This is a genomic window from Rhodospirillum sp. A1_3_36 (assembly GCF_047263945.1).
Taxonomy (GTDB): domain Bacteria; phylum Pseudomonadota; class Alphaproteobacteria; order Rhodospirillales; family Rhodospirillaceae; genus Rhodospirillum.
In genome coordinates this window covers 1-57,671 of record NZ_JBLAVB010000018.1, presented here as the reverse complement: position 1 = coordinate 57,671, position 57,671 = coordinate 1, and the positions used below count along the sequence as shown (strand labels likewise).

Here is a 57,671-nt window from a genome sequence, read left to right as displayed (position 1 = left end):
GTGACCGTGGATCAAGTGCAGGGCCATCTCGTCGAGCAGATTAAACCCCTCGTCGACGCATCCGAGGCGGCGCGGGCCGGTGCGGAGGCGGCCCAGGCTGCGGCCCAAGCTGCGGCAGAAGCGGTCGACGCTACGGGCGTTCTGCTGATTGATGGCTCTCGTGCTATGAATGCGGCCCTTGACCTGGGGGGGCATGGGCTGGTGAACCTGTTGGAGCCGGTGAATGCCACGGACGGCGCCACCAAGGACTATGTCGATGGCAAGGTCGGAGGTGGCGGGGGAGGGCAGCTGTGCAATTTGCTCATCAATGCCCGCGGACAAGTGAATCAAAGGAGATATGTCTCGGGTACGGCGATCTCTGCTGCGGGTCAATACACCCTGGACCGGTGGCGGGTGGTGGCTGCGGGAGAGGCCTTCGTCTGGACCACGGTGGACGGCACGGCCGTTTTCACCGCGCCCGCCGGGGGGGTGGAGCAGGTTATCGAAGGCGCCAATATTCTTACGGGAACCCACGTGCTTTCCTTCACGGGGACAGCGACTTGCACGGTTGATGGCGCCTCAAAGGTCAGCGGTGACACGGTTGTCCTGACCGGGGGGCAAAATTGTACCGTTCGGTTCTCCGGAGGCACGTTTTCCCTTCCCCAAATAGAGCGTGGCGCCGTTGCTGGTCCATTTGATAGCAGACATGTTCAAACCGAGCTCGCACTTTGCCAGCGCTATTATTGTCGCTCCCGTGCGGGCGCCAGATTTTACTCGTCAGGGGCGGGAGCCTCCATTGAGAATATTGTGTACTGGCCGTCTGAAATGAGAACCGCTCCGACGACGATCGGGCCTGTTGGCGGCTCCTACGTGAACGTCGCATCTGGTGTTTTGTATAGCCCGGACCAATACGGGGTCAGGTTCTATCTGTCCTCAGCCTCCTCCGGTGACTGTTATGCAGTCGGCCCCCAGGTAACAGCGGATGCGGAGATTTGACCATGCCCTCAATTCTTGCAAAATACACGGACGCGACAGAAACCGCGCTTACGCGGTCGGATATGCCGGGCGCCATCATACCGGCAGTGCCGGAAAACCGGCATTTTGCGGAATTGCGCGCCCTCGGGTTGGAGATCGCGCCATCGGATGTGGCTCAGACGGATAGGGCTTCGGTCAAGGCTGAGGCGCGCAACCGTATTTTGGCGCGCTATCCAGAGTGGAAGCAACGGAATATGGCCTTGTTGGCGGCGACCTTGACCGCCAAGGGGGAAATGAATTGGAGCTCTGATGAGCAGACCCAATGGGAGAGTATCGCTGTGGCTTGGGATGCGATCAATGCCATCCGAAGCCGATCCAATGAAATCGAAGCATTGGACCCGCTCCCGTCCGATTTGTCCAACGACGAACTGTGGTCTTGAAGAAAGACCGGAGCCCTGCCTTTGAGATCAAGTTGGGCCAAAAAGGGCCCAACTTGATCTCGGAATACTCTACCCCCTTGCCCGGTACAGCTTCAGGGCCTTTTCGTGGGGCGGAGGACAAGGGTGGATAGGGGGGGCAGGGTCAGGGCCATGGAATGGGTGCGGCCATGGCTTTTCACGGCCTCGGCTTCGAAGGTCCCGTTGCTTTTGCCTGATCCGCCGTATCGGGCTTCATCGGTATTGAGGATTTCTTCCCAAACGCCGTCCTGGGGCAGACCCAGGCGGTAGTCTTCTCGCGGGATTGGAGTCATGTTGCAGATGACCATGACCACCTCGCTCGGCTGCTTGCCCTTGCGGACGAAAGACAGGACCGAGTTGTCCGCATCGGAGCAATCCAGCCACTCGAAGCCCTCTCCTTCACAGTCCAGGTCATGCAGGGCCGGGGTGTCGCGGTAGACGCGGTTCAGGTCTGTCACAAGATCCATGACGCCCCGGTGCCAGTCAATGTCCAGTAGGTGCCAATCCAGGCTTGCGGCGTAGTTCCACTCCCGGCCCTGGGCGAATTCATTTCCCATGAACAGCAGTTTCTTGCCCGGATGGGTCCACATGAATCCGTAGTAGGCCCGCAGATTGGCGAATTGTTGCCAGGTGTCACCGGGCATGCGGCCCAGGATCGAGCGCTTGCCGTGCACCACTTCGTCGTGGGAGAGCGGCAGCACGAAATTCTCCGAGAAGGCATAAAGCAGGCCGAAGGTCAGGTCGTTCTGGTGGTAGCGCCGATGAATGGGATCCTGGCCGATATAGCCCAGGGTGTCGTTCATCCACCCCATGTTCCATTTGTAGCCGAAACCCAGGCCGCCCAGGTGGGTTGGGCGGCTGACCATGGGCCAGGCGGTGCTTTCCTCGGCGATGGTCACCGCGCCGGGGAAGCGGTCATAGACCAGTTCGTTCATGCGGCGCAGGAAGTCGATGGCCTCCAGGTTTTCGCGGCCACCGTATTTGTTGGGAACCCACTGCCCATCCTCCCGGGAATAATCCAGGTACAGCATGGAGGCCACGGCATCGACCCGCAGTCCGTCGATGTGGAACTCATCCAGCCAGAACAGGGCGTTGGCCAGCAGGAAGTTGCGCACCTCGTTGCGGCCGTAGTTGTAAATCAGGGTGCCCCAATCCATGTGCCGACCCTGGCGCGGATCGGAATGTTCGTACAGATGCGAGCCGTCGAACCAAGCCAGACCGTGGGCGTCTTCCGGGAAGTGGCCGGCGACCCAGTCGAGAATGACTCCCAAACCGGCGTCATGGCAGGCGTTGACGAAACGGCGGAAGCCATTCGGATCACCGAAACGACTGGTGGGTGCAAACAGCCCGATCGGCTGGTAGCCCCAGGATCCGTCGAAGGGATATTCGCTGACCGGCAGAAGCTCAATGTGGGTGAAGCCCAAGGCCTGGACGTGGGGGATCAACTCTGCGGCCAGTTCGTCATAGGTGAGGGGCTCGTTGCCCTCCTTGCGCTTCCAGGATTCCAGATGAACCTCGTAGACGCTGATGGGCGCGCTTCGGTCGACAGAGGCCGCACGCCGCGCCATCCAGTCCTGGTCGGTCCAGGTGTGACTGCCCAGGCCGCAGACGATCGACGCCGTATGGGGCGGTTTTTCCGCGTGGAAGGCGTAGGGATCAGCCTTGGCGGGAAGCAGGGCCCCATCCGGTCCGGTCAGTTCAAATTTATAGACGGCACCGACGCCGACGCCGGGCAGGAAAAGGTCCCATACGCCACTTCCGGGGTGCTGGCGCATGGGGTGGACCCGGCCATCCCAGCCATTGAAAGCGCCGACGACGCTGACACGGCTGGCATTGGGCGCCCAGACCGCGAAGCTGGTCCCGGCCACGCCATCCACCTCCATGGGGTGGGCGCCGAGTTTGTGGTAAATCTCCAGGTGGGTACCTTCGCCCAGCAGATGCCGGTCCAACTCGCCGATCACGGGGCCGAAGCGGTAGGGGTCCTCAATCTCCCTGGATTGGCCATCCTCTTCCACCCGAAGGCGGTAGACGGGAAGGCCGGGCAGGGTGGCGGGCAGGTCGATGCCGAACAGGCCGTCTGGATGGAGCCGCTTCATCGGGCCAATTTCCGCTCCATTGCCCTGGGCAAGAAGGGTCACGGCGGTTGCCTTGGGCAGGAAGGCGCGCACGCAATGGCCGCCTGTTCCCCCTTCGGCTTTGCCTTCATGGGGACCCAGGAAGGCAAACGGGTTGCTGTGGCGGGCTCCGATCAGGGCGGTCACAGCGTGGGCATAGGCTTTCTGGTCCATGGATTTCCTGATTTCGGTCTCGGGTGCGTCGGGCAGGGCGGGCGGCAAAAGCCGGTGTCGCGGAAAACAGGGCTATGACCTGGTCGCTTGGATCCGATCTTGGGGCATAGCCTAGCATGATCTCGATGGATTGGCCTGATCCGTCTCGAAAGGGATCGTTTGGTTGGAAGGCCTTCGGGATCGGTGCGCCACCACCCTTGGGTAACGGCATGGTGGCGCGAAGGTTCCAAAAATTTGTCGAGCTTTCCGAGACCCAAGGGGCGTGTTGTCGGTCCAACGGCTCAAACCCTGATGGCGCGCAGCTCCGTGCGTCGCGCCTCAGCCTTCGGAGGGAGGAGCCTTTGGAGTCGTCTTGCGGGGGGCGGCTTTCTTGGCCGTTGTCCCTTTTGCCGAGGTCTTCCGGGGGGCCGCCTTGGGCTTGGCCGCAGGCGCGTCTCCTGTTTCTGTCCCTGCTTTTTCCGCCGCGGCTTTGGCGGCCGTCTTCCGGGGGGTGGCCCGGCGTGGGGCGGGCTTCTTGGGGGCTTCGGATTGGAGCGCGGGCTCAGGTTGAGGGGCAGGCTCAGGTTGGGGCTCAGGTTGGGGCTCGGGTTCGGGCTCGGGTTCGGCCAGGGCGGCCATCACCTCTGCCTCCGCCCTGACCCAGTAGTCGTGGGAGCGGCCTTCCGGACGACCATCCTGCTCCCACAGGTAGTAGGCCGTGTCTTGAATACGTTTGACCAAGGCTTCTTTCATTGTGCCGAACTCCCGACGTTTGAGGCATGGGGGACGCGATCAAGACCTCGCGAGGGGAGGTCGAAAGCGTCCGGGACTGTGCTTGTTTTGACCGTTCCGCCGGAGCGGTGGCCGGAATCGCGGCGCCCATGATGCCGAGTGTAAAGTGAATACCGCAAGTGGCATCCGCCCATGAAATGACCCTTTCATAAAAACCGCACGCTTTGCGGGCTCTTCCCACCCCAGCCCCAGGTATTCCGCCGATTCGCCGCACCGCATCAGAATAAATGATAGTGATTATCAATAGCGTGTAATCAGAGCCCATTCCGTCTTCTTTTGTGTTTTTGGGCTATTTTATAAACATGGGGTCAAGTCATTGTCATAACTTAGAAATAGGGCGTTTCTGACACGCAGGCCTCAATGAAAAGGCATGGACAAAAACGGGGAAACGATTAAACGCTTGAAATCGGCGTCGCAGACCCTTATTCAATTAGGACCAATTTAGTCCTGAATTAACCGAAGGGACGCGACCTCGGATGTTCCGCATCAACAAACTGACGGATTACGCTGTTGTCCTGCTGGTCGATATGGCCCGTACCGACAGGGTCCGTGCGGCCCAGCAGATCGCCTGTGATACCGGTGTCCCCTTGCCCACAGTGGCGAAGGTGATGAAAGCGCTGGTGCGCGGCGAATTGGTCGTATCCCAGCGGGGGGCGTCCGGCGGTTACGGTCTGGCCCGCCCTGCGGTCGAGATCACCGTAGCCGATATGATTCAGGCGTTGGAAGGCCCGATTGCCCTGACAGCCTGCGTCGAACAGGCGGAAGACGCCTGCGGCCTTGAGCTTCTCTGCCCCATGCATGGCAACTGGAACACCGTGAACCGCAAGGTGGAGGAGGCCCTTCGAACCGTCTCCCTTGCGGATATGGTTGAAGGTGCCGAACCCGACTTCCCCCTGCCTTTCGCCGATGGCCCCGCGTTTACGCGCGGCCTGCCCCAAGACTCCTGATAGAGCGCGAGATAGAACCATGGCAGCCACGGATACCACCGTCGATACCGTCCGCGAGGTTACGGAGCAGTACAAATACGGCTTCGTCACGGATATTGAATCCGACATGGCACCCAAGGGCCTGAGCGAGGACATCGTCCGCTTCATTTCGGCCAAGAAGGAAGAGCCGGAGTGGATGCTCGAGTTCCGGCTGAAAGCCTACCGCCATTGGCTGACCCTGAAGGAACCCGATTGGGCCAAGGTGAAATATCCGCCCATCGATTACCAGGACACCTATTACTACGCCGCGCCCAAGAAGAAGGAGGGCCCGGCCAGCCTGGACGAGGTCGATGCCGACCTTCTGGAGACCTACAAGAAGCTTGGCATCCCCATTCAGGAACAGGAAATCCTGGCCGGTGTGGTTGCCGTTGACGCGGTCTTCGACAGTGTCTCCGTGGCCACCACCTACAAGAAGAAACTCGCCAGCATGGGCGTGATTTTCGGCTCCATCTCCGAAGCGATCAAGGAGCATCCAGAGCTGATCAAGAAGTACCTGGGGTCGGTGGTGCCGTACTCTGACAACTACTTCGCCACGCTGAACTGCGCGGTCTTCACCGACGGATCCTTCGTTTATGTACCCAAGGGCCTCCGCTGCCCCATGGAGCTGTCCACCTACTTCCGTATCAACGAGAAGAACACGGGACAGTTCGAGCGCACGCTGATTGTCTGTGACGAGGGGGCCTATGTCTCCTACCTGGAGGGCTGCACGGCGCCCCAACGCGACGAGAACCAGCTCCATGCCGCCGTGGTCGAACTGGTGGCCTTGGATGACGCGGAGATCAAGTACTCTACCGTCCAGAACTGGTACCCCGGCGACAAGGACGGCAAGGGCGGCATTTACAACTTCGTGACCAAGCGGGCGCTTTGTAAGGGCAAGAATTCCAAGGTGTCCTGGACACAGGTGGAAACCGGATCTGCGGTCACCTGGAAGTATCCCTCCTGCATCCTCCAGGGCGACAATTCCTCGGGCGAGTTCTACTCGGTGGCCATCACCAACAACGCCCAGCAGGCCGACACCGGCACCAAGATGATCCATCTGGGCAAGAATACCCGCTCGCGGATCATCTCCAAGGGCATTGCTGCGGGCAAGTCGGACCAGACCTACCGGGGCTTGGTGCGCATGCAGGGCAAGGCCGAGGGCGCGCGGAACTTCACCCAATGCGACAGCCTGTTGGTTGGCGACAAATGTGGCGCCCATACTGTGCCCTATATCGAAAGCCGCAATCCGACGGCCCAGGTGGAGCACGAGGCGACGACCAGCCGCATCAGCGAAGAACAGTTGTTCTACTGCATGCAGCGGGGATTGGACGAGGAAAGCGCCGTGGCGCTGATCGTCAACGGCTTCTGTAAGGAAGTGCTGCAGACCCTGCCCATGGAATTCGCCGTCGAGGCACAGAAACTGGTGGGGATCAGCCTGGAGGGGAGCGTGGGGTAATCCACGACTGGGCTGCTTAACGGATCAACGAGAGTGAACCGCCCGCCAGATCGGGCGCGTGACGAGACATAAGGGGACTGACCAATGGCGCTTCTGGAGATCAAGGACCTGCGGGCCCGAGTCGAGGAAAAGGAAATCCTGAAAGGGCTTTCGCTGACCATCAATCCGGGCGAAGTGCATGCCATCATGGGGCCGAACGGGGCGGGCAAGTCGACCCTGTCCAGTGTCATCACCGGCAAACCCGGCTACGAGATCACCGAGGGCTCCATCCTGTTCGAGGGCAAGGACCTGACCGAGCTGGAAGCCAACGAGCGCGCCTGTGAGGGCCTGTTCCTGGCCTTCCAATACCCGGTGGAAATCCCCGGTGTGAACTACACCACCTTCCTGAAGACGGCGATCAACGCCAAGCGCAAATACTTCGGTGAGGACGAAATCGATGCCATGGAGTTCCTGAAACTCATGAAGTCGAAAATCAAACTTCTGAAGATCGCCGACGACATGATGAAACGCCCGGTCAACGTGGGCTTCTCCGGCGGCGAGAAGAAGCGGGCCGACGTGTTGCAGATGGCCATGCTGGATCCCAAGTTGATGATCCTCGACGAAATGGACTCCGGTCTGGACATCGATGCCCTGCGCATCGCCGCCGATGGCGTGAACACCCTGCGCTCGCCGGACAAGGCGATCCTGTGCATTACCCACTACCAGCGCCTTCTGGACTACATCGTCCCCGACTTCGTGCATGTTCTGGCCGGGGGGCGGATCGTCAAATCCGGCGGCAAGGAACTCGCCCTGGAGCTGGAAGAGAAGGGCTACACCGAGTTCGAGGAAGCTGCGGCCTGATCGGCCCCGTGAGCAAGGGAACCATGACCATGAGCACGACCGAAATGCCTCCCTTCCTCGACGCGGCCCTGCCGGTGCCCGTGGAGGAAACCGGCTGGCTGGCGGATTTGCGCCAGGCCGGGCTGGATATCTACAAGCGCAAGGGCCTGCCCACCCCCAAGGTGGAAGCCTGGAAGTATACCAACCTGGGGGGGCTGGCGAAGACCGAGTTCAAACCCGCCGCCCTGGACGTGACCGTTGCGGCGGACAAGCTGCCCCTGTCTTCGGCCCTGTCCCTGGACGGGGTGGCCCTGGTCTTCGTCAATGGCCGCTTCGCCCCGGAGCTATCGGATCTGGGAGCCCTGCCGAAGGGTCTGCGGGTGGAGAGCCTGTCCAAGGTGCTCCAGGCCGAACCAGCCCTTGTGGAGCCCCTGTTGGGCAAGCTGGCGACCATGGAAGATTTGCCGCTGGCGGCGCTGAACACGGGTCTGTTGACCGATGGCCTGTTCGTCCGCCTTGCCAAGGGCGTGGTTCTGGACAAGGCCCTGCATGTGGTCTCCGTGGCCACCGGTGGGGACACCCCCGCCGCCTTCCACCCGCGGAACCTGATCGTGTTGGAAGAGGGCGCCAAGGCGACCATCGTGGAAAGCCATGTGGGTCTGTCTGACGTTCCGACTTTCGAGAACAGCGTGACCGAGGTCACCCTGGGTGACGGGGCGGAGCTGAAGCATTACCGCCTGCTCAATGGGCCGGACAATTCCTACCACGTGGGCGTGACCTTGGCCGATGTGGCGACCAAGGCCCGCTACGAGTCCTTCGTCCTGGCGATCGGTGGGGCGCTGATCCGCAACGAGGTTCGCGTGGTCCTGTCCGGCGAGGGGGCCCATGGGTCTGTCAACGGCAGTTATGCCGTCCACGAGGGGCAGCATGTGGACAACACGGTGTTGGTGGACCATGCCGTGCCCCGGGCGACCTCCAATCAGCTCTTCAAGGGCGTGTTGGATGGGACCGGCAAGGCGGTCTTCCAGGGCAAGGTTCTGGTCCGCCGGGATGCCCAGGAGACCGACGCCCAACAGCTTCACAAAGCCCTCTTGCTGTCGCGTGGGGCCGAGGTGGACACCAAGCCCGAGCTGGAAATCTACGCAGACGACGTGAAATGCAGCCACGGCGCCACCGTGGGCGAGATGGACGCGGATCAGCTCTTCTACCTGATGGCGCGGGGCATCGACGAAGAAACGGCCCTGGCCCTGTTGGTCGAAGCCTTCGTCGAGGATGTGGTCCACGAGATCTCCGACGAAATCGTCCGCGAGGCCTTCATCCATAAGGTGCGCGACTGGCAGACGGGCCGGGACAAGGCGGTTTGGAGCGATTGATGGGGCCTGCCTGCCCCGGGGGTAATCGGGGCAGGGGTGACCTTTTTCTGGGTAGGGGGATTGAGTGAGATGAGCACGGCGACGATGACAAAAGACGAACCGGTCTATGACGTGGACGCCTACCGCGCCGACTTTCCGGTCTTCTCCAAGGACATTCGCGGTAAGCAGGTGGTCTATCTGGATAGCGGGGCCTCGGCCCAGAAGCCCCAGGCCGTGCTTGACCGCATGATGGAGGTCTACGCGGGCGAGTACGCCAATGTTCACCGGGGCGCCTATTGGCTCTCCGAACGGTCGACGACCCTCTATGAAGAGGCGCGGGAAACCGTAAGGGCCTTCATCAACGCCGAGAAGACCGAGGAAGTGGTCTTCACCATGGGAGCAACGGACGCCATCAATCTGGTGGCCATGACCTTTGGCCGGGGGCTGCTGAAGGCCGGGGATGAGGTCATCATCACCGAGCTGGAACACCATTCCAATATCGTGCCCTGGCAGATGTTGCGTGACGACAAGGGCATTGTGCTTAAGTTCGCCCCGATTACCGACGCGGGAGAGCTGGATATGCCCGCCTTCGAGGCCCTGTTGACCGACAAGACCAGGCTGGTTGCCATGGCCCATACCTCCAACGTGTTGGGCACGGTCCTGCCGGTGGAAGCGGTCATCGAGAAGGCCCATGCGGTGGGCGCCCGGGTGCTGCTGGACGGCTGCCAGGGGATTGTCCATTGCCCGGTGGACGTTCAGGCCTTGGATGTGGATTTCTATGTCTTCTCCAGCCACAAGCTGTATGGGCCGACGGGCGTGGGTGTGCTGTACGCCAAATACGCGTTGCTCGACGCGATGCCCCCCTTCCGGGGGGGCGGTGACATGATTGCCAGCGTCACCAAGGAAAAGTCCGAATGGGCCGAGCCTCCGGCCAAGTTCGAGGCCGGGACGCCCCCCATCGTCCAGGCCGTTGGCCTTGGCGCGGCGATCAATTATGTCACGGCCATCGGCATGGACGCGATTGCCGCCCATGAGCGCGACCTGTTGCTCTACGCGACCCAGCGCATGGCGTCTGTGCCGGGCTTGACCATTCATGGAACGGCGACGCACAAGGCCGCCGTGATCAGCTTCACCATGGAGAGCGCCCACCCCCACGATATGGCGACGATCCTGGACCGGGCGGGCGTGTGTATTCGCGTCGGCCACCATTGTGCCCAGCCGCTGATGGAGCGCCTTGGCGTGTCCGCCACGGCCCGGGCGTCTTTCGGCCTTTATAACACGCGGGCGGACGTTGACGCGTTCGTCAAGGCGTTGGAAAAGGTCAACGAGTTCTTTGGGTGAGACCACAATCTCGCGGTAGCGAAGATAATGAAAGAAGCCTGCTATGATGCCTCCTTATGCCATGCCCGCCGCCTCCGAGGACCCTCCCGAGGAAGGTGAAATCGCTCGCGCCGGTTCCCCCCTGGCTGAGGGGACGCCTGTTGCGGAAAAGGATGCCGTGATCGAAGCGCTGAAAGAGGTCTACGATCCGGAAATACCCGTGAATATCTATGACCTGGGCCTTATCTATGAGATAGACCTGAGCGAGAAGGGCGATGTCAGCATTCTGATGACCCTGACCGCGCCAGCTTGCCCCGTGGCGGGTATCCTGCCCGGTGAGACCGCCGAGAAGGTCGCCGCCGTTTCGGGCGTGGGTGAGGTTGTCGTCAACCTGACCTGGGAACCGGGCTGGACCATGGACCGCATGAGCGAAGTGGCCCGCGTCGCGCTCGATATGTTTTAAGAAGAGTTAGATCAAACAAGTTGAGCATCGAGTGGACTGGAAAACCGGTGCCCACTTTTCCGCTCGATGCTCTAGACCTGGAGGAGACCCACCATGTCCTTACCCCCCCCGATCACCCTGACCCCCGCAGCCGTGGCGCGCGTCAAGGACCTGATGGGCCGCGCCGACAAAGAGGTGCTGGGCCTGCGGGTGGGCGTCTCCAACAAGGGATGCTCCGGCCTCAGCTACACGGTGAACTATGCCGAGGACGGTCCCCGTATGCTTGAAGAAGTCGTCGAGCAGGACGGCGCCCGGGTGTTCCTCGAGTCCAGCGCCGTGATGTTCCTGATTGGGTCCGAGATGGACTACAAGCAGGACAAGCTGCAGGCGAGCTTCACCTTCACCAACCCTAACGCCGCCAGCACTTGTGGCTGTGGAGAGAGTTTCTCTGTGGCGTAAAGGCGGGGGCGTGATTCGGGTTTAAGAAGGCCGTCCCGATGGGGGCGGCCTTATCGTTTGGGGGGGGATCCTTGGAGCCAACGGATAGGAGAGTGAGCGGCGTTCTGTTCGATCTGGATCAGACCTTATTGGATCGGGATGGAAGCCTGGACCGATTCCTGTCCTGGCAATGGCGCACAGATCCCATTTTTCAGGGGATCCCCGAGGAACGCTTCAAGGCCGCTTTCGTGAGTCTGGATGCCAACGGGACGGTTTGGAAGGATCGGGTCTACCTCCGTCTCCTTGATCTGTTCGGCTTGCCCTGGGAGGCTGTTCCCCCGTTGCTCGAAACCTATCTGTTCGCTTTCGCGCAATACGCCCAACCGGTGTCCGGCTGCCGGGAGGCCCTCCGAAGCTTGAAAGCGCGAGGGATTTCCCTTGGGATTGTCACCAACGGGCGGGAGGATCTTCAGTCGGCGGTGATCGCGGCTTTGGGGCTGGATGACCTGATGGATGTCGTGGTCATTTTGGAGGAAGCCGGAGTGAAGAAGCCGGATCCCCGCATTTTTTCTATGGCCCTTGATCGGTTGGCGCTCTCCGCCCCAGAGTGTGTTTTCGTGGGCGACCATCCGGAATCGGACATCCGAGGCGCCAAAGCGGTTGGCATGCGGGCCCTGTGGCGCAAGACCCATTGGTTTCCGCCTCCGGATCCTGGCCTTGTGGATGGGATCATCACGGATTTGGGGGAGGTGGTGGAGGCGATTGATCTCCTGCCCCGCCGGTGACGAAGTGCATGCCCCAAGGGGCCTTGGCCAAAAGAGAATCACTTTCGTTCAAAACAATTTCTGAAACGTTCAATATCCCCGGGGCCCGTTCCCCGTAGTCTTTCCCTCGGCGGTCACTCATCAAAAAAACAGGCAAGGACCGCGACGTGTGGGTGTTCCACGCGGACCATGGGAGGAATAGATGAACAAAACGATCGACGCGTTGATCATCGGCGCGGGCGTGGCGGGGCTTTATCAGCTTCACCAACTCCGCCGCGAAGGGCTTACGGTACAGGGTGTGGAAGCCGGTTCGGATCTCGGTGGCACCTGGTATTGGAACCGCTATCCCGGGGCCAAATTCGATTCCGAAAGCTATATCTATCAATATCTGTTCGACGAGGACCTCTATAAGGATTGGACCTGGAGCGAGCGCTTCCCCGGCCAGCCCGAGATTGAGCGGTGGATGCACTACGTCGCCGACCGGCTCGACCTGCGGAAGGACTTCACCTTCTCAACCCGGGTCACCAAAGCCGACTTCAATGGTGAGACCGGGCGGTGGCGGGTCGAGACCGACACGGGCGACACCTACGACACGCGCTTCCTGATCGGCTGCACCGGAATGCTCTCCGCCCCGCTGGAGGACCGCTTTCCCGGACAGGCGCGCTTCAAGGGGACGATCCTGCATACGGCACGCTACCCCAAGGGTGGTATCGCCTTGGAGGGCAAACGGGTTGGGGTGATCGGTGTCGGCGCCACAGGCATTCAGGTGATCCAAACCATCGCGCCGGAGGTGGCCGACCTGAAGGTCTTCGTGCGCACACCCCAATATGTGCTGCCCATGAAGAACCCGAAATACGGATCCGAGGAGGCGGCTTGGTACAAGTCCCGTTTCGAGGAGCTGAAAACCAACCTGCCCAATACCTTCACCGGCTTTGAATATGACTTCCAGCATACCTGGGCCGACCTGACACCCGAGGAGCGCCTCGCGGTGTTGGAAGATGTCCATGCCGATGGCTCGCTTAAACTCTGGCTCGCCTCCTTCGCAGAGATGTTCTTCGATCCGGAGGTTTGCGAGGAAATCTCGGCCTTCGTGCGGGCGAAGATGGCCGCGCGGTTGAAGGATCCGAAGCTGATCGACATCCTGGTTCCCAAGGCCGAAGACTACGGCTTTGGCACCCATCGCGTGCCCCTGGAGACCAACTATCTGGAGGTTTACTTGCGCGACAATGTCGAGGCGGTGAGTGTTCGGCAGAATCCGATCAAGGAAATCGTCCCCGAGGGTGTGATGCTTGAAGATGGGACGGTGTATGAACTCGACGTCATCATTATGGCGGTGGGCTTCGATGCCGGGTCGGGAGCATTGACGCGCATTGACATCACCGGGCGGGACGGGATGAGCCTGCGTGACGAATGGGCCAAGGACATCCGCACCACACTTGGGGTGCAAAAATACGGCTTCCCCAACCTGTTCATGACCGGTGCCCCCCTCGCGCCCTCGGCGGCCCTGTGCAACATGACCACCTGTTTGCAACAACAGACGGAATGGATCACCGACTGCATCCGCCATATGGAGAAAGCCGGGAAATCGGTCATTGAGCCGACGGAGGATGGCGAGGACGCCTGGGTCCGTCACCACGACGCGACGGCGAACGCCACGCTGATCTCCAAGACGAACTCCTGGTACACGGGCTCGAACGTGGCGGGCAAGCCGCGCCGGGTCCTGTCCTACACGGGGGGAGTCGGGACCTATCGGAAGAAATGCCAGGAGATCGCCGACGCCGGTTATCCTGGCTTCGCCATGAGTTGATCCGTCCGGATCGAAGTGTCAGGGGGCTGCCCGCCGTCGGAAGGCGGCGGGCGTGACTCCGAAGGCGGTTGAGAACATACGGGTCAAATGGGCCTGATCGGTAAAGCCGCAGTCCGCAGCAACAGCCTTGACCGGGAGATCCGTCGTCGCGAGCAACTGTTTTGCCCGCTCCAGCCGCCGCGCCGTGACGAAGGCATAGGGCGGTTTGCCGAAGCTCTGGCGGAAGCGTTTGGCGAACAGGCAGGGGGTGAGCCCAAGCGCCTCGGCCATACCCTTGAGGTCGAGTGGCATGGCCAACTCGGCGTCAATGTAGTCCAGGATCAGGCGCTTTTCCCGGGGCGAAAGGGCGCTGCTCGGACGGGCGGTGGGCAGGCGGATCGAAGCGTAGCGGCGCAGCAGATGCACGACCAGGCCCCGGGCCATGGCGTCCACATAAAGCGGTCCGCCCAACCCGTGGACCTGGGTTTCCTGGGCAATGGCCCGGATTGCCGCCGTCATGACCGGATCGTCAGCGCGCAGCACATCGTTCAACGTCACCTTGCTGACCGAGCAATCCATGACTTCACTGGCCACCTCTGCCACAAGGTCTCCGGACAGGTAAATATGGGTCACATCGATCGGCTCGTGCCAATTCCAAGAGGCCTGCTGGGCGCGGGTCAGCAGGGAGGCCGCGCCGGGCCCTAAGGTGTCGTGGGTCCACCGGCCTTCAAACCGGCGTCCCATCGGGGTCGTGCCCGCTTGGTAACCCACCAGCATGAAGTCGCGCATCGCCGGAACAATCACATCCTGGCCGTCATAATGGTAGGACCGCGACGCCACATGCTTCCAGCCGAGGCCATCACTGGCCGAGAGCAGGCGGCCCGGTACCCATTCGGGCAACTCTTCATAGGAAATCAGTCCGTTCATTCCGGTTCCTCCTCCCTGAACGGCGAAGGGCGACGGCGCTGCCCCCAAATCCTCTTTTTTCTTCTATACTTGGTCCCCCTGAAAAACCGAAAAACTCGGGGCTTTGCCCCGCCCCCACCGGGGCCTGAGGCCCCGGACCCCCATTTGAGATCAAAGGGTCCGAGACCCTTTGCGGGTCTGGGCAGAGCCCAGAAACTGCGAAGCACATTTTTCGGATTTTCGAAGAAACGGTGTATACAAAGAAGAGCCTGGGGTCTGGGGTCTTTCGGTCCCAGTCTCGCCAAAGAGGGGGGGACGGGGCAAAGCCCCGTGACAGGCAAACAGCCCCTATGCCCCCTTCTCCTCATTCCGCTTGAGTGGCCAGGGACTGGTAAACGGCGGTTTCGAAGTCCATATACCCGGTGAAGGACACGGGGTCGCCGAACGGCAGGATTTGGGTCGCCCAATAGCCTCCCAGTCCGTTCTCCCGGTCGATCCAGAAAAAGCTGTTGGCCAAGCCCGCCCAGCCGATCGCCCCCGCCGGGCGGCCGGTGGGGGCCGTCTCGGAATTGACCATGAAGGTGTAGGACCAGTCCTTTTGCAGACCCGGGAAGAATTCGGCGTCGTTTGACAGGGAGGGGATCACGCCGGGCAGCATGACGACCTTTTGGGGGGGAACCAGGGCTCCCTTGACCGCCCAGGCGACGGTTTCGGGCTTCAAGACCTGGCCATGGGGGCCGACCCCGTCGTTGAGCCACATGCGGATGAATTTCATATATTCGGGGACCGTGGCGTAAAGCCCATGCCCCCCCATGTCGATTTCGGGATTGTCGGGCAGGAAGAACTCATCCATGGGCGAGAGGGTGCCGTCCTCGGCCCGGGCGTGGATGAGGGCGGTCCGCGCTTTCATCGCCTCCGTGCGTGTGAAGGCGATGTCCTCCATCCCCAAGGGGTCGAAGACGCGCTCGCGCATCACCGCGCCCAACCGCTTTCCACGGATTCCCTCGACGACCTGACCGACCCAATCGATATTGGTGCCATATTCCCAGTGGGTGCCGGGGTCGAACAGCAAAGGGGTCTCGATACTGGCCCGCGAGGCGGCCACCACGGACGGCTGTCCATGCTCTTCGGCCAAGCGCTTATAGGTTTCGTTGAAGAAGTCATAGCCGAAGCCTGCCGTGTGCAGCAGAAGCTGGCGGGTCGTCACGTCGCTTTTCGGTGGGCGGAGCATGGGCTGTCCGGCGGCGTCGAAACCGTCGATGACCTGGAGGGCGCCAATGGCCGGGGCGTAGTCCTTGGCGGGCGCATCGAGGTCGAGAAGACCCTCTTCCACGCATTGCAGGGCCGTGGTCCCGGCAATCGCCTTGGTGGTCGAGAAAATGGCAAACACCGTATCCTCGGTCATCGGCGTTCCGTCCAGGCGGCGCTCGCCCGCTGCCCCGGAATAGAGGGTGTCATTTCGGTCCGTGACCATGGCCACCACACCGGGAACGCGGGGAGCCCCCGTCACCAAGCCGTTCAGAATGTCGTCGCATGTCGCTTTCAGATTACTCATTGTGTCCTCCCTTAGAGGGAAATGGGATCAGCTTGGAACAAACTGGCCCCATTTCACTCTCATTCTATAAGTTTTAGAGTATCTTCGAGGCCAAGTTTGGTCGCAAAGCGACCCAACTTGATCTCGGAATACTCTAGGCTTTTGTTTTGCGAAGCTTGGGGTGTCTCGCTAAGGACGTCTGTCCTGGATCGGTGCGCCCTGTCCGGCTTCGGAAGAATACGGCGCCGGGGCACCGCTTTTCGCTGCCCTTATCGAACAGCACGGGCCCGGGCTCGGGTATGGGAGGGCAATTCGCCGTAACGCTCGCGGTACAGTCCGGCCAATGCGCCGAAGTTCGTGAACCCCCAGTCCGAGGCGATATGGGCGATGGTCCGGTCCGCAGGCGCTGTCTCCAGATCGGCGCGCAACCCCTCGAGCCTGCGCGCTGCGAGGAAGTCCCTTGGCGTGATGCCGCGGAAGCGACGGAAGCCACCCGATAGGGTACGGGCCGAAACACCCACGCGCCGTGCCACCTCGCCGATGGTGGGGGCCTCGCGCGCTTCCGCTTCCAAAATCTCCTCGGCGCGACGTACGTAGGACGGGGCGGCGGTCCGCGCTCCCTGGTCCAGGTGAATGCCCGCCCCGGCGGCCCATTCGCGCAGAAGCTCAAGGCAGATGATCTCCTCGAGATGGCGCCCCAAAACCCCGTCTCCGGGCATGGGAGTCAGTCTGTTCAGGGCCTGGGCGGCGTATTCAAGGAGTCTGAGCCAGGGCGAGTGGGGGCCGCCGAATTTAAGTCGTCGGGTCCAAAGTCGGTCGTCGGGGACAAAACTGAACCACCGTTCGGCGGTTTCCTCCATGACCCGATGGGGAATGGTCAGATTGACCTGCATGTGGTCTGGATCGCCGTCCAGCCAATAGTCTGTCCGGGAGCAATCCACCACCAGGCTTTCCCCCGCGCGGGTGGTCGTGGGGTGGCTGTCGTACTTGTGGTTCAGGGCGCCGCGCAGTGTGGTCAGGACAAGGATGTTTCCCGCGTCCGGGTCGAATTGGTCCAGATGAATGCCCGTGCCATAGGAGAACCGCGTCATGGTCACGCGACCGGCCTTGGCCGAAAACATCGTCGCGTCAGGGCGGGATAGGGGCTCCAGCGGCCGGACACGGTAGGGCATGTAAACGGTCTTACAGAATTCCTGAACTTCGTCCCAATCCGTCGAATGGCTTCGACCGGGCCAATCCGTCGAATGGCTTCGACCGGGTCCGGTCGCCGAAGGGCTTCCATCGGTTGGTGCCGATGCTCCGGACCCATTCCAGTTGAATGCCTCCTCCTGCATCCCACGCCTCCTTTTTTGCGAAGCGATTGCAGGCTCACGATACCATGGGCGTGGGAGGGGGACGGTTTTTTTAACGGTCTCTGGACCGCGACTTTAGTTTTGGGTCGGTGGAGTCGAGGCGGGCGTTTGGGCTGATTGGCTCTTGCCATTGCCCAGCCCTGTGCGCAGGGCCACCAATCGGCGCAGGGACTCATACCAGAACTGACTGCCCAGGGAGGCAGCCAGGGCTGTCAGCAGCCATCCCACGGTGAGATGGAGCCAGGTCCAATTCTCCCAGAATTCATCTAAGTCCTTGTTTTCCCATCCGATGGGAAGATTCAGGCTTTCCAGGCTGCTTCGCAGCTCTTCGACGGTTTCCATTTTCACCAGTGGTTTCTCGGGGCCATTCTGGTGGCCTTGAGTGTAGCTTTCCGCTTGGGCGGTGATGATGTCGCGCAGGTCCTTGTTGACCCAAAGCGCTTCACCTACCGATAGAGCGCTGACGTTCAGGGCCGCAGACAGGGCAAAGCCAATCAGGAACAGGAAGAGTTTCGCCTTGGAGGCATACCAGCTTGAGACCGAGGTCATGGTTTGGTTGTACCATTGGGTCATTTCCTCCTGGAATTTGGACAAGTCATCCAAATAGGGCTTGAGGAAGGGAGCCAGGGGGCCTTGCAGGGCAATGGCCTGCTTATCCGGATCGGCCATCATCTCCGCCAAGGCCTTGGCGAAGGTGGTTGCGGGGATCGCCTCCGGCAAGCGGTTGCCCGCTGTCAGGGTGTTGATCCGGGGATGGTCGCGAAGGGCCTTGGTCAGGTCGGAATCAACCCCACCCAGCAGTTTGGCGAGAAAAGCCCATAGGGTCTTGCCCCGGAGTTGGAAGGTCTGAGCAAGCAATTCCTGACAGACGGTGGCCATCAAGCTCAGGGTTAAGAATGTGAAAATCAGGCCAATGGCCACGTCGAGAATCGCGAAGCTCATGTCGCCCCTCCATAGAAAGTGATCACCCGGTTTGAAGGTAATCTCTATTAGGGCTTTTTTCGATAAAATATATTTTTAAGTGTTTTTTCCCGATATGGGAGTGAACGTTAAAAAAGGCGCGAGACCGGATGATCGCGCGCCTTGGTCTTCCGCTTGCCCAATGGGGCAGCGGGTCAGTTCGGATTGAAAGCCAGGAAGGTGTCCACGTCCAACACCACCAACAGTTCCCCGTCCAGGCGAACGACGCCCGTTGAGATGGATCGCCAGCGGGCGTCCAGGGTCGTGGGGTTGGGTTCGATTCGGGCAACGTCTAAATTCTGCACGTTGCCGACGGAGTCTACCATCAGGCTGTAGAGCTCGTTCCCCTGCTCCACGGTCACGCACATGATATTGCCGCCTCCCTTCTTGGCTTTCAGGCCGAGACGCTTGCGCACATCAATTACGGTGACGATGCGGCCTCGCAGGTTGATGGCACCGGCCACTTCGGGGGGGGCCAGGGGGATGCGGGCGATCTTTTCGGGGATCAGGATATCTTGCACCTGCTCTACGGGGATGCCGAAGAGTTGCTTCTCCACGTAGATGGTAACGAAGACCTGTTCGTCTGAGGTGGCGATGGCGCCACCAGCCGGAACGGTGGTCAAGGAGCGGCTTTCACTGGCCGGGGTGAGCTCATTCATGGACTTGTCCTCGACATGGTCGTTCCCTGGAACGGCCAACCCTGGCTAGGTTGGTTCCGTCGCGGGGTGCAAGAATTGCCTGTCTCCTCCCCGCCCTTTGTTTATAGGCCATAGACCAGGGCAACATCAAGATCTCCGCTGCGAAACTGCACTTACGTCATGATTTGGGCTAAAAAAGCCACGTATGCGCTCAGCAGCAGGCCACATATCCCGACGAATGCACCATTGTACTTGACGCCAAAGCCCAGGGGGGTGATCCGAAAAACCTTGGAATGGGCGATGCCTGAGGCAATCAGGACCGAGGCCGTGAAGGGGGAGGAGGCGGCAACCAGCCCCCAAGCTCCGGCATAGGAGACGGCCATCAGAGCCGGGGGCAGGCCCAGAACCTCCGGTGCGGGCATGGCTGCAGCCAGCAGGGTGACCGAGAGGACAGGGCTCATACCCAACTGCCCCCCCAGAAGGGCCAGCCAGGGCACCAGGGTCAAGGGTACCCAAGCGGGCATGTTCAAATGGGTCAGCAGGTCGACGATTCGGTCCACGGGGATGAAGGCCGAGACGATCACCCCCAGGAAGGCCGCAGAACCGACGATGGCCAACTCGTGGTGATAGGCCGGGAAGGTGTCGCGGACATGCAGTCCCAGGCGATGGCCCGTCTCGGCGATGGCCCGACCCAGGCCCCTGTCCGCTCTCGATTGGGTGAACAGCCAGCCTGCGGCGACCAAGGGGATCATGAGCATGACTGAGACCACCAGACGGGCGTCGATGAGGCGGCTGAGTCCCAGCCCCAGGCCCAACAGGCCGACCACCAGGGCGAGAATCGGCAGCACCAGGGCCCAGGACCCCTCTTCTTCCTCTTTGCTGTCGGGAAGTGGCGGCCCGACCTTGAAGCGGGCCCGGGCGATTCGGTCCAGGGTCCAGCCCACAAGGGTGAAGGCCGCAGCCAGGATCAGCAGCCAGGGGATTTCCTCTTCCCAGGTCAAACTGGGCAGGGCGGTGAGGATGACCGCTTGGCTGACGGTCAGCGGAGACCAGGCGAGGGTGGTGGAAAAGCCCCGGTTCACGGCCTGGACCATGCGCAGACGTCGTATGGCGGCCCGGCGGGCGCGGTCGGCGTCCTTCTCCGGCCTGTCGGCGTCCCGCGTTCCTTCGGTCACCATGGCACCGAGCAGGGGGATGACGCCGAAGTTCAGGATGATGCCGAACAACTGCCCCCCCAGATTCAGGGCGATATAGCGCCAGCCCGGCTTGCGGCGGGAGAGAAACAGGCCGCAGCGTCGCACAACGCAGGAGGTGGCCGCCGCCTCCCTGAGCATGCCAAAGGCGGTGAAGAGCGCGCAGATGAAGCCGACCCGGTGGATGGCACCGCGCAGGTCGTCAGCGGACAGGGCGCCGGACCAGAGTGCGTAGCTCGATAGACCCAAGCAAAGCCAGACGAAGGTCCGCCCCGAGCGTCGGGTGCGGGGCCAGACCAGCAGTAGAAAGACGACGAGAGCACCCAGAGTTCCCCAGTCCAGGGACCTGGGCGCACCCAACTCCACCGCCAGGGTCAGCAAGACGGCGATGAGCAGAACCGGACCGGCGAGGCCCCTCATCACGGCGCCGCTGTGGCGTCGGTCAGCGGGGGCTCAAGACGGGTGATGCTCCGCCCCGTGGGGCGCAATGTCACAGACACATCGATGGTTTGGGCCCCGCCGCCAAGCATCACCCCCTTGATGGGGCTGACATCCTCGAAATCCCGCCCCCAGGCGACGGTCACATGTTCGCGCGTGATCATCTTGTCGTTGGTCGGATCCAGATCCACCCAACCGCCATTCGGTGCCTGGGGACAAGGTACGAAGACCGATATCCAGGCATGGCTTGCGTCACCGCCCTCCAGGTGCTCGCCGCTTTCCTCAACATGGGTCAGCACATAGCCGCTGACATAGCGGGCGGCCAGTCCCAGGGAGCGAAGGCAGGCGATCTGCAGGTGTGCAAAGTCTTGGCAAACCCCTCGACGCTTGGCCAGAACCTCCTGCAGGGGGGTGGCAATGGTGGTTGCCGTGGGATCATAGGTGAAGTCGCGGTGGATGCGGCTTGTCAGTTCCAGTGCCCCCTCCAGGATGGGACGCTCGGCGGGGAAGGAGTCCTTGGCGTAATCGCGGATATTGGACGTGGTGACCACATGGGGGCTGTCGTACAGCACCTGACAGGCGTCCAGGGTATCGGCGCCGAACCCCTCGCGCAGGCGCAGCGCAACCGTCTCCCAGGGCGGGGTGCGGCTGGCATCGGGGCGGGGCGGGGGGATGACCTTGACTTGACACTCGGATATCACGGTCAGGCTGTCATGGGGCTCGGACAGGGAAAAGCTGGTGACCGTATTGCCGAAGTAATCCTGTCGCTCCGATCGCATCTGGGGCAGGGGGCTCGCTCGCAAATGGGTCGACAGAACCTGTTGGGTCGCAAAGCTTCGGGGACGCAGGTGGGCGCTTTGGTGGGAAACCGTTACCGATCTGGAATACTTGTAGGCGGTCACATGTTCCACGTCGTAAGTGACCGGCGTAGGGGCCGGAGGGGTGGATGGGGGAGTGCTGGACTCGGGGGGGAGGGTCATGGGGTCCGATCTCCGGAGGGGGCAGTGGCCTCGGCTTGATCTTGATCTTGATCTTGGGCTTGGGAGGCACCTTGTTCCTCCTCCGCCTGGGCAGGCTTTCGCGGGTCCGAAGGCGTCGGTTGGCCTGGACCCATTTCCACCAGGTTGGATTCAGCGGCCAACCGCTCCTCTTGGTTGGCCTCCTCTGCGTCTTCCTCTGGCTCGGCGGAGAGCATTTCTGGCCGACGGTCTGCGTCCTGGGCGGCCTTGGCCACTTCCAGATCCGGATGTCCGGCCAATTCGGGGCGGGTCTCCACGGCATGGGCGAAGAAATGCAGGGTCAAGGCATGGGCCAAGCTGCCCAGCCCCGCGCGCAGGTCGTACAGCAGACCCGAGAGGGCTTCCAAATCATCCGTGGCCTCGCCCAGGGTCACGCGCGTTGGGTCAAGGGCGGTGACCCGGGCCGCCAGGGGGCCGATCAGCCGTTGTTCCTCGCTGGGTGGGGAGAAGGAGGGGTCGGTGCCCAGTTTGTCCATATGCTCGCGCAGGCGAACCAACTGGTAGGCCAGGGACCGTGGGTTGCTCTCATCGCAGATCAGGATGTCCAGTGCCGGCGCCAAGGTCGGTAGGGACAGGTAGCGCGACCGGTAGGTCATGGAGGAGTCGGAGATGTCCAGAATGACGTCCAGACCCGGTCCGATATCCCGATCATCTACCATCAGAAGGCCGGTCAGCAGGTCCAGGGTATGGATGGCCCGTTCCATGCGGCGCCCGATGTCCAGAAAGCGCCAGCCCAGGCCCCGGGTCATATTCTCCAGGGCCAGACCATCCAGGCCCAATAGGGTCATGATCAGGCCGTCCACCTGACTGCGTTGGGCTTCCAGGTCGAGGGGAACGTCCTTGGGGGGCTTGGTCAGCGGGTCGTTGGTCAGCAGGGAAATGGCGCGCCAGGTATCATTGGATAGACGGTCCCGCACCGCCGTCGTCGTGCGTCGCAGACTGATCAGGGTCGAAGACAGGCCGAAGACCCCATCGGGATCGGCATTCAGCGTCAGCAGATCGCGCAGAACGGCTTCCTGGACCTCGGGGGCGCCGAAATCCTGCTCGATTTTCGTTTGACCCAACAGGGCGAAAACGGAGAGGACGAGGCCCAGCTCCGGCCCGCCGTAGCCGTTTTCCATGGCCAGGATCAGGGCCTTGCGCAGTAGCCGGGCGGTGTCTTCGCTGCGCTCGGCGTTGCGGCCCAGCCAATAGGTGTTATCTGCCACCCTTGAGGGCAGGTCGCGGGACCCGCGGCAGGGAATCTCCTGCCCGGCGCGGATCAGGGTCACCGGGGCCACGGGGGATTCGGACAACACCCAGGTGTCCTTGCTGCCGCCACCCAGCTGCATGGAGACCCGGCCCGGTTCTGACATGGAATCCGGGGCTACCCGGGTCAGTCCACCGGGCATGACCATGTAACCGCCCTCATGGGCGGCCACATGGACACGCATCAGCATGGAGCGGGGGTGCAGTTTGCCGTCGACCCAGACCGGAGCAGAGGAGAGGGGGACATCCTCCTGTCCGACGAAGGTCCAGGGCCGGGCACGGATGGAGTCCCGTAGCTTGTCCCGCCCCTCCTCGGTCAGCAGGGCGCCCCGGGTGAAGCCAACGTTGGCCTGGAAAGCCGGACGCATGGCCAGACGGTCCAGGTTGTCGAGAACATAGGCGGCCTCCCGTTCCTGTCCACACCACCAAGTGGCGACCGAGGGCATGACCAGATTGGCCCCCAGCAGGCGACGACACAGGGCGGGCATGAAGGGCATGAAGGCGGGGGCTTCGACCAGACGGGAGCCCAGGGCATTGGCCAACGTCACATTGCCCGCGTGAACGGCCTCCACCATCCCGGGTACGCCCAAGGCCGAATCGCCGCGCAGTTCCAGGGGATCACAGAAGGCACCGTCGTTGCGCCGGATGATCACGTCGATCTGTTTGAGGCCTTCCAGGGTTTTCAGGTAGATGCGCCCGTCCCGGGCGGTCATGTCTTCCCCTTCCACCAGGGTCAGACCCAGATACCGGGCGAGGTAGACATGTTCGTAATGGGTCTCGTTGTAGGGACCCGGCGTCCAAACCACCACCCGGGGGTTGTCGATGGGCCGGGGGGCAAGCGCCGTCAGGCTCTCCCGTAGCTTCATGAAGAAGGGCGCGAGGCGGTGGACGTTGATGGACCGGGTGAACTCCGGAAGGATTCGGCTGATGATCAACCGGTTTTCCAGGGCATATCCGGCGCCGGAGGGGGCTTCGGTCCGGTCGTTGACCACCCACCATTGCCCATCGGGGGAGCGCGCCAGATCGGCGGCGTAGAAATGCAGAAAAATGCCATCCTTGGGCTTGGCCCCATGCATGGGACGCAGGAAACCCGGATTGGCGTGGACCAGGGCCGGGGGAATTTGCCCCTCGTTGAGCAGGTGGCGCGGTCCATAGAGGTCAGCGAGGATGGCGTTGAACAGGGTCGCCCGCTGGATCAGCGCCCGTTCGATGAAGCGCCATTCCTTTGCCTCGACCAGCATGGGAATGGGATCCAGGCTCCAGGGACGGCCATGGCCGTCCGGGGCGCCGTAGATCGTATAGGTCATGCCGGAATCCCGGATCAGGCGCTCTCCCCGCTCCCAGCGGCGTTCCATCTCGCCCTCAGGCAAGTTTTCGTACATCTGCATGAAGGGACGCCAGCGGTCCCGGGTGACACCCTCTGGCGTCATCAGTTCATCATAGCCCGGTGGGGCCATGTAGGGCGTCGGCGCGAGGCTGGGTAGATAGTCCCGAGGGTCCACCGTTGGGGGGCTGGTCATCTTGATCTCCGGTGGTTCGTTCGCAGGATCCCCAAGGGGGGGGAGGCGAAGCCTCGGTGGGTATATCGGGTTTTAAACACCACGTTGCTTGGATCGACGCAAGCTACTCAGTATCCGAAATCCTGAAGAAACGCCGTTTTGGCGGAAATAAGCCGGAAAATCAGAGGGTTGGTCCGGAGGAGCTTGCTTTTCGTACAAGATAGCTTCCGGTCAAAAAAGAACCGGAATCTACCCAGGCAGCGACTCTGGATCCAAAATGACCGTCCGCAGGTCGATCACCCCATCGGCACGCTGGCGGAGCTGAACCCGGTTCCGGATCCCCCAAAGGACAGGCTGCTGCAGGAGGGGAATATAGGCCACGTCATCGCGGAGAAGCATCAGGATTTCCGCAGCCGCCGCATCCCTGAGGGGCTTGTTCTGGGCTTGAGTCATGCGCGGAATCAGCCGACTGACCCGGGGATCGCAGAATCCGCCCAGGTTTAAGGCGCCGGGCCCAGGGGGAGGGGCGACGCCGTCGGGTGTGTCGGGAGGGCAGGCGGCCAGATTGAGGATCGGGTTGCCGATTTCCAGGGTGTTGGGCAGCCAGCCGAGCAGATAGAAGTCACTCTTCCCGGTCAGGATATGGGGGAAATAGGCCTGTGGCGTCATACTGTTGATGGTTACGCGGATGCCGACCTCGGCCAAGGCGTCGGCGACTGCGCCACAAATCAGGGTGTCGCGGAGATAGTGGCCCGCCGGGCAATCCAGGGTCACGGAGAACCCCGTTCCGGGCAGTCCCGCTTCGGCCAGCAGCGCCTTGGCCCGGCGCGGATCGGCGGCGGGGCGGATGTTCAGGGCTTGAGGGAACCCGTTGATCACCGACGCGGCGATCAGGGCGGCAGGTTCGGCCTGACCGGCCAGGACGGTCTGGTTGATGGCTTCGGCGTCGATGGCCCGCATCACGGCTTCCCGGACCCGCTTGTCGAGGAAGGGGTTCCTTGTCGGGCGGCTGGCCAGGGCGCCGTTCAGAAACTGAGGCCGGGCCTGGCTCATGCCCAGCATCAAGACCCGAGGCCCCGGCGTGCGCAGAGCGAGGACCCCCGGCGTCCGGCCCAGGGGCTCCATCATCTCCGGATCCAGGTCCTGGGCGAGGTCGACCCGATCCTGCAACAGAAAGCGCAGGCGGTCCCGGGCCCGGGGTGTGGGGTAAAGGGTTGCGCTGGTCACCGTCGTCGGCGGGCCACCCCACCAGTCGGGATTGGCTGTCAGCGTGAGGGGGCCGTTGGGGGTGAAATCCGTGACCTTAAAGGGGCCGGTTCCATTTGCGGAAATCTTGGGGTTGTTTTGACTCAACCAGGTGTTTTCCATGATGGGGGCGAAGGTCAGGCGATCGGGGAGGTCCCCCACAGGGGTGTGGGTGTAGATGTCAACGGTCAGGTCATCCATGCGGCGGATGCGATACAAGGGAGCCAGAAGATCCCCCTGGCTTTCCGAAGCGGCCATCGCCCGCTCAAGGGAGGCGATCACATCGTCAGCGTCCAAAAGAGCCCCGTTGTGGAACCGGATCCCCCGGCGCAAATGGAAGCGCCAGCGTGTTGTCGTGACGGGTTCCCACCCCTCGGCGAGCCCGGGGCGAAGGCTCAGGTCCGGTGCCCGCCCCACAAGGGATTCGTAGACCTGCCCGATGATCCCCTGTTCGGTCAAACTGGGCAAGGCATGGGGGTCCAGGTTGGGCAAGGAGGCAGGCGCTGTCCATCGGAACTCAGCGGCTTGGGCTTCCCCCCAATGGGGCAAGCCCGGGACCAATCCGGACAGGGCGACCAAACCCAAACCCAGGACCAGTCGCCGAATCAGGTGCGGGGCGACAGGGGCTTTGAACCAGGCTGTGGTGGGGAACAAGGTCATGGGTGAGGATCCGGCGAAAGTATACGGGGCAGACGAAGGGTGAAAGTGGTTCCTGCCCCAAGAGTAGAGGTGACAGCGATGCTGCCCTTCAGAGTCTGGGTAACCAGATTGTAAACAATGTTGAGGCCCAATCCCGTTCCGCCCTCGTTTCGACGGGTGGTGAAAAAGGGGTCGAAGATTCGGGTCAGGTGTTCGGGGGCGATACCCTGGCCATCGTCAGAAAAGGTCAACAGGACATGGTCGGGACCGTCGGGGCGGGCGGTGAGAACCATGGAGCCTGCCGGTCGGTCCGGGTTCCCGTCAAGGGCGTGGGTCAGGGCATTGACGACCAGATTGGTGAAGGTCCGGAAGAGGGCGCCGGGATAGCTGTCCATGAGGATATTTTCCGGACAGTTCAGGGCCAAGGTGTGTTTGCCGCGCTTCAGTCGGGGGCGCAGACTGAGGAGGATCTCCTCGAGATAGTCATGCAGGTCAAAGCGCCGCCGCTCGTCGGACGTCTGGTCGACGGAAACCTGCTTGAAACTCTGGATCAATTCCGCCGCCCGGGTCAGGCTGGACAGGATGAACCCGGTGCTGTCCCGCGCCGTTTCGGTATAATCGGAAAGCGTCGACCGTTTTAGACGATTGGACGTGATGGCCTCCTCCAGATCTTTGGTTTTCTCGGAGAGGAAGGAGGCCGCAGTGAGCGCGGTTCCGATGGGCGTGTTGATTTCATGGGCGACACCGGCCACGAGCTGGCCGAGGGAGGCCATCTTTTCGGCAACCAGAAGAGTTTCCTGCGTGGCGGTCAGGCGGTCCAGGGCGTCCTCTGCCGCATCCTTGGCCGCCCGCAACTCCCCTTCGGCCTGTTTGGCTTCGGTGATTTCCGTAAACGTGCGGACATAGCCGCCATCGGGCAGGGCAAAGGTGTTCACCGCCAGCGTTCGACCATTGCCCATGTCCCGTTCGTAGGCCATGCGGGAGAAGGGGTCGCCCCGGCGCAAGGTGGCTCTCATATCCTCGGGCATGCGGTCGAAATCCTCGCCAAAATCCCCCCGTCCGTATTGGTAGGCGAGGAGTTCCGAAATCAGGGGCAGGCGATTTCGGAAAAGGAAGTCGGGCATCTGGAGAAGATCCAGATAGCGTCGATTGTGCTGCAGGACACGACCCGTGCTGTCGACCAGCAGGATGCCTTGACTCATGGCATCGAGCATGGTGTCCAACTGGCGTGTTTGTGTCGCGAGCTTCTCGTCCGCCCTCTTGGCTTCAGTGATATCGGTGAACGTCCGCACATATCCCCCTTGGGGTAAGGACACGGTCCGGACCTCGAGAACCAAGCCTCCGGGATGGCGGCGTTGGTACACCAGGGCCGTACGTTGGGATGCGGGAACGCTGAGCCATTTTGCTATACTACTGCGGACCTGATCCACCTCTTCGGGCATCAAGGTGCCATGGCGAACCATATAGGCCATGACTTCCCCATGGAGTGGGTGGGTCTCAAGGAGAGGTTCGGGAAGGTCGAGCAGCTCCAGGGCCCGGCGGTTCCATTGAACGACACGGGTGTTCGCGTCGGCAACGAGAATCCCCTGATCCATGGCGTTGAAAATGTCATGAATCGGCAAAGGGCTGGACACCGAGACTCCACTTTGTAAAAAGGGCTCGTCGGTCGAAGGGGGCAATGGGGGCGATGAGGGTGTCACGATTTTTTATTTTCCTTGACATTGCCACAGGTAAACCAAGGTTATCCTTCAACGGATTGGGGCTCAATCCCTTTGAGGACATGGCTTGTCTTGCCGACCATGGCAAGGGCGTCGCGCTGCCTTGTGGGGAATGTGGGGAAAGTCCGTTTCCACTTTCGCGTATGGGGCTCTAGAGTGAAGCTGCATCAGCGTGAGTCAAGCTGGCCCAGTTTCGCTCTCATTATAGTGATTTTAGAGTATCTTCGAGGCCAAGTTTGGTCGCAAAGCGACCCAACTTGATCTCGGAATACTCTAGGCAAGGCGCCCTTGTCCCGGTATCGTGCGGGCTCGCAGGCGGGCGACACCGTCGTGGTCAGTTACTCACGGTTTTTGCGTGGGTGGTCAGGGGGAACGCTGCCCCTTGGTCCGGGAAGGGGGTATCATGGTTGTTGGTTCCGTTCGGTCGTTTTCATTCCTGCGGTTTGTGACGTTTCCTTCTGTGGTCTTGGCCGGGACTCCCCGGATTTTGGCAGTAGCCATCCTTGCCCTGGGTCTTGCCGCCGCTCCTCTGGCAAGCCGGGATGCAAAGGCCGATCCCGCCTTTAATATTGTCTGGATGTCGGCTGCGGGTTTGCTGGCTGCGGGCATTGTCGGTGACCTGTTGCGTGGCAACGAAATCAGCGCCGATACCATGCCCGACGAGGTGGATACCCTGACTTTCGGTATGGGTGCTTACAACGTCTGGAAAGATAACGAGGGCGATTTTGACCAGATGCCCGCCCTGTTCCGCTTCGAATACCGCCCGGCCTACTACCTGTGGATCGCTCACCCCATTGCGGGGATCGAGGCGACTCATCTGGGATCTACCTATGTCTATGGTGGTTTCATGGCCGACGTGCGCTTCGGCGAGCATATCATTCTCTCTCCCAGTGCGGCTGTGGGCTGGTACAACCAGGGTGGCGCCCGGGATCTGGGCGGGCCGTTGGAGTTCCGCACTGGGATCGAGGCCGCCTACCGCTTCGAGGACGGTCTGCGGGTCGGTATGGCCTTCCACCATATTTCCAATGCGGAACTCGGGGATATCAATCCGGGTATCGAGGAAGTGACCCTCAATGTTTCTTTGCCCATTCAGTATTTCCTTGGGAAGTAGGGTGCCGGGGAAGTAGGGAGCGGGGGGAAGTAGAGGAAACTCTGGGGAAATGACTCATTTCCCCCAAATATCAGTTTGACAGAGCCGGATGCCGGACCTATTTTCCCGGCTCCCAATTCATCGGGGTTGGCATACCCATCCGGGGCGCGCGACGTCCGACGGGTCTAGAAACCTTCCCAGCCGTGCGAGGAAAGAACCATGCGTGTCCGCAATTCCCTGAAGTCGGCCAAAGTGCGCGACAAAAACTGCCGCGTCGTGCGCCGCAAGGGCCGCGTCTACGTGATCAACAAAAAGAACCCCCGTCTTAAAACCCGCCAGGGTTAAGGGGCTGGCCCAAGGGCTGGTTCTTGTCCCACGGCGCAGACGCCTGGGAGTCACGTTGCGAATAACGCATAAAGCCGCATTTTTCTTCTGGATGAAGAGAAATGCGGCTTTATGCGTTTGGACCTATGAATTGACCTGTGCTTTTCCGTATCGTGGAAAGGGCGCCAATCCACCTTGTGATTTATCGAGGGGCTTCGTACAAATCTAAACAGACCCGGGGAATCGGGCGGAGGAGGGGCGGAAAACCGCTCCGTTTCTTGGGAGAGGAAGGGAACCGCCATGCGCATGCCCGAGCCGGATGCCGCTGTGATGGGGCGCCGCGAGTCCATCGTGGCCGACCTGCGCCGTATCGTCCCCGGGGAGGGGGTGATCTCCTCCATCGACGAAATGCGCGCCTACGATTGCGATGGGCTGTCCGCTTATCGCCAGCTTCCCCTGATCGTTGTCTTGCCGTCGACCACCGAACAGGTGGCCCGAGTCCTGGCCTACTGCCACAAGAACGGCGTGAAGGTTGTGCCCCGTGGAGCGGGCACGTCGCTGTCCGGCGGCTCCCTGCCGCTGGCCGATGCCGTCACCCTTGGCCTGGGCAAGTTCAACCGAATCCTGGACATTGATCTGCCCAACCGCTGCGCCGTGGTTCAACCCGGTGTTTCGAATCTGGCCATCTCCAACGCTGTTGCCGCCGATGGCTTCTATTACGCGCCGGATCCCTCCAGTCAGATCGCCTGTTCCATCGGTGGCAACGTGGCGGAGAACTCCGGCGGCGTGCATTGCCTGAAGTACGGCCTGACCACCAACAATGTCCTGGGCGTGGAATTCGTCACCATCGAGGGCGAAATCCTGCGTTTGGGGGGGAAGTACCTGGATTCGGGGGGACTCGACCTGCTGGGGATCGTCACCGGGTCTGAAGGCCTGCTGGGGATCGTGACCGAGGTTACCGTGCGCCTGCTGCGTCGACCGGAGACGGCCAAGGCCGTGCTGATGGGCTTTCCCAGCAACGAAGACGGCGGCGATTGCGTCGCCGCTATCATTGCCGCAGGCATCATTCCCGCCGGGCTGGAGATGATGGACAAGGATGCCATCGCTGCGGCCGAAGATTTCGTCCATGCGGGCTACCCCCTTGATGTGGAAGCCCTGCTGATTTGCGAGCTGGACGGTCCGGAGGTGGAGGTGGACCACCTGATCGAGCGGGTTGCGGCCATCGCCAAGGATCACAAGGCCTCGACCCTGCGGGTGAGCACGTCGGAGGCGGAGCGCATGCGCTTCTGGGCCGGGCGCAAGGCGGCCTTTCCGGCGGTGGGGCGGATCTCGCCGGATTACATGTGCATGGATGGCACCATTCCCCGTGGGCGCTTGCCGGAAGTCCTATCCCGCATGCGCGCGATGAGCGTCAAACATGGCTTGCGGGTGGCCAATGTCTTCCACGCCGGGGATGGTAATTTGCATCCGTTGATCCTGTTCGACGCCAATAAGGAAACGGAACTGGAGCGGGCAGAGGCTTTCGGTGCGGATATCCTGACCCTCTGCGTGGAGGTCGGCGGGGTGCTGACTGGCGAGCATGGGGTGGGTGTGGAAAAGCGCGACCTGATGCCGACCATGTTCAACGAAAGCGACATGGCTCATCAGCAACGTTTGAAATGCGCCTTCGATGACGGTCACCTTCTCAACCCCGGCAAGGTCTTCCCGACGCTGCACCGCTGTGCCGAGTTGGGGAAGTTGCATGTCAGTGGCGGCAACTTGCCCTTCCCAGATATTCCTCGCTTTTGATGCCCGCCGGAGAGTCTGAGAGATGACGGATACCGCCTTTCGCCCCACGGACGACGCTCAGCTTGTCGAGCTGATCGCCTGGGCCTGTGCCGAACGGAAACCCCTGGAGATCCGGGGAACGGGTACCAAGCGGGGCTTGGGCGCGCCGGGTAATGCCGAACAGAGCCTCGACATGATGGGCTTTTCCGCCATTTCCCTCTACGAACCCGCTGAACTGGTGATGTCCGCAGGCGCCGGTATTTCCCTGGCGGAGGTGCAGGCCACCCTGGCCGCCCAGGGCCAGCACCTGGCCTTCGAGCCGCCGGACCTGGGGCCTCTTCTGGGCACCGAAGGCGCGGGGACTTTGGGGGGCGTTATCGCCTGTAATCTGGCCGGACCGCGACGGATCAGCGTTGGGGCGGCCCGAGACCACTTCCTGGGATTTCGCGGGGTCAGTGGCCGGGGCGAGGCCTTCAAGTCCGGCGCCCGGGTGGTGAAAAATGTCACCGGGTTTGACCTGCCCAAGCTGATGGCCGGATCCATGGGGACCCTGGTGGCCTTGAGTGAATTGACCATCAAGGTTCTGCCCGCGCCGGAGACCCTGGGAACCGTTCTGATCCTTGGCCTGAGCGACGAAACAGCCGTTCACGCCCTGTCCCGTGCTCTCGGCAGTGCCCATGAGGTCAGCGGTGCGGCCCATTTGCCCGGCTCCCTTTTGGCCGGAAGCGCCTTGCCGGACGAGGTTCTGTCCCTGGGGAGGGCCGTGACCTTGGTCCGGGTGGAGGGCCCCGGCCCGTCCGTCGCCCACCGGGTCGAGGCCCTGCGGAGCGAGCTGAAGGATCTGGGCGAGACCCAGGCCCTGGACAGCACCGCCTCCGACGCCGTTTGGGCCGCTTTGCGGGATGTGAAACCCCTGGTCGAACCCCGGGATCGGGCGGTCTGGCGGATCTCGGTCGCGCCCACGGCGGCCCCCGGAGTGGTGGAGGCCATTGGCGCCCAGCGGTCCGTGGAGGCCTTCTATGACTGGGGCGGTGGCCTGATTTGGCTGGCGACGGGAGAGGACGGAGATGGCGGGGCTCGGGCGATTCGGGCAGCGGTGGCGAGCCAAGGGAAGGGCGGCCATGCAACCCTGCTGCGGGGCTCCCAAGCCCTGCGTGCGGCGGTACCGGTCTTCCAGCCCCAGCCGGGCCCCCTGGCCGCCCTGTCCCAGCGTCTGAAAGATCAGTACGACCCCCACGGCATTCTCAATCCCGGCCGTCTGTAAAAGGTGTTCTTCAGCCATGCGCACGAATTTCTCCACCGAGCGCCTTGAGGCCGATCCCCTGCTGCAGGAGGTCAATGACATCCTGCGCAAATGCGTCCATTGCGGGTTCTGTACGGCCACCTGTCCCACCTACACCATCCTGGGCGATGAGCTGGACTCTCCCCGGGGCCGCATCTACCTGCTCAAGGATATGCTGGAGGGGGACAAGCCCGCCTCCGAGGGGGTGGTGAAGCATATCGACCGCTGCCTGACCTGCCTGTCCTGCATGACCACCTGTCCTTCGGGCGTGGACTATGTCCATTTGGTGGAGCGGGGGAAAGTCCACATCGAGAAGACCTATGCCCGGCCCTGGCTGGACCGGGCGACAAGGAACATGCTGGCCTGGGTCCTGCCGCATACCAACCGGTTCCGGATGGCCATGCAGATGGGCTGGCTGGTCCGCTCTTTTGCCCGCCCTCTGGCGCCTCTGATGCCCCGCAGCCTCCGGGCCATGCTCGAACAGGCCCGGCATCCTCCCCATGGGGTGCGGCAAATCGAGCGCACCGGCGTCCACTCTCCCGCTCCCTCCCCTGGGGCGAAAGGAGCCGCCTCGCCCAAGGCTCGGGTGATCATGCCTGTGGGCTGCGTGCAACCGGCCCTGATGCCCCAGATCAACGAGGCCACGGCCCGCCTGCTCACCCGCCATGGGGTGGAGGTGGTGGTACCCAAGGGGCAGGGCTGTTGCGGCGCCGTGGTTTCCCATATGGGCAAAGAAGCCGAGGCCAAGGATTTCGCCCGGGCCAATATCGCCAGTTGGTGGATGGAGAAGGTTTCGCGGGGGGTGGATGCCATTGTCGTCAATGCGTCGGGCTGCGGATCGACCTTCAAGGATTATGCCCACCTGTTGCGGGACGATCCGGAGTTCGCCGAAAAGGCCCGGATCCTGTCGGACATCACCTTTGACATCACCGAATACATGATCATGTTGGGTTTGATGGAGCCTGAGGAAAAGCCGGAGTTGGTGGTGGCCTACCATGCGGCCTGTTCCCTGCAACATGGCCAAAAGGTCTTGGATGCGCCCAAGGCCCTGCTGCGCAAGGCGGGGTTCGAGGTCAAGGAGATCGCCAACGCCCACCTCTGTTGCGGTTCGGCGGGGACCTATTCCATCCTCCAGGCTGACCTGTCCGAGGAATTGCGCATCCGCAAGGTGAAGACGCTGGAGGACACCAAGCCCCATGTCATCGCCGCGGGCAACATCGGCTGCCTGACCCATATTTCCGGCGGGACCGAGTTGCCGGTGGTGCATACGGTGGAACTGCTCGACTGGGCGACCGGTGGGCCAAAGCCTCAGGCCCTGGGATAATTGTATGAAGCACGGGTGGGCGATCTTGTCCCAGTGGCATCGGACGGTGACCGCCGCCACCGGATCAAGCTCGGTCGCCAAACACTCGGCGACCCGCTTGAGCCATATACACATACCGCAGGTATAATACCAAGGTGCGGTCAAGTGGCCGCCGCGCCTTATGGCGCGTAAAAGCCCGCCTAGCGTTTGAACGCAAGAAAAGCGGCGTGGGTTTCAACCCGCGCCGCTTGGTATAAGAACGCTACCGCGCCCCTGCGATCCAGGTTGCCAACCGGGATCCGAAGATGAGAATCGTCAGGAAACGCCCGATCTGCATGGTCATGACGAAAGCCGCATCGACATTACTGGAGGCGGCGATAATGACCATGGAATCGGCCCCGCCTGGGCTCATGGCCAGATAGGCGGTGAAGGGATCGACCCCGGTGGTCCAGGACAAAAGGGCCGCGAAGCCGCCGCAGATGGCGATCAGGGCAATGTTGGCCAGGATCAGCAGGGGCAGGGCGCGGGCGGCATGGGCCAGGATCGGACGGGTAAAGCGCAGGCCGATGGACCAGCCCACCACCGGGAAGGCCAGGGCTTGCAGCCAGCGGGGGACTTCCAGGGGCAGGGAGGCCACATCCTGGGCAAGGACGCCCAGCACCATGGGGATCAGCATGGCTCCCGCGGTGATCTTGCTTTTCCGGGCGATTACGATCCCAGCGGCGATCACGGCAAGGGTTCCCGCCAGCGCCAGCCAATCGACGGGAGGGAACCAGCTTGGTGGTACAGGCGGTGTGCCTTCGGTCATGGACCAGACACTCGCCACCCAGGAGGCCACGGCCACGACGATGGCCACCCGCAGATATTGCATGATGGCCACGAGGCGGAAGTCGGCGCCGTTGGCCTCGGCCATCAGGGTCATGGCGAGCGCCGCGCCGGGGAAGCAGCCGAAGACCGCCGTCTTGCCCGGAAGCACCTTGAGGCGGGTAATTGCCCAGCCCAAAAGACCACCCGCAGCAATGACCGAGCCAACGCCCATCAGGAAGACCGGCCAGTCGCCCATCAGGTCATGGAGCAGGGGGCCGGTGATGGACTTTGCGATCAGGCAACCGACGACGCCCTGGGCCATTTGGATGACCAAGCCGGGGGGCTTGGCGGTACCATCGCCCAAGGCAAGAAGAATGGCGGCAATCATGGGGCCGATGAGCAAGGCCGCAGGTATGCCCGTTGCCGATAATAGCAGGGTGAAAACCAGGGAGAGGCCGAGCAGCAGGCCCCATTGGACCCCGAGCGGACGGCCCCCGAACAGGAACCGCATGCGTTCCGCCTCGAGGTGTCGAATGAAAAGAAGGTAACCCCAGAGCGTCTGACCTGATTTGTGACTCCACGGTACACGACAGTGTCTCGCCCTTTTTGGGCGATTGCCCAAGCCCATTTGGGGACAAATGCCCCCAACCCCCTTTTTTCTATGGCCTGGGGTCTGGGGCCTTTCGGCCCCAGTGGGGGACGGGGCAAAGCCCCGTGACGGGAAAACACCCCCTGTCGTTTACCCTGTTGTGACTCAGCTAGGACGCTCCAAGATTTTGATTTCTCGCCTTTTATGCGCAAAGCGCTTTATAGCCTCTCCCGGTTACCAGCTTCCGGTGTTTTCCATGCTCGTCCAGGGGGCCTGGGGCGGCAGGGAGTCGCCCGCCTGCAACAATTCTATGGAAATGCCGTCGGGGGAGCGGATGAAGGCCATTTGACCATCCCGGGGGGGGCGGTTGATGGTCACTCCGGCATCCATGATTTTCTGGCAGGTGTCATAGATGTTGTCCACCTGATAGGCGAGATGGCCGAAGTTCCGACCACCGGTATAGGCTTCCGTATCCCAGTTATAGGTCAGCTCCAACAGGGGAGTCTTTTCGGTTTTGGCCTGCTCAAGATCATCGGGAGCCGCAAGGTAGACCAGGGTAAAGCGACCTTTCTCGCTTTCCGTCCGGCGAACCTCCACCAGACCGAGGATACCCTGGTAAAAGGCCAGGGAGTCGTCCAGGTTCTGGACCCGGACCATGGTGTGCAAATAGCGCATGGGATGGACATCCTCGTCTTTTCTTAGAGTGGTCCGAGATCAAGTCGGGCCACGAAATGGGTCAACTTGATCTCGAAGACACTCAAAAATTCATGGAATCAGAGTGAAAAGATAGGGTGCGAGGCGGAGGAGATCTACCCCCGCCCCTCACAAGTCAGCGTCCTGTCAGGAAAAAGACCAAGTGGTCTTCCCTCTACTCAGCCCAACTGTCGTCGCCCTGGACCCAGGCGATGCGCAGGACGTTGGTTGTCCCCGGGGTGCCGAAGGGAACGCCTGCCGTGATGACGATGCGCTCGCCGACCTGGGCGAAACCCTCCTCCCGGCTGGCCTTGTTGGCCTTTTCGATCATCTCGTCGAAGTTCGAGATATCCCGTTCCAGCACCGAATGGACGCCCCAGACCATGGCCATGCGCCGGGCGGTCTTCACCTCGGCCGTAAGGCAGAGGATGGGCACGCTGGGGCGCTGACGCGCGGCCCGCAGGGTGGTCGAGCCGGAGGAGGTGTAGGTGACGATCGCCGCGGCCTTGATGGTGGCCGCAACCTGGCTCGCCGCGGCGCTGATGGCATCCGATGCCGTGCCCTCTGGCCGCTCCCGCCGATTGTCGTGGAGCATGCGGTAATGCTCGTCGTTTTCCACCTGGTGGATGATCTTGTCCATGATCGCCACGGCTTCCAGGGGATACTGGCCAACTGCCGTTTCCGCCGAGAGCATTACCGTATCGGCTCCGTCGTAAATGGCCGTCGCCACGTCGGAGGCCTCCGCCCGGGTGGGCGTGGGGGCGGTGATCATGCTTTCCAACATCTGGGTGGCCACCACAACCGGCTTACCCAGGGTATGGCAGGCGTTGAGAATGCGCTTTTGCAGAATCGGCACCCGTTCCGGCGGGACTTCCACGCCCAGGTCGCCGCGGGCAACCATGACGGCGTCGGAGAGTTCGATGATTTCGTTCAGGTGCTCGATGGCGCTGGGCTTCTCCAGCTTGCTGATGATCGCGGCCCGTCCGGCGATCAGCTTGCGGGCCTCGGCCACATCCTCGGGGCGCTGCACGAAGGAGAGCGCCACCCAGTCCACGCCCAGGTCCAGACCGAATTGCAGGTCCCGGCGGTCCTTTTCCGTCAGGGCGGAGATGGGCAGGATGGCATTGGGAACGTTCAGTCCCTTGTGGTCGGACAGGGTGCCGCCGGTGATGATCCGGGTGATGGCGTGGTCCGGTGTGACGACCTCCACCCGCAGACGGATTTTTCCGTCGTCCAGAAGCAGGTCGGTGCCCACCTCCATGGCCCGGAAGATTTCCGGATGGGGCAGTTGGACCCGATTCACGTCGCCCAGTTCGGGCTCCATGTCCAGGCGGAAGGTCGCTCCGGTTTCCAGCTTGACCTTGCCGCCGTCGAATTCACCGACCCGCAGCTTGGGTCCTTGAAGGTCCATCAGAATGCCGATGGTCCGACCGAGTTTCTTTTCAACGGCTCGAACCATGTTATAGCGGCGGCGGTGGTCTTCATGGGCGCCATGGCTGAAGTTCAGGCGGACCATATCCGCCCCGGCCCGCACCAGGGCCTCCAGGGAGTCTTCTGTCGGCGTTGCAGGGCCGAGGGTCGTTAGAATCTTCGCGCAGCGATTACGTCTCATGGGGTCTGTCCACGGGGCTGGAGCACATCCCGCTTCGACCGGCGTGGTCTATGCGAAATCCGCTCGTATTGTTGTGACGGGGCCATCAAGGACCCCAAGCCCGGGTGACGGGGCGCGTCACGGGAGCTGTCCTTAAAGGGGTTTGGTCATCGGATAGGCGCAGAGAGTTGCGTCACGCGCACCCTAACACGGAACCTCGGCCTTGTCCTGCTCCTCCGCGTAAGAAGGTTTCGTGATGATGTATAATTGTCTCTTGGTGCAAAAATGACACTTGACTATTTTGGAATGATAAGGATTGCTCGAAAGTCGTTCACGTTCGTCAGGGTTGGTCCGGTGACCACCAGATCCCCCAAGCCTTCAAAGAAACCGTAGGCGTCGTTGTCCTCCAGGTGGGCTTCGGGGCGCAACCCCAGGCGCGTGGCCCGGGTCAGGGTATCGGGGGTGAGGATCGCCCCGGCGTTGTCCTCGGAGCCGTCGATGCCGTCGGTGTCGCAGGCCAGGGCCCAGACATGGGGGTTGCCGTCCAGGTGCTGGGCGAGGGAGAGGGCGAATTCCGCATTGGGTCCTCCCCGGCCGTCGCCCCTTATGGTCACGGTCAGCTCTCCACCCGATAGCAGCACGCAGGGTGGGGCGACCGGGTCCCCATGGCGGGCACAGGAGGTGGCCATGGGGCCGAGCGCCTTGGCGATTTCCCTGGCCTCGCCTTCCAGGGCGTCGCCCAGGATCAGCGGTTTGATCCCCGCCGCTGCCGCGAGCCGGGCGGCCGCCTCCAGTGCGGCGCGTGGGGTGGCGATCATGGACAGGCGGTTGCTGGCGAAGACCGCATCTCCCGGTTTTGGGGTCTCGCAGGCCTTTGTCTTGAGGTGGCGGATCAGGGAGGCGGGTTCGCTGATGCCGTAGTGGGTGAGGATCGACAGGGCTTCCCCCGCCGTGGTCGGATCGGGGACGGTCGGGCCGGACGCGATCACCGCCGGATCATCCCCGGGCACGTCGGAGATTACCAGGGTGACCACCCGGGCCGGGGCTGCGGCTGCCGCGAGCCGACCGCCCTTGATGGCCGACAGGTGCTTTCGCACGCAATTGATCTCGCCGATATGGGCGCCCGAGCGCAGCAGGGCCGCATTCACCGCCCGCTTGTCCTCAAGTCCTACGGCCTCATGGGGCAGGGACAACAGGGAAGAGCCGCCACCGGAAATCAGGCAAATCATCAGGTCGTCAGAACCAAGCCCTTTGGCGATGGCCAGGATCTCCTGCGCAGCGGCAAGGCCGTGGTCATCGGGGACAGGGTGCCCGGCTTCCACCACCCGGATGCGTTCGCAGGGGACGGCATGGCCGTAGCGCGTGACCACCAGCCCCTCCAGGGGGCCGGGCCAGTTGGATTCCACCGCAAGCGCCATGGCCGCCGCAGCCTTGCCTGCGCCGACCACCACCGTCCGGCCCTTTGGGGGCTCCGGCAGATAGGCAGGCACGAGAAGGGCCGGATCAGCCGCCGCTACCGCAGCATCGAACAGGGACGTCAGGAAGGAGCGAGGGTCTTTCATAAACAGGAATTGGGATGGGGGAGGGGGGCTTTCAAGATGGGATGTTTCATGAAGTCCTACCCTTGGGGTACACTGTTTCCCCCTTCCTTCCCCAAGCCCCCAGGACACCCTTTCTCCGCCATGTCCGATTCTCTCTCCTCTCCTCTCCTCACCGCAGACGAGCCCCCCCCCTTCACGGTTCTGAATGGGGAGTCCAACCGACCCGTCCTGTTCCTCTGCGACCACGCCAGCAACGCCATCCCCAAAAGCCTCGGCAATCTGGGCCTTGGCCCGGCAGACTTGGCAGCCCACATCGCCTGGGACATCGGTGCCGCAGCGCTGACCCGTCTGCTTGCGGATCGGTTCGAGGCCTGTGCGGTACTGACCAACTACTCCCGGCTGGTCGTGGACTGCAACCGGCCCCCGGGGGAGCCCACGGCCATTCCTCCTGTCTCTGATGGCATTCCCGTGCCTGGCAACCAGGACCTGAGCGAGGCGGAAGCGGTGCGCCGGACAGAGGAGCTGTTCTGGCCCTACCACCGGGAGGTGACAGAGCGATTGGCCCACCTGTGGCGGCAGGGGAAACCGCCCGTGGTGATCTGCATTCACTCCTGCGCCCCCTCCATGGATGGCTTCAATCGGCCCTGGCACATCGGTTTGATGTATGACCACGACGACCGGGTGACCAAGGGCATGTTGGGCGCACTCGCCCGGTTGCGACCCGACGCGGTGTTGGGGGAGAATCAACCCTATTCGGGCAAAGACATCGGCTTCACCATCAATACCCATGCCGAACCCGCGGGTCTGCCGAACCTGGGGGTGGAATTCCGCCAGGATCTGGTGGGCACGCCCGAGGGCGTGGCCGATCTCGGCGGTCTGTTCGGAGATGCTTTGGAAGAGGTGCTTTCCGTCGAAGCCCTGTATACCTGCCTCATGACCTGATCCATCCCGTCTTCCCGCAGGAGGCCACCCCATGACCCGCGACCCAGGCTTTACCGTTGGCATCGAGGAAGAATATCTGCTGGTGGACCGGGAGACACGGGCCTTGGCGACGGATCCTCCGGCCTCGCTGATGGAGACTTTGACGGAGACTTTCTCCGGCGGCCAACACGGTGCCGTGACGCCCGAATTCCTGCGCTCCCAAGTGGAAGTCGGAACCAAGGTCTGTCACTCGACGGCGGAGGCAGGGCAGGCCCTGGGCGCGCTCCGCCATATCCTGGCCGAGGAAGCGGACAAGGTTGGACTTGCTCCCATTGCCGCCTCCACCCACCCCTTTGCCGAATGGTCCGACCTGAAACATACGGACAAGGACCGCTATGCGGTGCTTGCCCAAGACCTGCAAGGGGTCGTGCGGCGCTTGGTGATCTGTGGCATGCATGTGCATGTGGGGATCGAGGATGCGGACCTGCGCATGGATCTGATGAATCAGGTTACCTATTTCCTGCCCCACCTGATGGCCCTGACCACCAGCTCCCCTTTTTGGCGGGGGGAGGATACGGGGCTGAAGTCCTATCGCATTGCTGTTTTCAGCGAGTTGCCCCGCACTGGTTTGCCCGACCCCTTCAACAGCTTTCTGGAGTACGAGCGGCATGTGGATATCCTGGTCTCTGCGGGCTTGATTGAGGATTCTTCCAAGATCTGGTGGGACATCCGGCCAAGTCACCGCTTCCCCACCCTGGAAATGCGCATCGCCGATGTGTGCACCCGACTGGAGGACGCCATTTGTGTGGCGGCGATTTTCCGTTGCCTGTTACGCATGCTTTACCGGTTGCGGCGGTCTAACCAACGTTGGCGGCAATATGCCCGCATGTTGCTCGCGGAAAACCGTTGGCGCGCCCAACGCTACGGTATCGATGAGGGTTTGGTGGACTTTGGCCAGGGCAAGGTGATTCCCTTTTCCGACCTGATCGAGGAAATCCTTGAACTGATCGCGCCCGACGCCGAGGCGTTCGGTTGCCAGCGGGAGGTTCTCCATGCGCGAGAAATCCTCGCCCGGGGGACCAGCGCCCACCAACAGACAGCGGTTTATTACGACGCCAAGCGGGCGGGCGCGTCGCGGGAGGAAGCTCTGAAGGCCGTGGTGGATCACTTGATCGGAGCCACGGTGGGGCATTAAGGGCTTCGCCCTTGTGGGCTCCTGCCCACGCCCGGCCAGGGACGATGTCCCTGGACCCTCTTTTTCTAGTCATTTGAGGCGCGATAGGGCTCTGGGATGATGAAGACCTCGTCTGCTCGGCCATAACCGCCGTCGGGGACTTCTTCGATCAGGACCATGGTATGGGGACGGGCAGCTTCGCTGAAGTAGCTCACCAGCATGTCCGTGGTCTTATGGATAATCTCCTCCTTCTGGCTTTTGGTCAGAGAGGCTTCCGGAGTCTTGATGTTGACGAAGGGCATGGCTGTTTCCTTGTGGTTGGACTGTGATTTGGCGAGAAGAGGGGGTTAAATCATGCCGCCATTGGCGCGCAGGACCTGGCCGTTGACCCAGGCCCCATCCGGTCCGGCCAGGAAGCTGATCACACGGGCGATTTCCTCCGGTGTGCCCAGGCGGTTGAAGGGGCAGCTTGAGGCGATCTTGTGAATCAAGGCCTCGCTTTTGCCCTCTAAGAAGAGGTCCGTTGCCACGGGGCCGGGCGCGACGCAATTGACGGAGATCCCCCGGGGGCCCAGTTCCTTCGCCAAAACATGGGTCATGGCCTCCACCGCCGCCTTGGTGGCGGCGTAGATGCCATAGGTGGGTTGATAGACGCCGACCACGCTTGAGGAAAAAGAGAGGATCCGTCCCCCGTCGCGCAACCGACGGGCGCCTTCCCGCATGCCTCGGAAGACCCCTCCCAGGTTCAGGGCGATCTGACGGTCGAAGCTCGCGTCATCGGTCTCGACAAGGGGCGAGACTGTGAGTAATCCCGCGTTGTTCACCAGCACGTTGACCGGGCCGAAGGCCTCCTCCGCCGCGTCGAACAGCGTGGGAACCCCCTCTGGAGAGGCAACGTCGGCGGCAACAGCGAGGGCCTGTCCGCCCACTGCGGTGATCCTGGCCACAATGGCCTCAGCGGCCTCGCGACCTCGGGCATAGTTGACGATGACGGCGAAGCCGTCTTGGGCCAGGCGTTCGGCGGTGGCCGCGCCGATGCCCCGGGAGGCGCCTGTGATGATGGCGGTTCGTATCGGGTTTTGGGTCATGGGATGTCCTTTCCGTGTCGTTCGTGTCCTAGACCTAGGACCTGGGCACAATTTGAACAATCACCGGAATGTTGACATTACTATTCGGTTATGCTGAACAAAGGGGATGGACCGTCTCGATCAAATGCGTCTGTTCGTTCGGGTGGTGGAGCGGCAGAGCTTCTCCGCCGCCGCCGCAGACTTGGGGTTGGCTCGCTCCACGGCGACGGAGGCGATCAAACGCCTGGAGGCGACCCTGGGGGCGCGTCTGCTGGAGCGGACCACCCGCCATGTGACCCCAACCCTGGATGGGCGGGCCTATGTCCGTCGGTGTCAGTCTATTTTGGCGGAGGTCGAGGCGGCGGATGCGGCCTTTCGTGACAGCCAGCCCCGGGGGCTTCTGCGCATTGATGCCCATGGGTTGCTGACCCGGACTTTCGTTTTGCCACGTCTACCGGAGTTTCTGGACCGCTACCCGGGCATCAATCTGCACCTGGGGCAGGGGGACCGGCTGGTGGACATGGTGCGGGAAGGGATTGATTGCGTACTGCGCGCGGGTCCTCCGGAAGACAGCAGCCTGATCCAGCGCCGCCTCGCCTTGATCCCGGAAATCACCTGCGCGAGCCCCGCTTATCTGGAGCGCCACGGACTCCCACGCCATCCCGATGACCTGGAGGGGCATTGGATGGCGGGCTTCGTCTCCTCCCGGACGGGGGAGGTTCTCCCCTTGGAATTCACGGGGGAGGGGGGCCTACGGGAGGTGCTGTTGCCGTGTCGGGTGACGGCGAACAATTCCACCACCCTGGCCGATCTGGCCCGCCTGGGATATGGCCTGATCCAGGCACCACGCTATCGGTTTTTGGATGACCTGCGGGAGGGGAAGATGGTGGAGGTGTTGCCCGATTTCCCGCCGACGGCGACCCCATTGCATGCGCTCATACCCCAAAACCGCCATTTGGCACCCCGGTTGCGGGTGTTTCTGGATTGGGTGGCGGAGGTGTTCAGAATGGCGGAGCTTTAACAAGATGCGGAAAAACTCTTTTTCCGTCGTCCCCGCGAAAGCGGGGATCCAGGTTTTGTGTTTTTGTGCAGCAACCGGCAGCGCATCTGGATTCCCGCGTACGCGGGAATGACGACGAGTAATTGAAATAAGGAGCGTCATTTCGGGTGGGCTCTTGGACTGGGGGGGGATCTCAGGGATCCAGGAGAAGGACCTCGAACTGGGAGACGGTTACAATGCGCCAAGCCTGTCCCAAAGGAACCGCCTTGACATCAATCGAACACTGCGGGTGGAGTGCCACCCGCCCCAAATCTCCGATTGTCGCGATCAAGTCGGGATCATCCCGGGCCACCAACCGACTCAGTTGCTCCGCGTCGTCTGCAGACTTTCCTCCCCCTTGATGGGGCAAGGAATAGCTGTAGTCCTTCTTGCGACGCATAAAGTCCTTCACCCCCTCTTCACTAAGAAGGAAAGGAACTTCATCTGCGACAACAATATTCGTATATTGCATTGCGGCATTTCCCGCGTGTTGTTTTGATTTCTCCCTTCTTTTTGTTCTATCATTTTTTCTGGAATCCGCACAGCCTTCTAAAGGCGATGTGAGAGCCCAAACCAAGGTTCACACTGTGATTTTAAAGAGCTCCATCATGCCCGTAAAACGGGCATCCAAGGTTGATCTCGGAGCACTCTAAGCCATTGAAATAATGAAAGTCATTTCGGGGTCGCGTCTAAGATCGGTGGGAACTTGGGCATCCCCCTCATCATGCCATCACGGCTTGACGGGCTCGTCCTGCTTGGTCAGATAGGGTCGGGTATGGTTGACCAATTCGATAATGCAATCGGTGATGCTGCGACCGGTCGTATCAAGAATAGAATTCGCCAATCTGTACTCCGGCTCTCGTTCCTTGAGGATCTCCCGCAGGTCGTTGATGGCCTCGTCGTTCCCGCTCATGGGGCGGAGATCGCCTTGATCGATCACCCTTTGCATATGCTCCTCTGGCGCCGCCTTGATCCAGACCGTGTGATAGGAAGACAAAAGCAATTTGAAGGTTTCCGTCTCCGATACCAGACTGCCTCCGGCTTCCACGACGGCACGGGGATGCGTTTCAATCACGTGTTTAAGCGCCTGCAATTCAACACGGCGAAAGGCCTTCTGGCCCCCCAGGGAAATCAACTCGCCAATATCCATCTGGGCGAGCTTCTCGACCACCGCGCCAAGTCGGATGAATGGGACCTTGAATTCATCGGCCAGAAGGCTTCCAAGGCGTGTTTTTCCAGCGCCGCGCAAGCCAATCAGGGCCACGCCGTGACCGGCTGCGGAAGAGTTCAAGAAACGCTCCCTCAAAAGGTCGACGGCCTCCTGACGTTGGACCGGAGACAAACCGCGCACGAGGGTGTGCAAGGCGCCAGGATCTTCCTCGGCCCCTGGAAACAGATCGGGAATTTCCACGTTCAAGGCATGGGATATGCGCCAGAGAATGGCAATGGAAAAGTTGGCCTTGCCCTTCTCCGCCTGTGCAAGATAGCGCTCTGAGACGCCGGAATGCCTGGAAAGATCTTTCCGGGTCATGCCACGCCGGGACCGGATCACCTTGATGCGCTCTCCGATGCCCGTGATGTAGGTCTCCAGAAGGGCAAGATCTTCGGGGTTCAATTTGTCGATGGACTCGGCGGCAAGATATCCGTTCGTGGCCATGTGATTTTCTTCGGTCCACCAGGGAAATAGATTAAGCCATGAGCGGACGCGGACAACCGGATTCATAGTTCCGCTTACCGTTCCCGGTCAGGGGATCGAGCCATCAACCTACGTTGGAACGCTGGGAATCGTCAATGTTTCCGGCACCAAACCTCATGCCAGTGCGCGACACCCCGTCGGCCGTATCGCGCAAGGACCAGCCCCCTATCCCAGTCCGTGGGGAGAAGGCGCCCGATTGACAATGGCCGTCAGCAAGGATTCATACTCTGCCCGGGGTTTGTCACCGAAAATCGGATCCTCGTGGTCCGTGAAGATCGCGTCCAGCCTGTCCCAATCGGCGGACTCCAGGGCCTTCTGGGCGAGGGGCAGGATATCCCGTTCCTCCAGGGCCATATGTTTCCATTCCAGATCCTGGTAGCTTTCCGCCGCCGCTAAATAGGCGCTCAGGTCATCGGTCGCCCCGGCGCGGAGTGCCTCCAGCGCCCGGTCGAGGTTGTCCAGCATCTCCAGGCCCCGGGCGTGTTCGCCTTCCAGGCGGTCGATGACTTCGGCCAGGGCGGGCACCCGCGCCGCCAGGGAGGGAAACAGGTGCTCCTCTTCCTTCGGATGGTGGAAGGTATAGAGAAAAGAGCGGAAATAGTTATGGATCGATTGGAGGAGATCGACGTCAGGAGCCGCTTTGCTTTTCCCCGAATTCAGGTCCCGCAACACCCCGACAAAGCAGTCGATGACGGCCGCGAGACGCCGATGTTCGGTCCTGATGATGGTGACGGTTGGCCGCATGGTCTGTCCCTTCCCCTAGAGTATTCCGAGATCAAGTTGGGTCGCTTCGCGACCAAACTTGGCCTCGAAGATACTCTAAAATTTATAGAATGAGAGTGAAATGGGGCCAGCTTGTTCCAAGCTGATCCCGTTTCCCTCTAAATCCCGATATTTTTAGCCAGCACCTCGGGATTGGCCCGCAAGGTGTCACTGTCCCCCTCGAAAACGACGCGCCCTTTGACGAGGATCACGTTGCGATCCGCCATGTCGAGAATGGGACCGATGTTCTTGTCGACGATCACCGTGGAGATGCCATCGTTTTTGACGATCTGTATGATGCGCCAGATTTCCTCGCGGATGAGCGGAGCGAGTCCCTCCGTTGCCTCGTCCAGTATGAGCAGTTCGGGGTTGGTCATCAGGGCCCGGCCGATGGCCAGCATTTGTTGTTCCCCTCCGGAAAGCTGGCCGCCCATGTTCGATAGTCGCTCCGACAAGCGGGGAAAGGTTGCCATCACACGATCGAAGGTCCAGCGGCGCGCTCCGTCGATCCCGGTGCGTGCGGGCATGAGGAGATGCTCGCGGACGGACAGATTGTGAAACATGCCCCGCCCTTCGGGGACATAGGCGATGTGGCGGCGAGTCACCTTGTAGGGGCGGGCCCCGGTCATGTCGTCGCCCAGGATCCGCACCCTGCCTTGCCGGGGGGGCACGAACCCCAGGATGGAGCGCAGGGTCGTGGTCTTGCCCATGCCGTTGCGCCCCATCAGGCTGACGGTCTCGCCCCGGCGGACCGTGAAGTTGACACCATGCAGGACGTGGGACGCACCATAGTACACCTGCAGACCCTCTGCTTGGACAATGGGATCGCCCTGCGCGCCGTTTGGGACGATGAGGCCGCTACGCGCGCCGTTGCTTGCTGTTCTCATGCCAGACTCCTCGCTTCGCTGCCGAGATAGGCCTCCTGGACCTGGATGCTGGAGCGGATCTGGTCCGGACCGCCGGTTTCCAGAACCCGTCCGTTGACCATTACCGTGAGACGATGGGCGACGGCGAAAACGGCATCCATGTCGTGTTCGATCAACAGAATGGTGTAGTCGTGCGCCAGGGTCTTGATCAGCTCCACCAGCATTTCGGATTCCTCCTGACCCATGCCGGCCATGGGCTCGTCCATCAGCAGGAGCCGGGGTTGGGTCGCCAACATCATCCCGATCTCCAACTGGCGCTGTTCGCCATAGCTCATGGCCGTTGCCGGGGTGTCGGCCCGATGGGCGAGGCCACATCGGCTTAAACTGGCCTCCATGAGGGCGCGGACATCGTCCATCCGGGACGCTGGCCGGAAGAACCGCAGCGAGGTCGGCTGACGGGATTGCGCCGCGAGCCAAATATTTTCTCCGCAGGTCAGGCCAGGAAAGATGTTGGTCTTCTGGTAGCTTCGCCCGATCCCCAATCGGGAGGTCTTGTGGGATGGCAGGCCGGTAATCTCGCGACCTTCCAGGGTCACCGTTCCCTCCGTGGGCGCCAGATCCCCGGAGAGCAGGTTGACCAGGGTGCTCTTGCCCGCCCCATTCGGGCCAAGGATGGCGTGCACCTCGTTTTGCTTCAATTCCAGGTCGACCCCGTCCACCGCGCATAGGCCGCCGAAGCGCTTTGTCAGACCAGTGGTCTTCAGGACGAGCTTAGACATGGGTCGCCTCCCCCGTTGAGCGTGGTGGTGTCTCCGCCCGTGGGTCTTCTTCGCCCTGGACTGCTGCGTCCGCAACCTGGGTGGCTTTATCCCCGGTCCGCCGCTCGGCGAAGACCCGCAGCGCCAGACCGGACAGGCCAGCGGGCAGGAACAGGACGACGCCGATCATGACGCAGCCCATCAGCGTCGACCAATGGTCGGTGAGGCTTTCGAAGACGTGATGGAGAATCTCGAAGGTGAAGGCCCCCAGGATGGCGCCGAAAATGGTCCCGGTTCCCCCCAGGATCACGGTCATCAACGCATAACCCGAGCTATGCCACCCCAGTTGGGACGGGTTGACGAAGCCGTATTGGGTCGCTCCCAGGAATCCGGCCAGTCCGGCCAGGACGCTGGCGATCACGAAACACCAGATCTTGTAGACGACGGCGTTGTATCCCAGGGCCCGGACCCGGTGCTCGTTGGCGTGGATCCCGACCAGGACCCGGCCGAAGGGGGCACGGATCAGCATACGCAGGATCAGATAGACCGCCACCATGGCGCCAAGCGCCAGATAGAACATGCCTTCTCGGGTTTCCAGGTCGATCAACTGAATCCCGGCGATGGCCACCTCCGGTTTCATCATGATGTACATGCCGTCCGAGCCCCCGGCGAAGGAGGAATCGTTGAAAAAGTAGAACCCCATCTGACCGAAGGCCAGGGTGGCCATGATGAAGTAGACCCCAGAGGTGCGGACACAGAGCACCCCGACGACGAGGCCTACGACTGCGCAGATCGCCAAGGTAGCGGGGAGGACGATCCAGATGTTGGCCGCCTCGTATTCCGGGGAGAGGAGCCCCAGCGCATAGCCAGCCACCCCGAAGAAGAGCGCATGTCCCATGCTGACAAGGCCGGTTACTCCCACCAGCAAATCCAGGCTCATGGCGAAAATGGCGAAGATGATGATTGTCGTCAGCTTCTGCAGGTAGAATTGGGCCTGGTCGCCGAAGACCATGTCGGCATAGAGCGGATAGGCGGCCAGCAGAAGCACCATGAGACAGAGAAACAAGGTTACGGGGCGGGGAACGGCGGACATACGGATCACTCCATCTAAGGCGGGCCAGGCTCGGGCAAATTGGCTCAGGCGAACAGGCCGCGGGGCTTCCACAGCAGGACCAGCGCCATCACCAGGTAGACGACGACGGAGGCGAGCGCGGGGAAGAGGACCGGTCCCAAGGTGCTGACCAACCCGATGATCATGGCCCCCAGGAAGGCGCCCTTGATTGAGCCGATGCCCCCGATGACCACGACCACCAGACAGATGATCAGGATGTTGTCGCCCATACCGGGGTAGACCGAACTGAGCGGCGCAGAAATCATTCCGCCAAAGCCCGCCATGGCAACCCCCGCTGCGAAGATGATCGTGAACAGGGTCCGGATGTTGATCCCCAGGGCCTCGACCATCTCCCGGTTGGAGGCTCCGGCTCGGATGACCATGCCCAGGCGGGTGCGTTGGATGACCACATAGAGGCCGATGGCCAGGACGAGGCAAATCCCCGATACCGCGAGGCGGTAAACCGGGTAGTTGAGCGTTTCGGTGAGCGGAATCGATCCCGAGAGCAGTTCGGGCACGGCCACGCCGTGGGTGTCGTTGCCCCAAAGAATGCTTTGCATGTCGTTCAGGATCAGGATCAGACCGAAGGTCAGCAGAACCTGGTACAGGTGATCGCGGTTGTAGATCTTGTCGATCAGGAAGCGTTCTATGAGGACACCGAGAACCAACATGACGGGCAGCCCGACAAGGATGCCGGAGAAGAGCCCTCCCGTGAGTTCGGCCAGGAAATAAGCCAAATAGGCGCCCACCATGTACATGGCGCCATGGGCCAGATTGATCACGCCCATGATGCCGAAGACCAGGGTCAAGCCACTGGAAACCAGGAACAGCAACAGGCCGTATTGCACGCCATTCATCACTTGGATGAGCAGAAACAGGGGATCCACGGGACCCTCCTTAGGATAGCGGATGGGCGGGGCGACGGAAAAACGCGGGTCGGGGAAGGCTGGGGCCCACCGGTTCATCCGTGGGCCCCAGCCTCCGCGCGGAGGGGTTACTCCGCCATCGCGCATCCGGTCGCGGGATCGTTCACCGCCTCTCCGGCGACCCTCAGGACCACGTTGGCACCGTTCTGGACCTCGCGGAGGTAAACGGGCTGGATCGGGTTGTGGGCCTTGGAGAAGATCCAAGCGCCCCGCGGACTGTCAATCCAGGCGCCTTCCATGGCGGCGATCAGGGCCTTCTGATCGTCGGTGGCACCATTCACGGCCGCAAACGCCTTCACCAAAAGCAACCCGGTGTCGTATCCCTGGACGGCGTAGATGTCGGCCTGGGTGCCGTAGGCGTCGGCGTAGGCTTTGCGGAAGGCTGTGTTGGTGGGATTATCCAGCCCATCGGCATAGTGCAGCGTGGTCAAGACCCCCGTGGCGGCGTCTCCCTGGGCCTTCAAGGTGCCATCGGTCAGGAAGCCCGATCCCATGAGGGGAATACTGTCCTTGAGGCCGGCTGCGGCATAGTCCTTGACAAACTTCACCGCTCCCCCGCCTGCATAGAAGGCGAAGACGGCGTCGGGTTTCAGGGAGGCAATCTCGGTCAGGTAGGACTGGAATTCGACCTCGGGAAAGGGGGTCAGGATCTGCTTGACCACTTCTCCCCCGGCGGCCTTGAAGCTTTCCTCGAACGCCTCCAGGGATTCCGTGCCGAAGCTGTATTTCCAGGCGATGGTGACCACTTTGCGAAAGCCTCGGTCATAGGCCATCTGGCCCATGGGGTAAGCCGTTTGCCAGGCGCTGAACGAGGTGCGGAAAATATTGGGGGCGCATAATTGACGGGTGGCCACGTTGAGGCCGGCATTGGGGATGATCATCAGGGCGCCTTCCTGACGTGCGACCTTGAGCATGCCCATGGCCACGCCCGAATGGACCGGGCCGATGATGACATCGGCCTTATCACCCACCACCAGACGGTTCATGTTCTGGGGCGCCTTGCCGGGATTGGCTTCGGAATCGACGACGACATACTCGACCTCCCGGCCCCCCAGACGGTTGCCGGATTGCTCGATGGCCAGCTTCAGTCCGTTGGTGATGGCTTCGCCGAGGGCCGCGTAGGTTCCGGTATAGGGCAGCATCAGCCCCAGCTTCACCGGTTCAGCGGCGCTGGATGCCGTTGAGAAAAGGGCCAAGGCGCCCACGACCAGAGCCCGCGGGCCCCATCGGCGCGCCATTGAAATGGGTCTACGGATATCCACGGACATAGAAACCTCCCTAACGGTTTATCGATTGTTCTTTTTCATGAAACGGCGACGTTGCGCCGCTATGCGCTTTCGGCCTCCCGCCGGGGCGCACGGGGGGTGATCCCCCCACCGGCCCCGCAGTAGGCTTCGATGGGGGTGCGAAACTCCGGGGGCACGGGGATCGCCGTCATGCTTTGGCTGTTGACGAAACAGCAGGTGTGGCGGGCGTCAAAGCTCTCGGTGCCATCCTCCTTCCGGCCCAGAACCCTGAGGGTCAGCGAGGCACGGCCCAACCGTTCCACATGGACGGCGCAGCACAGGTGGTCGCGGGGGGTGAGCGGAGCCGAGATGTCCATGGCGACATTCACGAAGGGCGTGCCGATGTGTCGGTCTATGTTGAGCGCGTACCAGTCCAGGCCGAGCACGCTGCGGAACCAGCCCTCGATGGCCTCCATGGCGAAGTCGAAGAACCGCACGGTGTACACGATCTGGGCGGCATCGGTGTCTCCCCAGGTGATCACGCGATGATGGAGGTAGGGTGCCGTCATGTCCGCGCGCCCCTAGTAGGTTTCGACATGGTAGCGACCGGCCACGCGCATCTGGCGGCGCAGTTCCTGCCAGTCCATGCCGTGGTCGTCGCAAATCTTCTGGAAGGCCGCCTCGACGCCCACCTCCATGCTCTTCAGGCCGCAGAGGAAAACGTAGGTGTGTTCATTGCGCAGCCATTCGGCCAGTTCATCGGCGCAGGTCAGCATGCGATCTTGTACGTATTCCTTCGGCTGGTCCCGTTCCCGCGAGAAGCAGAGATCCTTGCGGATCAGGCTGTCGGGCAGCTTCTGCAGGGGGCCAAAATAGGGCAGTTCGCCCCGGGTCCGGGCGCCAAAGAACAGCCAGATCTTGCCCGGATCACCGTGCTTGCGTTTGCGCCTCCGTCGTTCCGTCATGGCCCGGAAGGGTGCCGACCCGGTGCCGGTGCAAATGGTGATCAGATTGGCTTCGGGGTGATTGGGCATCAGGAAAGTCGACCCAAAGGCACCGGTCACCTGGACCGTATCCCCGCGCTCCAGATCGCAGAGGTAGTTGGAAGCGACCCCACGGGTGGTGATGCCGTTTTCCTCGGTCACCACCCGTTTGACGGTGAGGGAGAGGTTGTTGTGGTTGGGGCGCTCGCCGTCGCGTGGGCTGGCTACGGAATAGAGGCGCATCTGGTGGGGCTTGCCCCGGGCATCCTCGCCCGGCGGGACCACGCCAATGCACTGCCCCTCCAGCACGGGAAAGGTGGTGGTGCCGAAATCAAGAATAATGTGGTGGATGTCCGAGGTGCTGTCCGGCTCGGTGATCCGGTAGTTGCCGACGACCCGGGCGATGGCGGGATTCTCGCGGGTGTAGATGTTGATGAAGGGATGCGCGGCGGAAAAGGGCGGGAGAACCTGACCTTCGCCACTATGGGCTACGGCGAGGATCGTGTTGGCCTCGACTTCCTTGGCTTGTTCCGCGCTACTGGTGACCTCGGTGTCGGAAATTTCCTGTTCATCGGGGAGTTCGTCCCAGCCGTATTGCTCCACCAGAGGATAGGGTGTTTTGACCGTGCGCCAGTTGTCGATGGCCCCCGTGGGGCAGGGAGCGATGCACTTCATGCAGTAGTTACAGATGTCGGCATTTACAACGTAGTTGTTCTCGTCATGCTCGATCGCGCCCTCGACGGGACAGGTTTCCTCGCAGGTATTGCAGCGAATGCAAATCTCCGGATCGATCAAGTGCTGGCGTATGACGGACATGAGACCTCCGGCTTGAGTCTTGGTTGGAAACCGACGAGAAAAGGGCCGGAGACGGGCTTCAGGCCCGTCTCCGGTGAGTTCAGGGAGAGATCAGCCGTACAGCTTCACGTATTCGAAATCGCCGGGCTGTTTGTTGACCCCGACCTTGGGTGCGGCGATCCAGGAGGCGTATTGGCCCTGGCGGCTTTCCGGCTGCATGAGGTTTAGCAGGAAGGTCAAATCGTCGTCGGAGGGCAGGAACTCGTTTTGGCGCTCCATCCAGGTGGCCGCGTCGATGATCTCGCCGTCAGGGGTCACGGACACTTCGGAAAACTCGCCAATTCGCCGGTTGAAGGCCATATGCGGCATGGTCAATTCAAAATCGATACCGATCTTCTTGATCAACTTGTTCCACCGGCCAACGCCTCCTGCGGCGTCGTTGATGTAGTCGTAGACCAAGCGGGCGTTGACCGCGTTCAGGGCGGGCTCCTCGACCCAGTCCAGGGCGCCGTCCACCACCTTCAACACCTTGAAGGTGTCATTGTAGAGCTGGTGGTCGTCGTCGATCTTGGTTTCCTGATAGCGTCCCTTCAGACCGGCTTCGAAGGCTGCCGCGCCATTGGTCGAAACTTCGGAACCAAACAGGTCCTCTGTGACGGAGACATGGAAGTTGATCTTTTTCTGGATCGTCGGCAGGTCGATGACGCCCAGGGCGCGCACGGCCTCGATATCGTTGGCGTCGGTGATGCCGGCCTCCTTCATGGCCTGACAGGTGCGCTCCACTACGCGTGAGACGCCGCTTTCACCGACGAACATGTGGTGGGCTTCCTCCGTCAGCATGAAGCGGCAGGTGCGCGAGAGGGGATCGAAGCCGCTCTGGGCCAAGGCCTCCAGCTGCATCTTGCCGTCCCGGTCGGTGAAGTAGGTGAACATGAAGAAGGACAGCCAGTCCGGCGTCTTTTCGTTGAAGGCACCCAGGATGCGGGGTTTGTCTTCGTTGCCGGAGCGGCGCTGCAGCAGGGCTTCGGCTTCCTCTCGGCCGTCACGACCGAAGTATTTCTGCAGCAGGTAGACCATGGCCCAGAGGTGGCGGCCCTCCTCGACATTGACCTGGAACAGGTTGCGCATGTCGTAGAGGGACGGCGCGGTCTTGCCCAGATGGCGCTGCTGCTCGACGGATGCCGGCTCCGTATCGCCCTGCACGACGAGCAGGCGCCGCAGCAACGAGCGGTACTCGGCGGGGACCTCCTGCCAGACGGGTTCGCCCTTATGCTTGCCGCAGGGGATTGTGCGCCCCTCTTCCTTCGGGGCCAGAAGGACGCCCCAGCGGTATTCGGGCATCTTGACGTAGCCGAACTGGGCCCAGCCTTCCGGATCCACACCCACCGCTGTGCGCAGGTAGACCTCGGATTCCTGGAACCCGTCGGGACCCATGTCCTTCCACCAGTCAATGTAGCCCGGGTGCCAGTCCTCCAGCGCCTTTTTCAGACGACGGTCGTTGGACAGGTCGACATTGTTCGGAATCAGGTCATCGTAATTGACCTCGACAACAATGTTTTCGGCGGTTCCTTCGGACATTTGCCTCTTCCCCTTGGTGATTGCGTATTTTGGATCAAACACGATTGTGGTCGTAGGTGGGACGCGTGCCGGTCCCATAGAGCTTAAGCGCTCCCCCGTCGGAGACGGCGTTTGGACGCTGGAAGATCCAGTTCTGCCAAGCGGTCAGGCGCCCGAAGATCTTGGTTTCCATCGTTTCGGGGCCGGGGAAACGCAGGTTGGCCTCCATGCCGGTGAGGGCATCGGGCGAATAGCCGACCCGTTCCTCGACCATCATGCGGATTTCCTCTTCCCAATCGATGTCGTCGAGGGCTTCTGTCACCAGACCCAGGGTGTCTGCATCGGCGGCGAGCAGATCGTCGCCGATCCGGCCCTTGGCGGTTTCCACGCTGTCCGGTTCACCCAGGAAGCGGGTCTCCAGGCGCGTCAAGCCGTTGCTCATGGTCATGGGGCCGAAGTTCGCGCCCGTCAGGAGGATCCGCGCCGGGGGCCGGTTGTCACCCTCGAACTGGCCGTCGAGCATGAAGGAGCGGTCGGCGGCGAAGATCAACTCGGCCAGGACACCGGCGTAGCAACTGCCGGGTTCGACCAGGGTCACCAGGGTGCGGGAGGAGAGGTCAACCCGCTTCAGGGTGCGCTTCCAGTAGAGCAGAATCTCGCGAACCAGCCAGTTCTCGGCGTTGTCCGCCATCAGACGGTCGTAGTCGACGGCGGCCTTGGGATCGCCCAGGGTCTTGAAGATCAGGGTGCCGATCTCGGTCTCGTTGGTGCGCAGGTGCAGCAGGGCGTCGTCGAATTCCCGCGCCAGGGCGAGCGGCCAAAAATCAGCCCCTTGGGCGGCCACCGCCGCGACATCGGCGGGCGCGGCTGTTTCGGGGCCCATAAGGGTGATGGTGGCGACGCGGCGGGCGCGATCGATATCCACCCGGACATGGGGGTAGATCACCGTATCCGGGCCGACCTCTCGCTTCAGCGGTGTCAGGGATATGCCCTTGGCATCGGTTGGCCGATCGGAGGCGGCGGCAAAGTCCTTGGCCCGCTCCGCCACCACGTCTGCGAAACGCGACCCGGGCACCACCTCGTCCACCAAGCGCCAATCCACGGCCCGGGAACCCCGCACGCCTTCTTCGATGGAACAAAAAATGTCGGCGCGGTCGCGACGAACCTTGCGCTTGTCGGTCACGCGGGTCAGTCCGCCGGTGCCGGGCAATACCGCGAGCAGGGGCACTTCTGGCAGGGAGACCGAGGCGTTGCCGTCATCGATCAGCATGATGTGGTCAGTCGCGAGCGCCAACTCGTAGCCTCCACCGGCCGCCGTGCCGTTCACTGCGCAGATATAGCGCTGGCGGGAATACTCGGTGGCGTCCTCGATGGAATTCCGGGTTTCGTTGGTGAACTTGCAGAAGTTGACCTTATGGGCATGGCTGGATTTGCCGAGCATGCGGATGTTGGCGCCGGCACAGAAGATCCGCTCCTTGCCGGACCGCAGCACCACGGACCCGACTTCGGGATGTTCGAAGCGCAGGCGCTGCACGGCGTCATACAGCTCGATATCCACGCCTAGGTCGTAGGAATTCATCTTCAGCTCATACCCGGGTACGAGGGTCCCCTCCGGGTTCACGTCCATGGTCAGGTAGGCCACAGGCCCTTCGAACGAGAGCGTCCAGTGCTTGTAGGCCGCCGGGTTGGTCTGAAAGTCGATCACGATTGATCTCCGATGATAGCTCTTGGAATGATTTTTCCGATCTGAGAGAGACTATATTTCCTTTTGCGGGGATCAATCAAGCAATAAATTGCATATTGAAGGTTTTGGGAGGCTCGCTGCCCGGCACCCCATTTCCGTTCCGCCCCATACCCCACCTAAACCCCTTGATGGTCGGTCTCTTTTTTTTTAAGCGGCCTGTGGAAGGCAACCATACGGAAAGAGCCGCGACTGGGAGTCGCGGATCTGCAATATAGTGCTTGTTTTGAAGGCAAGGAAAGGAACCGGTGACTCTTCCGTCGTCATCCCCGTCTATGCGCACTGCTGCCCGGGATTTTTTCGAGGAGATGCGGTGCATGGCAGACACAGCCTGTCTTTCAGCCCAAAATCATGTCGCCAAACTTAATTTTGAGGTCTGCCATGCCCTTCACTCCTAAAGCATTTCATCGTCTTCTGAAACCACTCGATCGCCGCGGTCTGAAAGCGATCGTCGCAACCCATTCCGGGGATTGAGGTGTGGGGGAGGGGATGGCGCCTGGACCTGCGAACGCCATCTGAAAACCTTGCTGTTCGCCCAATTCGCGGGGTTGAAAAGCTTGCGGGAAATCGTTGAAGTCCTCTCTTCGCGCCCCTGTGCCCTCTATCATGTCGGCCTACGTTTTCCTAAGCGTACGACGCTCAGTGACGCGTCGGCCTCTCGCCCGGTTGCCGTATTCCGCGATGTCGCAGCCACCCTCATGGCCCAGCTGGCCCGTGGCCCCAAGCAGGAAGGCGAGGAGTTGGTTCAACTGATTGACACCTCGCCCATTCCCCTCCGGGACGGGCGGTTTGACTGGGCCCAGGCCGATTACCGGTGTCGGGGCCTGAAGCTACACATGCCCTACGATCTGCGGGCCGCCCGGCCCGTGCATTTCGCCATCACCTCGCCGAAAGTCTCTGACCTGACCGAAGGGCGGGTCATGCCCCTGGAGGCCGGGACAACCTATGTCTTCGACAAGGGATATACCGATTATGGCTGGTGGAAGGAGATTGTCGAAAGCGGCGCGCTCTTCGTGACGCGTTTGAAAAGCAATGCCCATCGCCGAAATGTTCGCCCCCCAGACGCGCGGGGAGAAGCGGTGCTTGGTGATCAACGCATTCGGCTCGGCCACAAGCAACCCAGGGGTGGGGCGAAAAACCCGCTTTTTGACACCGATTTGCGGGAGGTGATCGTGTTTCGAGAGGGCAAGGCGCCTCTCCACCTCATCACCAATGACCATGCCCGGTCCGCCGAGGAAATCGCCGCGCTTTACAAGGAGCGGTGGCAAATTGAACTGTTCTTCAAGTGGATCAGTCAGAACCTGAAAATCAAAACATTCCTGGGCCGGGGCGAAAACGCTGTCCGTATTCAGATCTACGTGGCGTTGATCGCTTATCTCGTTGTGATCGAGGCCGAGTTCGTTCTTGGCGGTTTCGAAGCTGTCCTCGATGGCCCAGCGATGGCCTTCCACCGATACCAGCTTTTCCATCGGCGTGCCCGTGAGGCACCATGTGGAGAAGAAGGCGAGATCGCCGTCGGCGATGGTGCGGCGGATCAACAGGCCCCGTGTCCACTCCCCGGTGAGGGAGCTGTTGTATTCGTTGGCCTCGAGATCGGCCAGTTCGAGATAGGCCCAGTCGTGCAGGCGCGGCCCTTTGGTTCCTTCGCCTGCCGACAGCCGCCGCCAGGCGCTCTCGGGAAGGTGTTGCGCGATCTCGGCAGCGGTGCCGCCGACGGGCTGCGGTTTGCCCCGGGACCGGAACACATGATTGGCGGCGACACCCAAGACGTAGCCCTTGCCCCCTTGCCCAGCACTGTTTCGATCTCTCCCGTGCCATAGACGCTGTCCGCCGCCACGAAGGAGAACGGCACCCCCGCAG

At 61.8% G+C, this 57,671-nt stretch carries 49 protein-coding genes and 2 pseudogenes (1 of these 51 running past the window's edge); 20 read left to right on the top strand and 31 right to left on the bottom strand.

Annotation, left to right across the window (positions count from 1 at the left end):
• Both ACLIRY_RS22600 and ACLIRY_RS22595 read left to right on the top strand, forming a co-directional pair.
• Positions 1–975, top strand: the 3' portion of a protein-coding gene (locus ACLIRY_RS22600; RefSeq protein ID WP_413207690.1) for a hypothetical protein. It extends 93 nt beyond the left edge of the window; 975 of the gene's 1,068 nt are visible here — the last part of the coding sequence; its start codon lies off the left edge, out of view; the stop codon is at positions 973–975.
• Between the two features lie 2 nt (positions 976–977).
• Positions 978–1,394: a hypothetical protein gene (locus ACLIRY_RS22595; protein ID WP_413207689.1), complete on the top strand. Its 417-nt coding sequence runs from the start codon at positions 978–980 to the stop codon at positions 1,392–1,394.
• A gap of 92 nt (positions 1,395–1,486) precedes the next feature.
• Here ACLIRY_RS22595 and glgB read toward each other — a convergent pair whose 3' ends face one another.
• Both glgB and ACLIRY_RS22585 read right to left on the bottom strand, forming a co-directional pair.
• The gene (gene glgB / locus ACLIRY_RS22590; protein WP_413207688.1) at positions 1,487–3,700 is read right to left on the bottom strand and encodes a 1,4-alpha-glucan branching protein GlgB; all 2,214 of its coding nucleotides are present in this window, start codon (positions 3,698–3,700) and stop codon (positions 1,487–1,489) included.
• Positions 3,701–4,018: 318 nt separating this feature from the next.
• A complete protein-coding gene (locus ACLIRY_RS22585) occupies positions 4,019–4,432 on the bottom strand; it encodes a DUF2934 domain-containing protein (RefSeq protein WP_413207687.1) in 414 nt (137 codons plus the stop codon).
• 515 nt (positions 4,433–4,947) lie between these two features.
• Here ACLIRY_RS22585 and ACLIRY_RS22580 point away from each other — a divergent pair.
• From ACLIRY_RS22580 to ACLIRY_RS22540, 9 genes are all read left to right on the top strand, one after another.
• Positions 4,948–5,418 carry an SUF system Fe-S cluster assembly regulator gene (locus ACLIRY_RS22580; RefSeq protein ID WP_413207686.1) on the top strand — a complete coding sequence of 157 codons (471 nt, stop codon included), beginning with the start codon at positions 4,948–4,950 and terminating at the stop codon, positions 5,416–5,418.
• Between the two features lie 19 nt (positions 5,419–5,437).
• Positions 5,438–6,892 carry a Fe-S cluster assembly protein SufB gene (gene sufB / locus ACLIRY_RS22575; protein WP_413207685.1) on the top strand — a complete coding sequence of 485 codons (1,455 nt, stop codon included), beginning with the start codon at positions 5,438–5,440 and terminating at the stop codon, positions 6,890–6,892.
• 84 nt (positions 6,893–6,976) lie between these two features.
• Positions 6,977–7,732 carry a Fe-S cluster assembly ATPase SufC gene (gene sufC, locus ACLIRY_RS22570; RefSeq protein ID WP_413207684.1) on the top strand — a complete coding sequence of 252 codons (756 nt, stop codon included), beginning with the start codon at positions 6,977–6,979 and terminating at the stop codon, positions 7,730–7,732.
• A 29-nt stretch (positions 7,733–7,761) separates the two neighbouring features.
• A complete protein-coding gene (gene sufD, locus ACLIRY_RS22565) occupies positions 7,762–9,084 on the top strand; it encodes a Fe-S cluster assembly protein SufD (protein ID WP_413207683.1) in 1,323 nt (440 codons plus the stop codon).
• 69 nt (positions 9,085–9,153) lie between these two features.
• Positions 9,154–10,404, top strand: coding sequence for an aminotransferase class V-fold PLP-dependent enzyme (locus tag ACLIRY_RS22560; RefSeq protein WP_413207682.1), 1,251 nt, complete (start codon positions 9,154–9,156; stop codon positions 10,402–10,404).
• A gap of 43 nt (positions 10,405–10,447) precedes the next feature.
• The gene (locus ACLIRY_RS22555; RefSeq protein ID WP_413207681.1) at positions 10,448–10,846 is read left to right on the top strand and encodes an SUF system Fe-S cluster assembly protein; all 399 of its coding nucleotides are present in this window, start codon (positions 10,448–10,450) and stop codon (positions 10,844–10,846) included.
• Between the two features lie 93 nt (positions 10,847–10,939).
• Complete coding sequence (locus ACLIRY_RS22550) at positions 10,940–11,284, top strand: HesB/IscA family protein (RefSeq protein ID WP_413207680.1); 345 nt, start codon at positions 10,940–10,942, stop codon at positions 11,282–11,284.
• A gap of 92 nt (positions 11,285–11,376) precedes the next feature.
• Complete coding sequence (locus tag ACLIRY_RS22545) at positions 11,377–12,048, top strand: HAD family hydrolase (protein ID WP_413207679.1); 672 nt, start codon at positions 11,377–11,379, stop codon at positions 12,046–12,048.
• 181 nt (positions 12,049–12,229) lie between these two features.
• Positions 12,230–13,834, top strand: coding sequence for a flavin-containing monooxygenase (locus tag ACLIRY_RS22540; protein ID WP_413207678.1), 1,605 nt, complete (start codon positions 12,230–12,232; stop codon positions 13,832–13,834).
• Positions 13,835–13,852: 18 nt separating this feature from the next.
• Here the strand turns inward: ACLIRY_RS22540 and ACLIRY_RS22535 are convergent, their stop codons facing one another.
• The 10 genes from ACLIRY_RS22535 to ACLIRY_RS22490 form a co-directional block, all read right to left on the bottom strand.
• Entirely contained in the window at positions 13,853–14,740 is an 888-nt protein-coding gene (locus ACLIRY_RS22535; protein ID WP_413207677.1) for a helix-turn-helix domain-containing protein, read from the bottom strand.
• 343 nt (positions 14,741–15,083) lie between these two features.
• The gene (locus ACLIRY_RS22530) at positions 15,084–16,274 is read right to left on the bottom strand and encodes a serine hydrolase domain-containing protein (RefSeq protein ID WP_413207676.1); all 1,191 of its coding nucleotides are present in this window, start codon (positions 16,272–16,274) and stop codon (positions 15,084–15,086) included.
• A 248-nt stretch (positions 16,275–16,522) separates the two neighbouring features.
• A complete protein-coding gene (locus ACLIRY_RS22525; RefSeq protein WP_413207675.1) occupies positions 16,523–17,587 on the bottom strand; it encodes an AraC family transcriptional regulator in 1,065 nt (354 codons plus the stop codon).
• Positions 17,588–17,680: 93 nt separating this feature from the next.
• The gene (locus ACLIRY_RS22520) at positions 17,681–18,547 is read right to left on the bottom strand and encodes a hypothetical protein (RefSeq protein WP_413207674.1); all 867 of its coding nucleotides are present in this window, start codon (positions 18,545–18,547) and stop codon (positions 17,681–17,683) included.
• Between the two features lie 173 nt (positions 18,548–18,720).
• Entirely contained in the window at positions 18,721–19,224 is a 504-nt protein-coding gene (locus tag ACLIRY_RS22515) for a chemotaxis protein CheW (protein WP_413207673.1), read from the bottom strand.
• Between the two features lie 152 nt (positions 19,225–19,376).
• Positions 19,377–20,816 carry a hypothetical protein gene (locus tag ACLIRY_RS22510; protein WP_413207672.1) on the bottom strand — a complete coding sequence of 480 codons (1,440 nt, stop codon included), beginning with the start codon at positions 20,814–20,816 and terminating at the stop codon, positions 19,377–19,379.
• A complete protein-coding gene (locus tag ACLIRY_RS22505) occupies positions 20,816–21,814 on the bottom strand; it encodes a transglutaminase family protein (protein WP_413207671.1) in 999 nt (332 codons plus the stop codon). The genes ACLIRY_RS22510 and ACLIRY_RS22505 overlap by 1 nt, the downstream gene beginning before the upstream one ends.
• The gene (locus tag ACLIRY_RS22500) at positions 21,811–24,621 is read right to left on the bottom strand and encodes a circularly permuted type 2 ATP-grasp protein (protein ID WP_413207670.1); all 2,811 of its coding nucleotides are present in this window, start codon (positions 24,619–24,621) and stop codon (positions 21,811–21,813) included. The genes ACLIRY_RS22505 and ACLIRY_RS22500 overlap by 4 nt, the downstream gene beginning before the upstream one ends.
• Positions 24,622–24,849: 228 nt before the next feature.
• Positions 24,850–26,505 (bottom strand): ABC transporter substrate-binding protein, encoded by a 1,656-nt coding sequence (locus ACLIRY_RS22495; protein WP_413207669.1) that lies wholly within the window; start codon positions 26,503–26,505, stop codon positions 24,850–24,852.
• The gene (locus ACLIRY_RS22490) at positions 26,502–28,118 is read right to left on the bottom strand and encodes a PAS-domain containing protein (protein WP_413207668.1); all 1,617 of its coding nucleotides are present in this window, start codon (positions 28,116–28,118) and stop codon (positions 26,502–26,504) included. The genes ACLIRY_RS22495 and ACLIRY_RS22490 overlap by 4 nt, the downstream gene beginning before the upstream one ends.
• Before the next feature lie 487 nt (positions 28,119–28,605).
• On the opposite strand from ACLIRY_RS22490, the gene ACLIRY_RS22485 reads away from it, so the two are divergent.
• The 5 genes from ACLIRY_RS22485 to glcF all read left to right on the top strand — a co-directional run bounded on the left by ACLIRY_RS22485 (position 28,606) and on the right by glcF (position 33,989).
• Entirely contained in the window at positions 28,606–29,313 is a 708-nt protein-coding gene (locus tag ACLIRY_RS22485) for an acyloxyacyl hydrolase (protein WP_413207667.1), read from the top strand.
• Between the two features lie 198 nt (positions 29,314–29,511).
• Positions 29,512–29,637: a type B 50S ribosomal protein L36 gene (gene ykgO, locus ACLIRY_RS22480; protein ID WP_413207666.1), complete on the top strand. Its 126-nt coding sequence runs from the start codon at positions 29,512–29,514 to the stop codon at positions 29,635–29,637.
• Between the two features lie 279 nt (positions 29,638–29,916).
• Positions 29,917–31,404, top strand: coding sequence for an FAD-linked oxidase C-terminal domain-containing protein (locus ACLIRY_RS22475; RefSeq protein WP_413207665.1), 1,488 nt, complete (start codon positions 29,917–29,919; stop codon positions 31,402–31,404).
• 22 nt (positions 31,405–31,426) lie between these two features.
• The gene (locus ACLIRY_RS22470; protein WP_413207664.1) at positions 31,427–32,647 is read left to right on the top strand and encodes an FAD-binding protein; all 1,221 of its coding nucleotides are present in this window, start codon (positions 31,427–31,429) and stop codon (positions 32,645–32,647) included.
• A 16-nt stretch (positions 32,648–32,663) separates the two neighbouring features.
• Positions 32,664–33,989, top strand: a complete 1,326-nt coding sequence (gene glcF / locus ACLIRY_RS22465; RefSeq protein ID WP_413207663.1) for a glycolate oxidase subunit GlcF — start codon at positions 32,664–32,666, stop codon at positions 33,987–33,989.
• A gap of 241 nt (positions 33,990–34,230) precedes the next feature.
• Here the strand turns inward: glcF and ACLIRY_RS22460 are convergent, their stop codons facing one another.
• The 4 genes from ACLIRY_RS22460 to ACLIRY_RS22445 all read right to left on the bottom strand — a co-directional run bounded on the left by ACLIRY_RS22460 (position 34,231) and on the right by ACLIRY_RS22445 (position 39,210).
• The gene (locus tag ACLIRY_RS22460; protein ID WP_413207662.1) at positions 34,231–35,286 is read right to left on the bottom strand and encodes an AbrB family transcriptional regulator; all 1,056 of its coding nucleotides are present in this window, start codon (positions 35,284–35,286) and stop codon (positions 34,231–34,233) included.
• A 312-nt stretch (positions 35,287–35,598) separates the two neighbouring features.
• Complete coding sequence (locus tag ACLIRY_RS22455; RefSeq protein ID WP_413207661.1) at positions 35,599–36,039, bottom strand: VOC family protein; 441 nt, start codon at positions 36,037–36,039, stop codon at positions 35,599–35,601.
• A 193-nt stretch (positions 36,040–36,232) separates the two neighbouring features.
• Positions 36,233–37,669 (bottom strand): pyruvate kinase, encoded by a 1,437-nt coding sequence (gene pyk, locus ACLIRY_RS22450; protein ID WP_413207660.1) that lies wholly within the window; start codon positions 37,667–37,669, stop codon positions 36,233–36,235.
• Positions 37,670–37,944: 275 nt separating this feature from the next.
• Positions 37,945–39,210: a glycerate kinase gene (locus tag ACLIRY_RS22445; RefSeq protein ID WP_413207659.1), complete on the bottom strand. Its 1,266-nt coding sequence runs from the start codon at positions 39,208–39,210 to the stop codon at positions 37,945–37,947.
• 120 nt (positions 39,211–39,330) lie between these two features.
• Between ACLIRY_RS22445 and ACLIRY_RS22440 the strand changes: the two genes are divergently transcribed.
• Positions 39,331–40,131: an N-formylglutamate amidohydrolase gene (locus ACLIRY_RS22440; RefSeq protein ID WP_413207658.1), complete on the top strand. Its 801-nt coding sequence runs from the start codon at positions 39,331–39,333 to the stop codon at positions 40,129–40,131.
• Positions 40,132–40,162: 31 nt separating this feature from the next.
• The gene (locus ACLIRY_RS22435) at positions 40,163–41,305 is read left to right on the top strand and encodes a carboxylate-amine ligase (protein ID WP_413207657.1); all 1,143 of its coding nucleotides are present in this window, start codon (positions 40,163–40,165) and stop codon (positions 41,303–41,305) included.
• 65 nt (positions 41,306–41,370) lie between these two features.
• Here the strand turns inward: ACLIRY_RS22435 and ACLIRY_RS22430 are convergent, their stop codons facing one another.
• Both ACLIRY_RS22430 and ACLIRY_RS22425 read right to left on the bottom strand, forming a co-directional pair.
• Positions 41,371–41,586: a tautomerase family protein gene (locus ACLIRY_RS22430; RefSeq protein WP_413207656.1), complete on the bottom strand. Its 216-nt coding sequence runs from the start codon at positions 41,584–41,586 to the stop codon at positions 41,371–41,373.
• Positions 41,587–41,631: 45 nt separating this feature from the next.
• Entirely contained in the window at positions 41,632–42,372 is a 741-nt protein-coding gene (locus tag ACLIRY_RS22425) for an SDR family oxidoreductase (protein WP_413207655.1), read from the bottom strand.
• A gap of 106 nt (positions 42,373–42,478) precedes the next feature.
• Between ACLIRY_RS22425 and ACLIRY_RS22420 the strand changes: the two genes are divergently transcribed.
• The gene (locus tag ACLIRY_RS22420) at positions 42,479–43,372 is read left to right on the top strand and encodes a LysR family transcriptional regulator (RefSeq protein WP_413207654.1); all 894 of its coding nucleotides are present in this window, start codon (positions 42,479–42,481) and stop codon (positions 43,370–43,372) included.
• Positions 43,373–43,544: 172 nt separating this feature from the next.
• On the opposite strand, the gene ACLIRY_RS22415 is transcribed toward ACLIRY_RS22420, so the two are convergent.
• The 12 genes from ACLIRY_RS22415 to boxC all read right to left on the bottom strand — a co-directional run bounded on the left by ACLIRY_RS22415 (position 43,545) and on the right by boxC (position 55,775).
• On the bottom strand, positions 43,545–43,862 hold the full coding sequence (locus ACLIRY_RS22415; RefSeq protein WP_413207653.1) for a hypothetical protein: 318 nt from the start codon (positions 43,860–43,862) through the stop codon (positions 43,545–43,547).
• Positions 43,863–44,120: 258 nt separating this feature from the next.
• Complete coding sequence (locus ACLIRY_RS22410; protein ID WP_413207652.1) at positions 44,121–45,047, bottom strand: helix-turn-helix transcriptional regulator; 927 nt, start codon at positions 45,045–45,047, stop codon at positions 44,121–44,123.
• Positions 45,048–45,251: 204 nt separating this feature from the next.
• A complete protein-coding gene (locus tag ACLIRY_RS22405; protein WP_413207651.1) occupies positions 45,252–45,830 on the bottom strand; it encodes a hemerythrin domain-containing protein in 579 nt (192 codons plus the stop codon).
• Positions 45,831–45,967: 137 nt separating this feature from the next.
• Positions 45,968–46,735: an ABC transporter ATP-binding protein gene (locus ACLIRY_RS22400; protein ID WP_413207650.1), complete on the bottom strand. Its 768-nt coding sequence runs from the start codon at positions 46,733–46,735 to the stop codon at positions 45,968–45,970.
• Entirely contained in the window at positions 46,732–47,493 is a 762-nt protein-coding gene (locus tag ACLIRY_RS22395; RefSeq protein WP_413207649.1) for an ABC transporter ATP-binding protein, read from the bottom strand. Before ACLIRY_RS22395 ends, ACLIRY_RS22400 begins: the two co-directional genes overlap by 4 nt.
• A complete protein-coding gene (locus ACLIRY_RS22390) occupies positions 47,486–48,565 on the bottom strand; it encodes a branched-chain amino acid ABC transporter permease (RefSeq protein WP_413207648.1) in 1,080 nt (359 codons plus the stop codon). Before ACLIRY_RS22390 ends, ACLIRY_RS22395 begins: the two co-directional genes overlap by 8 nt.
• A 44-nt stretch (positions 48,566–48,609) precedes the next feature.
• A complete protein-coding gene (locus ACLIRY_RS22385; protein ID WP_413207647.1) occupies positions 48,610–49,470 on the bottom strand; it encodes a branched-chain amino acid ABC transporter permease in 861 nt (286 codons plus the stop codon).
• Positions 49,471–49,577: 107 nt separating this feature from the next.
• Positions 49,578–50,777, bottom strand: a complete 1,200-nt coding sequence (locus tag ACLIRY_RS22380) for an ABC transporter substrate-binding protein (RefSeq protein WP_413207646.1) — start codon at positions 50,775–50,777, stop codon at positions 49,578–49,580.
• 59 nt (positions 50,778–50,836) lie between these two features.
• Positions 50,837–51,304, bottom strand: a complete 468-nt coding sequence (locus ACLIRY_RS22375) for an acyl-CoA thioesterase (protein WP_413207645.1) — start codon at positions 51,302–51,304, stop codon at positions 50,837–50,839.
• Positions 51,305–51,316: 12 nt separating this feature from the next.
• Positions 51,317–52,534: a benzoyl-CoA 2,3-epoxidase subunit BoxA gene (gene boxA / locus ACLIRY_RS22370; RefSeq protein ID WP_413207644.1), complete on the bottom strand. Its 1,218-nt coding sequence runs from the start codon at positions 52,532–52,534 to the stop codon at positions 51,317–51,319.
• A gap of 90 nt (positions 52,535–52,624) precedes the next feature.
• Complete coding sequence (gene boxB / locus ACLIRY_RS22365; protein WP_413207643.1) at positions 52,625–54,091, bottom strand: benzoyl-CoA 2,3-epoxidase subunit BoxB; 1,467 nt, start codon at positions 54,089–54,091, stop codon at positions 52,625–52,627.
• Between the two features lie 34 nt (positions 54,092–54,125).
• Positions 54,126–55,775: a 2,3-epoxybenzoyl-CoA dihydrolase gene (gene boxC, locus ACLIRY_RS22360; RefSeq protein WP_413207642.1), complete on the bottom strand. Its 1,650-nt coding sequence runs from the start codon at positions 55,773–55,775 to the stop codon at positions 54,126–54,128.
• A 506-nt stretch (positions 55,776–56,281) separates the two neighbouring features.
• On the opposite strand from boxC, the pseudogene ACLIRY_RS22355 reads away from it, so the two are divergent.
• Positions 56,282–57,136, top strand: a pseudogene (locus ACLIRY_RS22355) (IS4 family transposase); the annotation flags it as partial.
• Between the two features lie 24 nt (positions 57,137–57,160).
• Here ACLIRY_RS22355 and ACLIRY_RS22350 read toward each other — a convergent pair.
• Positions 57,161–57,671: pseudogene (locus ACLIRY_RS22350) on the bottom strand (IS701 family transposase); the annotation flags it as partial.

Coding starts and splice junctions, on each gene's coding strand:
- ACLIRY_RS22595 (WP_413207689.1), top strand. CDS start 978: ATGCCCTCAATTCTTGCAAAATACACGGACGCGACAGAAACCGCGCTT.
- glgB (WP_413207688.1), bottom strand. CDS start 3,700: ATGGACCAGAAAGCCTATGCCCACGCTGTGACCGCCCTGATCGGAGCC.
- ACLIRY_RS22585 (WP_413207687.1), bottom strand. CDS start 4,432: ATGAAAGAAGCCTTGGTCAAACGTATTCAAGACACGGCCTACTACCTG.
- ACLIRY_RS22580 (WP_413207686.1), top strand. CDS start 4,948: ATGTTCCGCATCAACAAACTGACGGATTACGCTGTTGTCCTGCTGGTC.
- sufB (WP_413207685.1), top strand. CDS start 5,438: ATGGCAGCCACGGATACCACCGTCGATACCGTCCGCGAGGTTACGGAG.
- sufC (WP_413207684.1), top strand. CDS start 6,977: ATGGCGCTTCTGGAGATCAAGGACCTGCGGGCCCGAGTCGAGGAAAAG.
- sufD (WP_413207683.1), top strand. CDS start 7,762: ATGAGCACGACCGAAATGCCTCCCTTCCTCGACGCGGCCCTGCCGGTG.
- ACLIRY_RS22560 (WP_413207682.1), top strand. CDS start 9,154: ATGAGCACGGCGACGATGACAAAAGACGAACCGGTCTATGACGTGGAC.
- ACLIRY_RS22555 (WP_413207681.1), top strand. CDS start 10,448: ATGATGCCTCCTTATGCCATGCCCGCCGCCTCCGAGGACCCTCCCGAG.
- ACLIRY_RS22550 (WP_413207680.1), top strand. CDS start 10,940: ATGTCCTTACCCCCCCCGATCACCCTGACCCCCGCAGCCGTGGCGCGC.
- ACLIRY_RS22540 (WP_413207678.1), top strand. CDS start 12,230: ATGAACAAAACGATCGACGCGTTGATCATCGGCGCGGGCGTGGCGGGG.
- ACLIRY_RS22535 (WP_413207677.1), bottom strand. CDS start 14,740: ATGAACGGACTGATTTCCTATGAAGAGTTGCCCGAATGGGTACCGGGC.
- ACLIRY_RS22530 (WP_413207676.1), bottom strand. CDS start 16,274: ATGAGTAATCTGAAAGCGACATGCGACGACATTCTGAACGGCTTGGTG.
- ACLIRY_RS22525 (WP_413207675.1), bottom strand. CDS start 17,587: ATGCAGGAGGAGGCATTCAACTGGAATGGGTCCGGAGCATCGGCACCA.
- ACLIRY_RS22520 (WP_413207674.1), bottom strand. CDS start 18,547: ATGAGCTTCGCGATTCTCGACGTGGCCATTGGCCTGATTTTCACATTC.
- ACLIRY_RS22515 (WP_413207673.1), bottom strand. CDS start 19,224: ATGAATGAGCTCACCCCGGCCAGTGAAAGCCGCTCCTTGACCACCGTT.
- ACLIRY_RS22510 (WP_413207672.1), bottom strand. CDS start 20,816: ATGAGGGGCCTCGCCGGTCCGGTTCTGCTCATCGCCGTCTTGCTGACC.
- ACLIRY_RS22505 (WP_413207671.1), bottom strand. CDS start 21,814: ATGACCCTCCCCCCCGAGTCCAGCACTCCCCCATCCACCCCTCCGGCC.
- ACLIRY_RS22500 (WP_413207670.1), bottom strand. CDS start 24,621: ATGACCAGCCCCCCAACGGTGGACCCTCGGGACTATCTACCCAGCCTC.
- ACLIRY_RS22495 (WP_413207669.1), bottom strand. CDS start 26,505: ATGACCTTGTTCCCCACCACAGCCTGGTTCAAAGCCCCTGTCGCCCCG.
- ACLIRY_RS22485 (WP_413207667.1), top strand. CDS start 28,606: ATGGTTGTTGGTTCCGTTCGGTCGTTTTCATTCCTGCGGTTTGTGACG.
- ykgO (WP_413207666.1), top strand. CDS start 29,512: ATGCGTGTCCGCAATTCCCTGAAGTCGGCCAAAGTGCGCGACAAAAAC.
- ACLIRY_RS22475 (WP_413207665.1), top strand. CDS start 29,917: ATGCGCATGCCCGAGCCGGATGCCGCTGTGATGGGGCGCCGCGAGTCC.
- ACLIRY_RS22470 (WP_413207664.1), top strand. CDS start 31,427: ATGACGGATACCGCCTTTCGCCCCACGGACGACGCTCAGCTTGTCGAG.
- glcF (WP_413207663.1), top strand. CDS start 32,664: ATGCGCACGAATTTCTCCACCGAGCGCCTTGAGGCCGATCCCCTGCTG.
- ACLIRY_RS22460 (WP_413207662.1), bottom strand. CDS start 35,286: ATGCGGTTCCTGTTCGGGGGCCGTCCGCTCGGGGTCCAATGGGGCCTG.
- ACLIRY_RS22455 (WP_413207661.1), bottom strand. CDS start 36,039: ATGCGCTATTTGCACACCATGGTCCGGGTCCAGAACCTGGACGACTCC.
- pyk (WP_413207660.1), bottom strand. CDS start 37,669: ATGAGACGTAATCGCTGCGCGAAGATTCTAACGACCCTCGGCCCTGCA.
- ACLIRY_RS22445 (WP_413207659.1), bottom strand. CDS start 39,210: ATGAAAGACCCTCGCTCCTTCCTGACGTCCCTGTTCGATGCTGCGGTA.
- ACLIRY_RS22440 (WP_413207658.1), top strand. CDS start 39,331: ATGTCCGATTCTCTCTCCTCTCCTCTCCTCACCGCAGACGAGCCCCCC.
- ACLIRY_RS22435 (WP_413207657.1), top strand. CDS start 40,163: ATGACCCGCGACCCAGGCTTTACCGTTGGCATCGAGGAAGAATATCTG.
- ACLIRY_RS22430 (WP_413207656.1), bottom strand. CDS start 41,586: ATGCCCTTCGTCAACATCAAGACTCCGGAAGCCTCTCTGACCAAAAGC.
- ACLIRY_RS22425 (WP_413207655.1), bottom strand. CDS start 42,372: ATGACCCAAAACCCGATACGAACCGCCATCATCACAGGCGCCTCCCGG.
- ACLIRY_RS22420 (WP_413207654.1), top strand. CDS start 42,479: ATGGACCGTCTCGATCAAATGCGTCTGTTCGTTCGGGTGGTGGAGCGG.
- ACLIRY_RS22415 (WP_413207653.1), bottom strand. CDS start 43,862: ATGCAATATACGAATATTGTTGTCGCAGATGAAGTTCCTTTCCTTCTT.
- ACLIRY_RS22410 (WP_413207652.1), bottom strand. CDS start 45,047: ATGGCCACGAACGGATATCTTGCCGCCGAGTCCATCGACAAATTGAAC.
- ACLIRY_RS22405 (WP_413207651.1), bottom strand. CDS start 45,830: ATGCGGCCAACCGTCACCATCATCAGGACCGAACATCGGCGTCTCGCG.
- ACLIRY_RS22400 (WP_413207650.1), bottom strand. CDS start 46,735: ATGAGAACAGCAAGCAACGGCGCGCGTAGCGGCCTCATCGTCCCAAAC.
- ACLIRY_RS22395 (WP_413207649.1), bottom strand. CDS start 47,493: ATGTCTAAGCTCGTCCTGAAGACCACTGGTCTGACAAAGCGCTTCGGC.
- ACLIRY_RS22390 (WP_413207648.1), bottom strand. CDS start 48,565: ATGTCCGCCGTTCCCCGCCCCGTAACCTTGTTTCTCTGTCTCATGGTG.
- ACLIRY_RS22380 (WP_413207646.1), bottom strand. CDS start 50,777: ATGTCCGTGGATATCCGTAGACCCATTTCAATGGCGCGCCGATGGGGC.
- ACLIRY_RS22375 (WP_413207645.1), bottom strand. CDS start 51,304: ATGACGGCACCCTACCTCCATCATCGCGTGATCACCTGGGGAGACACC.
- boxA (WP_413207644.1), bottom strand. CDS start 52,534: ATGTCCGTCATACGCCAGCACTTGATCGATCCGGAGATTTGCATTCGC.
- boxB (WP_413207643.1), bottom strand. CDS start 54,091: ATGTCCGAAGGAACCGCCGAAAACATTGTTGTCGAGGTCAATTACGAT.